The organism is Nitrospirillum amazonense (genome assembly GCF_007828045.1).
In the GTDB taxonomy this organism is placed as follows: Bacteria; Pseudomonadota; Alphaproteobacteria; order Azospirillales; family Azospirillaceae; genus Nitrospirillum; species Nitrospirillum amazonense_C.
Map to the genome: position 1 here is coordinate 1 of NZ_VITN01000024.1, position 57671 is coordinate 57671.

Below are 57671 nucleotides of genomic sequence, written 5' to 3' on the forward strand. Positions count from 1 at the left end.
GCTGGTGATGTTGCCCAGGCCCGACTGGCCGGTGAAGGTGCCGAACAAGGTGCCGTTAGAGCCCTGGATGGTCAGGGCGTTGGCCGAGGCGTTGATGATATTGCCGGCAATGACGCCGCTATTGGCCAGCACCCCGATGCTGCCGGTGTTGGACAAGGCGGTGGCGGCTGTGATGATGCCGCTGTTGCTGATGCTGCCCAGCGTGCCGGCATTTTCCAGCGCGCGGACGACGCCGCTGATGGTGCCGGAATTGTTCAGGATGTTGAGGGCGGACGAATTCAGGACGGCGGACAGGCTGCCGGTGATGGTGCCGCTGTTGTCGAACGCGACGATGGTGCCCGAATTGCGTACCGCGCGGGCGCCGGCGGTCACCAACCCCGCATTGTCGATGCTGCCGATCACGGCGGCGCTGAAATTGTAGAGCCCGACATCGCTATTGCCGGCGCCCCTGATCACGCTGTTATTGAGCAGCGTTCCGACAGTACCCCTGTTCACCATGCCATAGGCGATGCCGCTGTTGGTGTTGCTGGCCAAGGTGCCGCTGTTGGTCAGCGTGCCGATGCTGCCCGTGGTCTGGACGGTGAGGGCGGTGCGGGCGGCGGTGATCGCGCTGGTATTGTTCAGCGCACTCAGGACCGTGCCGATATAGTCGTTCAGGCTGACCGCCAGCAGGGCGTTGCCGATGGTGGTGCCCGTTACGGCCAAGCCGCCGGTGGCCCCGACGATGGCCGCGCCGCTGGTCATGACGGCAACGCCGGTGTAGTTCGAGCCGGCGCCCCCTTGCACCATCGTGGCGGCCAAATCGCCCACCAGGAAATTGCTGGTGCTGGCGACCGAGGAGACCACCGTGCCGCCGGTGAGGCTGGCAGCACCGCTGACCACCAGCGTGTTGTTTCCCAGCGCCAGGGTGCCCGCTGTCTGGCTGTAGTTGCCGGTGATGCTGGTCAGCGTGGCCAGCGTCAGGGAAGCACCGGCGTTCACCGCCGTGTGGGTACCTATCGTACCCAACACCATATTGATGTCGTCATCCAGCAACAGGCTGCCGCTGCTGAAATACAGGTCGCTACGGTTATTGATGATGACGCCGTGGCCGTTGAACCCGGTCAGCGTTCCCGCCGTACCGCTGGCCCCGCCGGCGATGGTGAGCCCGATGGTCGTAGAATCTGAGATGGTGCCGGCGATGACGCCGCTGTTGACGATGGTATAGACGAAGCCGCCGATGGCATAGGTGCCGCCAATGGTGCCGGTATTGGTCACGACGCTGACGGCACCGTTGCTGGCGATGCCGAACGCGGACCCCTGGATCAGGCCGCTATTGCTGATGGTGCCGATGGTCCCGCCGTTGGATCGGATGAAAATGGCATTCTGCGAACCTAGGATGGTACCGGCATTGACAACGGTGCTGATCGAGCCGAACGAGTGGATGCCATTGGTACCGGAAATGGTACCGCCAACGGAGTTGGCCACCGTTCCAACGGTGTTGAGGTTAAGCAGGGCGCCATAGGCGCCGGAAATGGTGCCGCTGTTGCTCAGGACGCCGATGCTGCCGAGGTTATTAATGGCGACCGAGGTACCTTTAATAAGGCCGCTGTTAATGATCGTCCCGAACGTGCCGATCGCTTCGTTGTTCACCCCATAAAGCGAGCCGCTGATCGCGCCATTATTGATGATCGTCTTGACCGTGCCACTGGAATGGACGCCATAGGTGCCGAAGATGGTGCCGCCAATGGAATTGACGAACGTGTTGAAGATGCCGGTGTTGGCCACGCCGGCGGACGTGCCGAAAATCGTGCCGCTGTTGCGGACATCGCCAATCGTCTGTCCCGTGAAATTAAACAAGCCGTAGGCCGTGCCCTTGATCAGACCTTGGTTGATCAGCGTGCCCAGGGTGTTAAAGGAATAAAGGCCGGTATTCCCGGCAAGGGTGCCGGAGATTGAATTCGTCAGGGTCAGGATCGTGCCGCCGTTGGCCACCCCCTGGGATGTCCCACCGAAGATCGTACCGGCGTTGGTCACGACATTGATCGTACCGCCGTTGGACAGGCCGTAATTGGCGCCGGTGATGGTGCCGCTGTTGGCCAGCGTGCCGATCGATTGCGGATTGTTAATGGCGGTACCGGCGCTAATTATCCCCGAATCGGTATTGGTCAATATGCTGATAACGCCGGCATTGGAAACGCCGAACCCGTCCGCGATCGCCGCGCCGCGAATCACGCCGCTGTTGAGGAGCGACCCTATGGTCGCCGGAACAAAGACTTGATGGGGGCCGCTGAGAACGTTTTCGCCGGTGTTCAGCACACCGATGGTGGAACCTGAAATCGTGCCGCCTACGGCGTTCGTGATTTGATCAAGCCCGCCGGTATTTTGAATGGCGGTGAATGAGCCGGTGATCTGGCCACTATTTATAATGGCGCTGATCGTATTGACGTCATCTATGCCGATTGAACCGTAAATCGTGCCGCTGGCGACATTCTCGATGGTTCCGATGGTACCGCCACCGCTAAAAATGCCGGAACCTATGGTTCCGGTTATCCGGCCGCTATTGTAAATATGGTTCAGCCTTGAGCCATTAAATACACCGCTAACCGAACCGACAATGTTTCCGTTATTGACGAGGCTGTCCAATAGGCCACTGGTATAGATGGCCGTGGCGCCCGATATAGTGGCGTTCGCGCTATTAATCAGTGTGCCGATGGTGATGGCATTGCCAATGCCATTTTTATTTCCAGTTCCCTGGATTAGGCCACTATTAATCAGATACCCAATCGTGCCACTATTGGAAATCGGGTATGCCGTCCCATTGCTTATGGTGCCGCCATTGGCAAACGTCCCGACAGAGACGTTGGACAGAATTGTGTAGCCGTTCGACGTGCTGGCAATGGTGACCGAGGGCGTGGACGAAGAGATGGTGGTCAGTGCCGCCTGCCCATTGCGCGGCGCGGCCAAAGCCACACCCAACATCAGCAACGATGAACCGGCCTTCAGCAGAGCACGATTACGCCGGCCAATGACCCCAACCCCACGCGACATTAACGCCCCCAATAATGATTGCAGCGAATTGTTCGGCAGTCGAGATTCAGCCGCACGCCGCCAATGATATATCCTAAGGTATATACCCGGAATTTTTTCAATTATCAATCAAGTATAAATCTGTAGAATACGCTCTATATTCAGGAAGAAATTCAGTTAATGGGGTTCACAAAGGATCACAAGCGGTCACATTTCATCTTAATTTATCACATTTTGGCTGGTTTATTGCTTAAGTGAATCCCCGTTGTGCTGAGTTGCTCCGAGCGCTCATGCGTCGCCGGTGTGAGCCGGCCGATCGTGTCCCCAATCGTGTCCCCAGGTGTAAAGGATCCGCCGGACTTCGCGCGGGAAGGCGAAGAACGGAATGACCTCTTGCCACGCCCGGGGCCAGGCCTTGCCGATGGCGGCGTGTTTCTCGCCCCGAGGCCCGGCCTCGAAGGCGGTCAACGCGGCCTCGGGCGCCTTGCGTCCATAGCCGTTACACCGATTGCCGCCATCATCATCCGCAAGATGATGATTCAGTTCCGCTTTCAAGGCAGGTTCTGTCAAAGCCTTCTTCAACGTCTCAAGCAGGCCGTTCTGTTCGAACGCCGTCTTGGTGTCAGCACCGGCCAGCAACTGGTCCAGGATCGCGTCTGGAATAACTGGCTCTTTGCGCCGGGCCATAGGGGCCTTCTTCTTGCTCACGATGACCCCGCCGAGCACGAGCCGAAGGCCAGCGAAGCTAAATTCCTGGTGGTCCCCCCACTGTGGAGCACCGTCTACCTGGCGGCGCAGCCGCTCAAACCCTGACCGGCGAACCGGGCGCCGCTCAGCCAGTCACTCAGCGTGACTTAAATGAAGGTGCGGCCTGGGGCTCGGCGGGAGGGGAGGGCGGGCATTGATCGGACCTGACAGGAGGGGGCAGGCGTAAGTTGGGCTTCCTCGGTGGTCGCGGGCGTCAAACCGCGTCAGATCCGGCAAAGTTCCCTCCTGCAGTCCGCGCACTCGCCGCACATGCGCAACCTTGCGTATTGCGGGAGGGGCGGAGCATATGGAGCCTGGCCATTCGTCTATAATCCTGATGGATTATTTTACTTCATTTGATGTTGCATGATTCTCACGCTATGATTGAGAAAAAGTCGATCCCGGCGATGGACGGGGCGAATGACGGCCGACGCGAACAATTCAATCCTTTTGACATAGTCTTCATTCAGGGGACTAATCCGCCGTACAATCCAGTTTATATTTCCTTTGACTTGGCGCGCCTGGCGCAGCCATTTCGCTTTCGTTCACCGATTCAGTTTTAAAAATGGAGATGGATCCATGGCCTTCCAGCATTTATTGGGGGGGGTAGCCGTTGCCGCCACCATGTTGGTGATGGGCGCGGCGGCGGCGGCGGATGCGCCGAAGACGTCAAAGACTTTTTCCAGCGTGGTGGAAGGAACGGAGGCGCCGGCCGTTGTTATATTCATTCCTGGCCTATCCGCGCCGGGGGAAGTCTGGGATGGCGCCGTGGCCCATTTAAAGGGCCGGGCGCAAACTCATGTACTGACCTTGGCCGGTGCAGCCAACCAGGCGGCCTGGCAGTCCGACGCCTCACACGATAGCTTCACCAGAACGGTGGAGGATCAACTTGCCGACTACATCCGCGTCAAGGGATTGGTGCGTCCCATGATCGTGGGGCACAGCATCGGCGCCAACATCGCGCTAGAATTCGCGGAACGGTATCCCGACCTGGTTGGTAAGCTGGTACTGGTCGATGCCCTGCCGTTCCAGGCGCGCGTCTGGTTCAACATCGATTCCGTGACCCTGGCGAAGCCGCTGGCGACGGCGACCCGCCTGTCCATTAAATACCAGTCACGGGCGCGGTACGAGAAGTTCATTCGTGGCCCCTCCACGCGCAGTCAGGTGGCCAGCGACGCGGATTTCGAAAAGGTTGTCCGCTGGGGGCTGGCGGCGGACCAGTCGGCTGTGGCCGACACGATGTATGAGGTGCTCACCACCGACCTGCGCCCCCAACTCGGCGCCTTCGCCGCTCCGACGCTGGTGGTGGAGACGTGGGCCGGCACGGAAGGCGCCACGCGCGACCAAATCGAGCAGGAGTTCCACGCCCAGTACGCTGGCCTGCGGCGGGTGAAGTTCGCCATGTCGGAAACCGGCCATCACTTCGTCATGCTGGACGAACCGGATTGGTTCAACCGACAGATCGACCAGAGCCTTTCCGACGACACGGCCGCCCGGTGACGGCGCCAGGTTCAGCCGCCCGGACCGGGCCGCCGGCGGGTGGGGGAGCGGGGCTTTATGATGCTGACTGACCGGTGACCGGGCGCTGGCGTGATGCCGCCATCGGCGATGGCTTGGTGCACAAGTTCCAGGACGTAGGGGTCGTCCAGGTCGCTTGTCGCGCCCAGGCGGATATGGCGCACCGACGTTCCCGACCCCACAAGCCTGCACTGTGGGTCGTGCAGCGCCGCGCCATTATGGAACCCGAGGTTCACATGCCCCGAATAGGCAGCGAGGTGGCAGAAGCCTTCACGCATGCTGGTCGTGAAGGAAAAGGCGATGGCGACCGCGTTGTACGAATCATAGATCAGTTCGTTGGCCTGCGGGGCCGTCCGCAGGATGAAGTCCCGGGCGGGCAGGAACAGCGCGCCCACAGGCGGCGGATACGCCGCCAGGTATTCCAGCAATTCGGCCGGCGGTGGGGCGACATCCTGGTGCTGGCTGTCCATCATGGGCCGTCTTCCAGTGGGGCCCCCAAGGTCTCATTTGAAAAGTCGCGGTTCAAGAGCCTCCTGACGTTCCCGCCGCCCATGTTTGCCCGCCCATTGCCCGTGAACAGTCCGCCACACGCATCACTTTGAGGATTCGCCGCATGCAAGCCGCCCCCGCGCAGTCGCGGAAGCACATGATCGCAGCCGTCCTGTCAATCATCTTCTTCGATTCCCTGGGCGCCGGGTTGATCATTCCGGCGTTGCCCGGCCTGCTTGAAACCTTCTCCGGCACCGGCCCGGCCCAGGTGAGCCTAACGTATGGAGGAATCATATCGCTCTATTCCGTCGGGCTGTTCATCGCCAGCCCCCTGTTGGGCCAGCTTTCCGACAGGTTCGGGCGCAAGCCCATCTTTATCGTCACGCTGACCGGCGCCATGGTCGACTACGCTATCATGGCGTCGTTTTCGTCGGTGGTGGCGCTGGCCGTGGGCCGTCTGCTGGCCGGCATATGTGGCGCCAACTTTCCCACCGCCTCGGCTTACCTCACCGATATCCTGCCACCGGAACGACGCGACCACGGCTTCGGCTGGGTGGGGGCGGCATTTGGCTTGGGCTTCATCGTCGGCCCGGTTGTCGGTGGGCTGATGGCGGGGCTTGGCCTACGCGCACCGTTCTGGGGCGCCGCCGGGCTTGCGGCCGCCAACGCCCTCTTTTCCCTGCTGGTCTTGAGGGAAAGTCGGGTGCGGCCGGGGGGACGCCTCGAGGTGGAACCGGAAGCATACCCGGGAACGCGGCTGCCCCGGGGTGGCCTCAACCCGCTCGCTCCCCTTTTGCGCCTGTTTTCCGATCGCCAGTTCCAGCCCCTGCTGGCCGCCCTGCTGCTGTATCATCTGGCCATGCTGATGATACAGTCCATCTGGGTGTTGTTTACCCAGGTGCGTTTCGGCTGGACGGCGGCACAGGTAGGGCTTTCGCTGACCGTGTTTGGCCTGATGGCCGCGGTGGTGCAGGGCGGACTGGTGGGGCCGGTGTTGGGCCGCCTGGGCGGGCGGGCCGGTTTGCTCATTGGCCTGGCTGTGTCGGTGGCGGGCTGTCTGCTGTATGGTCTGGCGACGGCGGGCTGGCAGCTTTACGCCGTCCTTGTCGTCGCGTCGCTGGGCTGGCTGGTGCCACCGGCGATCCAGTCGCTGGCCTCGCGCGGTGTGGAGGCCGAGGCGCAGGGCATGCTTCAGGGCGGACTGATGGCCAGCTATGGCGGGGCCTCTGCCGTCGCGCCTGTCATCTCCACTGCTGTCTTCACCTGGGCCGACGGCGAACGCCATCCCGGCGCGGTGTTTTTCCTCGCCAGCGCGCTGGTCGCGGTCGCGTTCATGATCGTGGCCCAGCGCCGGCCGGATGGGGCGCTGGAGGGGGCCACGGACGCCGTGACCGCGCGGCCGCGGGGCGGCTGATGCGAACTTTTGGGGGGCAACTGCAGTCGTGACCCGCGTCCGCTCTATTCCCTCGTCCTTATGACCAGCCGCGTGGGGCCGCGCATGTGCGGATAACGCTGCCAGGCGATGACATCGCGCACCAGGCGCCGGCCGGCGATTAGCGGCGCCAGGCGCCCGAGGACGATTTCCAACTCCAGCAGAGCCAGATGCGACCCCAGGCAAAAGTGTGCGCCGCCGCCGAAGGCCAGCATGCTGAACTCCCCCCGCCGGATGTCCAGAGTTTCGGCCTGCGCCAGCATGCGCGGATCCCGTAGCGCCGCGCCCAAGAACAGATGCAGACGCCCACCCGCCGGGATGTGCGCGTCGCCCAGCCGCATGTCCGCCGCCGCGGTGCGGACAATCATCTGGACCGGTGCGTCATAGCGGGACAATTCCCGTGCCGCCTTTCCGGCGAGGTCGGGATGTGCGGCCAGCGCCGCAGCCTGATCAGGGTGGGTGGCGAGGGCGTTCAAGGCGTTGGCGATCAGGCTTTGCGCCGTGTCCTGTCCCACGCTGAGCAGCATGGCGCAGATAGCCATTGTCCATTCCCGGTCCAGGGTTCCCTCGGCCTCCAGATCCAGCAGCAGGGTGGCCAGGTCGTCGCGCGGACACCGCGTTCGCTGGGCCAACAGGTCAGCCACCAGATCGCGCAGTTCAGCGTATTGTCGGCCGATCAGCACATAACGCGCGAGGGGCAGGGGCTGTGTGAAGACGGTGAAGATCCCACTGGACAGGCGGGCCAGCTGCGCCGCGTCCACGTCTTCCCATCCCAGCATGAGGGCCGCGGCCAGGGCGGGGAGGGGACCCGCCAAGGCCGGCAGGACGTTGAGGCCGCCGTCCAGGGCTTCCGGCGTCAGGTGCGTGTCCACGTGGTTCCGCAGGATAGGGCGCAGTCTTTCCGCCGCAATCTTACTGAAATGGCGTGCAATCCGCCGGCGGGCGTCGCCGTGCGCCGGCTCGTCCATGAAGAACAACCAGTGGGCCAGCGCGTCGCACAGGGGGGCGACGTCGTCGTCGGCGGCGCCTTCCGAGGCGAGGCGGCGGACCCGGAGGGGCAGGTCATCGACCAGGCAGGCCGGATCTGCCAGAATTTGCTCTATTTCTCGGTGGCCGGTAACGATCCAATCGCGACCGAGGCACCCCGGCAGGCTGAACACCGGTGCCTGTTCCCGCAGCCGGCGGTAGGTGGGATAGGGATCCTCGATGAAACGGGGATCGAATGGGTTGAAGGTAGGGGCCCCGGCGGGCCGGATGTCAAAGGTGTCCATCGATCTCGGCCAATCCGCAGGCGAGTTGATCGATGGTGGGATTTTCCCAGAAAACGATGGGGTCGAACTCGCGCCCCAGCCAGGCCGACAATTGATAGGCTAGTTCGAAGACATCCTTGGAGTCCAGGCCCAGCACGGGGAAGGGATCGGTGGTCGCCACCTCGTCCTCAAGCAGGCCCTGTCGCTCGGCGATGGTCGCCACCAGCCAGCCGCGGATCCGGATGGCCGTCTCGCTCATCTGAATCTGATCCGCGCCGCTGGGGCCGATGCGCTGCCAGCGGGCGAATTCCGGCAACTCACCCGCCAGCAGGGCCTGGCAACAGGCCTCTCGCCGGATCTTGCCGCTACTGGTGCGGGGAATTCCGCCGGCCCGGACGAAGACGACGGCCCGTGGGGCGACGCCGAACGTCTCGGCGATCTTGCGGTGCACCAGGTCGCCCACCAGCACGCTGTCCAGGTTGTTCATGAAGGCGCGCCGTATTTCAGCGATGATCACGATCTCCTCCCCGCTGGCGCCCGGCGCGGCCACCGCCGCGCAGGCACCGGCGGCGATGGAGCCGTGGGCGTGGCCGGCGACCGCCTCCAGATCCTCCGAATGCAGGTTGTTGCCATCGACGATGATGATAGTCTTGATCCTGCCGGTGACGAACAGATTCCCATCCTGTACGAAGCCTAAGTCGCCGGTGCGCGTGAACGGGCCGTCGCCCTCGGCCGTGAGGCCGCCAAACGTCCCTTGGGTCGAGACGGGGTTCTGCCAGTAGCCATTGGCTACGTTGGGCCCGCGCAGCCAGATCTCACCTTCTTGTCCCGCCGGCTGGGGCAGCCAGGTCTCCGGGTTGACGACGATCAGCTTCTGCGGCTCCACGATGGGGCCGCAGGTCATGACCTCCGTGCCGCGTGGGCCTTGGACCGACCAGGGCGCGCCGGGGGATAGATTGCCGCCGGCTACGAAAAGTGTAGCCTCGGCCAGGCCGTAGCACGGGAAGAATGCCTCCCGGCGGAAGCCATAGGGCTCGAACACCTCGGCGAAGCGCTTAAGGGTCGCTGGCCGGATGGGTTCCGCGCCCACGAAGGCCACCGACCATGAGGAAAGGTCGAGGTCAATCCCTCCGGGTTGGATCCGGGTGGCGCAGAGGTCGTAGACGAAGTTCGGACCGCCGCTGGTCGTTCCTCTATAATCGGAAATCGCTTTCAGCCACCGCTGCGGGCGTTGCACGAAGGCCTCTGGCGACATGAAGACGCAAAGGGAGCCCAGATACAGCGGTTGCAGAAGATTGCCGAACAGGCCCATGTCGTGGAAGTGGGGCAGGCAGCCGACGACCGTGGCGGCACCCTCGGCATGGTTGAAGGCCCGGCAGATCATATCTTCATTGGCTATGATGTTGTCGTGGGTCAGGACCACGCCCTTGGGACGACCGGTGGAGCCCGAGGTATACTGCAGCACCGCCACGGCGTCCCGGCGGATGGCGGGGCCGGCGATGGTGTCCGGGCCCACTGCAAGGTCCGTCTCTATCCAGGGAAGCCGGGACAGGATGGATCCCACCGGCAGGCCTGCCTTCAGGCGGGTATGCTGGCCGCCGTCGGTCAGCACGGCGCGGGCGCCGCTGTTCGCCGCCAACTCCGTCAACCAGCCCAGGCGCTGATCGCCGCGCGGCGGCGCGACGGGCACGGCGATGTTGCCGGACAGCAGGCAGCCCCAGAAGGCGGCGATGAATTCCAGCCCACAATTGTAAATCAGCAGGATGGGCTCGCCCTTGAGCTTGTGCTCCATCAGTTTGACGGCGATGCCGTTGGCGATGCGCAACAGGGTCCGGCTGGTCAGCGGCTCGGATGGATCGTCCCCGTTGCGCAGGAAGATGTAAGCAGCGCTGTCCCCGCCCTCCGCCCGGATGCGCAGCAGGTCGATCAGGGAACCGCCGTCTTCAAGGAACGCCGCCGTGCGGCCGTTATCAAGCAGGGCTGTGTTCATGCCGTCCGTCCGGTGCGGAAAGGGTTGTGGGTGGCCTGGGGATGGATCGTGGGGAACGCGGCCCCATCACAGTTCGAAGCTCTCATTCGCGGCCTCCCCCCGGCACAGAGTCTGGAAAAGGTCGCCCAAGAGGGCGTTGCCGCTGTCGTCGAGCGTTTCCAGGAGGCGCTGGTAGCGCCCGGCGACTTCCTGCGCCTTCGCAGGCTGGAACAGATCCTCGTCGAAGCGCCAGCAGCACTCATAGGTGTCCAGGCGGTCCTCCACCGTTAGCACCACGTCGTGGGTAATGCCTGCGCGCAGGTTCCGGGCGGGCACGTAGGTGTCGACGAACATCTTGCCGACATGGTCGTGGCCGAAGCCGGCATCGAACTTGAGCCAGGTGAAAAGCACCTGGCTCAAAGGCTGGGCGCCCGCGTCGCGCACCAGGCGCAAATCGCGCACCAACTGGGCGAACGGCAATTTCCGGTGGGGCAGGGCGCGGCGGAAAGCGTCCTGGACAAGGACGCAGAGCGCGTGGAACGACAACTCGTCCTCCCATTCGACGCCCAGCGGTAGGATGTTCACCAAGTAGCCCATGGTATTGCGCAGATCGGGCCTGTCACGCAGGTCCATGGTGGTGGTGATGATCTGGCGCCGCCGACCCGTTTCCCAGCCTTCGATCAGCAGGAAGGCGGCCATGGTCAGAATGTAGGGGGTGACGGCGAACCGCCCGGCCAGGGCTCGTACGCGGGCCGTTAGGGCGGGGGAAAGGCGGCGGCGCACCTCGAATCCGACGAAGCGGGGGGCGGCCGGGCGGGGAAGGCGCGCCGCCTTGGCCGCGCCGGCCTGGACCAGCGGACCCAGTTGCCGCGTCCAGTATTGGTTGTCGCGGGCTGCGGCGTGGGTGTTCAGATGTCCCGCTTGCCGCCAGGACTGTCCCAGGGATGGTTGTTTCGCGGGCGGCTCCGGGGCTTGCCCCAGGGCCGCCCGAGAGAATGGCGTCGCCTCCCCCGGGGACAGTCCCAAGTTGGATTGCTCCAGGTCGCGGACGATCAGGTCAATCGAACTGAAATCGCCGATCAGATGATGCAGGATGATGAGCAGGAGGTGGCCGGCGGATGGTTCGCGCTCAAGCACGTTGAAGCGGAACAGGGGCTTGTCCAGTAGATCGAAAGGGCGGCACAATTCGAACCCTATAAGACGATCCCAGTCGTTGCCGTCCTGCCGCGGCATGATCCCGAACGCGCTGTCGTCCCCCGGGCCGTTTTCCTGTGCATATCCGTCCAGGGGGGCGACGTATTGCCGGGGGCCATCGGGCGTTTCGCGGAAACGCAGGCGCAACGCTTCGTGGCTTTCCACGACCCGCTGCAGCACGGCGATGATGCGCGCGGCGTCGACACCGGGTGCCAGTCGGAAGCAGCCGCCGATCGTGTAGGCCGGCGTGTTGGGGAATAGAGCCTCGTGTGTCCAGATCGCCAACTGGTTGGGTGTCAGGGGGAAGGGGGCGCCGCCACCCGCATCATCGCCGAGGGCTGCGGGATGCCGGGCGTGGGAAGCGGGAAGGGGCGCGCCGTCGACAGGCACAACCGGCGTGGGCCGGCCGGTAATAGGTTCTGGCGCGAAGGTCAAGTCGCAATCTCCCGCGGGCGAGGTGTTCCAGGCGACGGGCCAAACCCGCCACCTGCGGCGGGACCCAAGGCCGCCCGTTTCATCAACACGGGTGGAAGATGTCGCTGACTGCCGTCGCCGGGCAGTCAGCGACATCGGGAAGGCGTCTTAGTTGGCGACGCCTTCAACCAGGACGGCGTTCTGCACGACGCAATCCACAGCCGCGGCTTCGTAGGTCACCGTCGGCAGTTGGGAAACGCCGGCTTCCGCCAGGCTGCTCTTGATCGCGCTTTCGACCGAGGCGCGTACCTTGCTGTCACTGGCCTTCAGCTCGGGCGCGAAGGTGGAGTCGGTCGACGCCAGTTGGACGGAACTGAAGGCCATGGCCGTCTGTTCTGGATCCACGTAATAGACCTTCAAGGACTTGACGTTCTTCAAGGTCATGTTGGCTTCGGCCAGAATCTTCTGCAGATTCTTGATAGTGCCCTTCGCTTCCAGCGCCGGGTCTGGGTACCCCTCGATGGTGAAGTCCTTCTGCTGTGCGGTGACGCCACCGAAGATCAGTTCACGATGGGTGTCGGCCTGGGCACGCGCCTTGGCGTCGGCGATTAGGTTGGCGGGGGTGTTCTTCATATCCACGAACTGGACGTCGAGGACCACCTTGAGGTTCGCCTCGTCCAGTGTGTGCTGCCCGACCGCGGTGCGGACGGGATAGTCCGCGGCGACGATGGCACCGTTGCTGGTCGCGGCCTTTGCGTCGAAATACGCCTTCAACACATCGCTGATTTCCTGGGTTTGCTTCAGCGACGTGCCGACGAAGGTGGTGTTCACCTTCAGCAGCGCGCCCCGATCGGCACCGTGTTCGGCCAGGATCTTGTCCAGCGCCACCAGGGCGGACGCCGTCTGTGCCTTGATGTCGCCGGACCGGTCGGTCGGCTTTATCTGGCTGACCGAGGCCGTCTTCACCCAACCCTCGGTGGATACCGCGTAGGAATAAACCCAGCGCGGCAGGCCCTCGGGATTATAGAATTCGATCGGGCGGTTGGACGCGGACTTCGCTTCCTGAGCCTGGACGGCGGAAACGGTCAATGCCAAGGCGCCGCATGCGCCCAGCAAGGACTTTGTCAAGATGCGCATAGAGTTCCTCCTAATCAGGGTTGTTTGAATGAAGTATCGTGAACAGTCCTTCTCCAATCCGCAGCTGGCCAATATGTGGTTTGCGGGTTTACGGATTGTGGAAGGCAAGCCGGTCGTATATGGACTTTTATGCGCGAAGGCACGGTATGGCATTCTTAAGTAATTTTACTTGGTTTTCCAAAATGGCAACCAAGATATATTAATCTGTGACAGCGGTCGCTTCTATCTGGAAGCGAATTTTGTCAGTAATTAAAAAATCGACCCCCATCATTGTAGTAACCGGCATCTGCTCCCTTCCGAAGAAGGCGCTCATTTGCTCGGCGATGGCGAATGGATCGGATGCGTCCTTATGGACGTAAGTGATGCCAATCTTGATGATGTCGTCCTTGCTGATCTGGCCCGCCTGCAGCACGCGGCACAGATTGTCCAACGCCGCCTTCACTTGGCCAACCAAATCATCGGCGACGACACCGTACTGTATATCCACCGGAATTTGCCCGGATATGAAGACGATTTTCCCACTTAACGGCGCGGACGCCGCGATGGAGTAGGATTGTGTTTCAAACAAGGTCTCAGGATTCAAATATTTGATTTTCTGAGACGCGTTTGACGGCTTGATATGGGCACAGTCCGGCATGTTTCCGACGGCTTGCGCCGCCGCTGGGCGAGTGGGGTTGGGGGGCTGTCCTCCTATGGGGGCTGCGGGGGTTTGGGCCAGGGCGAAGGATACCGGAAACACTAGTACGGCCAAAACCAGGCCGCACCCAAATGAAGACGCATTTTTAGGCAACGATCGCACGTGAACGCCGTAACGCGACAAGACGGACGGCTTAGTCAAGATAGCGCCGCGCATTATGGACGGAAAGCAGAATTTCATCACATCCTCATTTTTCGACTGAAGAATTCTTGGCAATGATTCGTTCAAAGGTAATAATCCCCCCTCGAAAGGGGTAATGCGGACCCTAGGGTTTAACTTCGGGGGCCAGCACGCGCTGTCTTTCCAACAGGAAACTCCAATCCGTGCCATACGCCTGCCGGAATCCATGGCATCCCATACATCCGCCCGACAGGGTCCCGTGGCCCGCGAAAAAGGAATTGAGGAAGGCCGGATCGCCCGGGTTGGGCTTCGGATTGATGAACAGCATCGTGCGGTGCAGATAGTCGCTCGCCTTGGCGAAACCAGAGGTGAACTGGCCGCTGAAAGCTTGCTGGACCGGTGCCGGCTCGATGACGACATTGGACGCATAATAAACCGCGGGTTCTTCCGGCCCGTCGTAGAATTCGCCGGGCTTTTTGTCTACGGGGCGCCATTGCACGCTGACCAGGCGGTAATGCGCCAGCGGCAGGTTGGGATAGTGTGCGCTCAACTCCGCCTGCATGCGGCGGTTTACCGCCGCGATGGCCGCCGGCGTGGGGTATAGGCGGCGGTTGATGGCGATGCGGTCGATGCGGGGCAGGCCGAATTCGGCAACCTGGTTGTAAAACAGCTGCAGTCCAGGTTCCGCCGGGTCAGCGCTGGCGAACCGTATCTCCTGGTCCTCGTCCAGGGTGGCCGGCGTCACCTTGATCTCGGGCGAGTAGGCAGTCTTCAGCGCGACCGCGGCCGGCGCGAGGGTGCCATCCGGGTTTTCCAACGGCACGGGTTTGCCGTCCGGACCGGGCGCCGGGGCGATCAGGGTGTCCACTTGCTCGAACGTTGCCCAGATGAAATATGGCGCCGATGGCGTCTTATGCATAACGTGGAAGGCCAAAAGCCCCCAGGTGTCGCCCGGGCCGCCTTTTGAATCCTGGTGGCAGAGGCCGTCCTTGCCCAACTGGTAGAACCGCACGCGGCTGGTGAAATAATGATCGGGATCGTCCAAGGGCCCCAGCCGCCGCCAGGCCGCCTTCAGTTCCAGCGCGCCGCTGGGGAAACTGATCATCGTCTCGTCGCTCGGGTCATCGGCCTTGGCCGCTGGCGGCGCCTCCTGTGCAGTGCGCACGTAATCGCCCGTGCGGCGCTTGATGAGGCGCAGGGGCTTGTCACCGTACCAGCCTCGTGAGGCGACGTAGACGAAGTGTTCGCGGTTGACCTTGGATTCCAGCAATATCTGCCGGCCGGGGAAGGGCTCTGCGGGGGACAGGCCGGATTGGGCGTTGCCGTGGTCCGGTTCATCCAGGTTGTGCCAGGGCGGCGATGTCATCGCCGCGCCGGGATCGCAGGCCGCCGTGGTGCCGGCTTCCTGGCCGGCCGGCGTGCCGACCTTGGCGGGATCGTAGATGTAGCGGGGCGGTTTGTCGAAGCCATAGTCCTGCGTCCCGTCGGCGCCGCCGCTCGGACTGCCGACGCCGGGATAGGCCTCGACGCGTCCGCGAAGGGTTTCCCAGACCCGAGGTTGGCCCTGGGAGTCGAAGGTGGCGTCAATGTCCGGCGTCCCACGCTTGCCCGCCTTGGCCGGCCAGTTCAAGGCGATGAATTCCTGCCAAGCGTATAGGGCGGCCTCATCCAGCGTGGCGTCGGGTGCCCCCCCCTTGGCCGACCGCAGGTCCGGCGGCATAACGCCGGAGAAGGTGGGGCCGGATGGGGAAGGAGACGTGGCGGCCGCTGCCGGCTTGGGCGTTAGGGCAAGGCCCAGCAGTACCAGAAGCAGCCAAGCGCTCCCACCCGGGCGCCGGCCCCGTGCCCGGTCTACTGGACGCCGGCCCCCGGTCCGGGCGCGGGCGGCCCGGTCCAGCCACAGCGTGTGCGTCGGGGGGCCGGGCAGCAGCGGCGTGGTATGACCCGTCCGCCAGGCGTCGTGGCCGGCGCCATAGTAGGGGCTGCGGGGGTTCGCGGACTGCCCGCCCGGCATGGTTAGGAAGCCCCTGTCCTCGTGTCCCGGCGAGACGACAAGTCGAAGGACCGGACCGTGCGACGACAGTTCGGCAAGTGGCATGTTCTCATCTCCCGAAAGTGGTGACGGGGGCATGTCCAGAAAGTGGCCGATGAAGGGGAAGAAGGGGCTCATGGGATGGCGCATGGCCAACAGGTTGGCCTCCCCCCACGGGCGGCTGGACAGTGCCGCGTCTTTGCCGGCCACGGTGGTCACGGCTTCCGCCGCGGCGGCCTCAAGCAGGGCGTCCCAGGTGGCGAACCGGGGGTTCAGCAGGTGGGCTGGGCGTTCCGTCACTAGGCGCCAAAGGCTGTCCTCGCGCTGGTTGCCCGTGGCGTCGAACTTGAAATCCGGGAACCTCGCCGCGACCAGACCGACGAAGGGTGCGAAGGCCAGCCTGTCTGCGGCGAGGCGGAATTCCCGTACGAGGCGATAACCGGCCGCGTCCGCATCCGCCCGGTCCGACGACCCCGTCACCACGGTTGCCGCCTCGTCCGTCCGCATCCCCAAGGCAGGGGGCCGGTGTTTCAGAGTCTCAAGCAGCAGGCCGCGCCAGCGGGACAGAAAAAGCGCGCGGTCGTCCAACTGCAGCGCGGCCATGGTGTTCTCGTCGAAGCGGGGCGCGGCGCGCAGGGCGTCGCGGATCTGCCCGGCGCGCGCGCCCAAGATGTAATAGCCGTGGCCCATGGCGCGCAGGATGTTCCCATCGCCGACGCGCGCGTTGGCACTCCAGATCCGGCCGTCACCAGGATTCTGCACACGCGGATAATCCGACGGCGCCAACCATCCGGACCAGCCGTCGCCCTCGCGGCTGGATAGGGACGGCAGCCCCCCTTCGCGCGCGGCGCGGCGCGGCGCGGGTCCCAGCAGCGTCCAGCCGACATTGCCCGCGATATCGCCGACGACCAGATTTTGCGTCGGCACGCCGGCCAGGGGGGCTGCGGCCATCGCCTCATCCAGCGACCGGGCCCGTTCCAGCCCCAGCAGGCCCAAATTCACCGCCTGCGGAAAATGGGCGATCCATAGCTCCGCGAAAAGGGCGCCGTCCGCCCGGTGGCGCATCACCGGCCCCCAGGTCGTCTGCTCGATGCGCAGCGTCTCGTTCGCCCCGCCGCGGACGTGTAGCACCTCGTCGATGGCGGTCAGGGTGGCGACGCCCGCGGGCACGCGATACTGGTCCGCTGGCAGGCCGCGTTGGTCCAGACGCACAAGATCCGACCACTCGCCGGCGCTGTTGGTCAGTCCCCAGGCCACATGGCCGTTGCTTCCCGCGATGAGCAGGGGGAAGCCTGGAAGGGTCACGCCCACCAGCCGGTCCCCGGTGGCGCCCAGCATGATGGCGGCGCGGTAGAACACGTTGGGCATCGCAAACGCCAGGTGCATGTCGTTGGCGACAAGGGCGCCATCCCCGGCGGCCACGCCACCCCCGACGGCCCAGGCGTTGCTACCCCGAAAGCGCCGGCCCGTTTCCATGTCGAAACTCAGCGGCTTGGCCTGGACTTGGCGTAGGTCCAGCACCTGGGCCGGCGGCAGGGGCGGGTCGTCCGCGACCGGCCCGACAAGTGGTGCGTCCCAGTCGTGTGAACCGGTGGGCGCCAGGAAGTCCGCCACCTGCCGGGGCAACGCGTCGTAGAGAGCCGCCCTGCTGTAGTCCTGGTCGGCTTTACTGTCCTGCAACAGGAGATACATGTAGAAGACGGACAGCAGGGTGTCCTCTTCCCGCCAGGGCTGGGGCGAAAGCGCCAGCAGGCCGTATTCAAATGGCGGTGCGCCCAGGCGGCGCAAGCCCTCGTTCACGCCCAGGGTGTAGGCGTGGACCAGTTCCCGCTGCTCTACCGGCAGTTCGCCAAGCACCCGCGTGGCCAGGGCGCGGAAGCGGTGCCGGCGAAAGTCCCGGTCGATCGGCAGGATGCCGGCGCCGAACAGTTCGGCCAGTTCGCCGGCGGCGGCATGGCGGCCCAAATCCATCTGGAAATAGCGTTCCTGCGCATGCAGGAAGCCGAGCGCGTAGGCGGCATCCACCCGGTTTTCCGCCCATATGCTCGGAACACCGTCGGCGTCGCGCTCGATGCGCACGGTTGCCGACAGGCTTGGACTGGAGACATGGCCATCCAACGCAGGCAGGCTATCCCCCAGCCTTTTGTAGGCCAGGATGGCCAGCACGCCTCCACCGATGGCTGCCACCGCCACGAAGCCGAAGACAGTCACGGCCAGCCATTTGCTCCAGCGCCAACGGGGGGGCCACTTCATTCCAAGTCTTCCCCCTCGCTGGAGGGACCATCGCCGGCCGTGACGCGCAGATCGGGGAAGAAGCAACGTTGGCGCCGACCCTGGCCCAGATAGCGCCGCCAGGCGGTACCACCGGTTCCCCGATCCTGCTCCCCACCTTCCCCCGGGGGGCCACCGGACAGCAACTTCTCGGCCAGCCGGAAATGCGCTGCCGGCCAAGCCTGGTTGAAAAGGCGGTCATAGTCCCGCAGCAGCCCGGTGACCGCCGGGTCCGCCCGTACCCCCTCGCACGTGGCCGCGTATTTCGCGGCCAGGTTGGTGCGGGTCGATGCTTCGGCCAACGCGCGGAGTTCCGTCAGGTGCGCGTTCTCAAAATCCAGCAGGGCGGATCCTTCAGTTCCTGGGTCAGTTCCTGAGTTGTCGGTTCCGGAACTTTCAGCCAGCGGCGCGTGGCGCCAGTACAGGCTGTCGAACAGGACCGGGAACGGTGTGGCAGGTCCGACGTGGGCTTGACGCTCCGGCGCGGCGAGGTCCCACAGGTTAGCGCTCAGCAGCTCGATCTTGCGATACTGGGCCGACTGGAAGCCGCTGGCGGGGGCCAAGGCCTGGCGGAATGCCAGGAACTGCGCCCTATCTATTGTCGCCGCTAGCGTATTCACCAATCCCACCTGCAGTTTCACCAGGGCGACCAGCCGGCCTAAGGCGGTGGGCCAAACCACGGCGCCGGAGGGGGTGGCCGCCAGCCCGGAAAGGTCGCCCAGCAAAAGGGCGAAGCCCAACTCCGCCATCTGGTGGATGATGATGAACAGCCGTTCGTCCGTTTCCGCGGTCAGCGGGCGTTGCAAGGAAAGCAGCTCTTCAAGGCGGAGATAGCGGGCGTAGTCAACGCGGGGCGGCGGGACGAACGCCTTTGCGATGAGGGGAGGCGTCATGCGAGGGGATATCCGATGGTGTCGAGTTCCGCGACGATGGCGGCCAGGTTCACGTCCTCCCTGCGGGATTTGTTCGCCGTCCAGCGGCTGATGGCCAGATCCTGGCGCCTGGCCCTGGCCAGGGCCTCGGCATAGGGGATGTCGCTGAATGCCACCATTTCGTAAAGTGGGGTGAAGCGGTCGGGATGGGCGCGGGCCAGTTCCCCCTCGACTTGGCGTCGGAGGCGGAAGCCGTCCTGGATGACGTGATGGCTCATCTCAGAATAATTGCTGAGGGACAGATCCATGATGGCCTGGACATCGCCGCGCCGCGCCGTGGCGAAGGCCTTGAAGCATTCGGTCCAGTTCCACCCCCCCGGTTCGGCGGCCGGCACCCCGGCCGCTAATTTCAGGCAATCTTCCAGCGCGCAGTTCATCCCCTGCCCATAGAATGGCGCCATGGCGTGGGCGGCGTCGCCCAGGACCAGCAAGCCGGGCGCCGCGGTCCAGCTTTCGCAAGAGGTGGTGACGATGCGGCCGGTAGGGTTGGCGGCGAGCTGCCGATCCAGGTCGCTCAGCAGTGCGCCCTCCACACCGGGGAAAAGGTCGTCGAACAAGGCCTTCTGCGCGTCCAGCGACTGTCGCTCGTCCAGCCGTCCGTCCCGAGGGAAGAACAACGTGGCGGTGAAGCTGCCTTCCCTGTTGGGCAAGGCGATCAGCATGACGTCGCCGCGCGGCCAGATGTGCAACGCGTTCGGCGCCAGCCCCGCGGCGCGATCCGCCGGGATCGCCAACTCCTTATAGCAATGGCGCAGCGTCTCCACCCGGGCGGGGGCGTGCGCCTGCTTGGCGATGGCGTCCCGCACCAGGGAATGCGTGCCGTCGGCGCCGATCAAGGCGCCGAATGCCATATCCATGGTCCGGCCCAACTCGTCGGCGACGCGAATGGTTTTCGCGTCTGTGTCAATCGACACGCACCGATGCCCGAACTTCAATGTTAGATTGGGCGTGCCGGCGGCCACGGCGGTCAGCGCGTCGATCAACGTCGACCGTCGGACGGAATGGATTGCGCGATTGCCCACTTGATCGTAAGGCTGGAATTCCTCCCCGCCATGCCAGTCGTGAATCTGCCGTCCGAACATGGGAACGGCCAGCGGGCGGACAAGGTCGATGGCGTCCAGGACCTCAAGCGTCCGGATACCCCGCGCGCTGAGCGCCAGGTTGATGGAACGTCCCTTCGGACGCTGCGGCAACAACCGAGGATCGGCCTGCGCCTCCAGCACCGTGACCGGAACGCCCCGTCGGGCCAGCAATCCGGCCGCGGCCAGTCCGGCCAGTCCTCCGCCGATGATCACGACCTCGGTCATTGAATCTCCGTTCACGCGCGGCGGCAATAGATGGCCGACTGGAAAGCCCATGGGGCATCGTTAGCTGATGCAAAGACGTGCAGTTTATAATAGATATTGCGCCATATTTTACAATTAATAATAGATCGACTTGGCTTCTCGGTCAAGTTTCTCGTTTCCTAATCTAAGGTGATAATCCTTATTGGGTGCGTATCCATCTTGCTATGATTAAGGATATGCTTATAGAATTTTAAAAAATGCAGTATGCAATTGACAATTAAAGTAAAATCACCATAATTTGTGCGATGCTATCTGAATGATCATTAACGGAGGTCGGAAAATGTCTGTGGGTGACGAGGAAAAATACCAGGTTGTCTTTAACGATGAAGGTCAATACTCTATTTGGCCGATCGGAAGGGCGTTGCCGCTGGGGTGGTCGTCCGATGGCACGCACGGCGATAAGGAAACTTGCCTTAAGCACATCGAGGCCGTCTGGACGGACATGCGACCCCGTAGCCTGCGAGAGGGGACGCGCGTTGGATAACCATCGCCATCGGGTGCCGTGATGCCCGCGCCCATCCAGTCCCGGCCTGTTACCGACGGCGCGCGCACGGTCAGCCCTTGGCTGCGGTTCCCGCGGACGGTCGGCGCTGCGGCCTGCCGTTTGTTCTGCTTCCACCATGCGGGAGGAAGCGCCACGGCCTTTCGTAACTGGCCGGTCCTTCTGGCCCCCACGGTCGAGGTTGTCGCCGTGCAGCTTCCCGGCCGGGAAAACCGCAGCGTGGAGCCCTTCGAGGCGGACATCATGCGCGCCGCCGACAGGATCGCCGCTGAGATCCGGCCCTGGGCGTCGGTGCCCTACTTCCTTTTCGGGCACAGTCTGGGGGCCAGCCTTGCGTTCGAGGTGGCCCGCCGGCTGGAACGGGACCGCGCCGCGTTGCCGCCCGCGGGCCTGGTGGTGTCGGGGCAGCAGCCGTTCCACCTGCGTCCGCCGCCCGAATCGCGCGTCCATCGTTCCACCCTGGATGACGCCGCGTTCGTCGCCATGCTGCGGCGCTATAACGGCACCCCCTCTGAAATCCTGGACAACGTTGAACTGCGCGAGATTTTCCTGCCAATCCTGCGGGCGGATTTCCGGCTTAGCGAATCGCATCCCAACGACGCCGAACCGGTGCGGGCGCCGCTGCTGGTCCTCGGCGGGAGGGACGACCTGCTGGTGCCGGCGGAAGACCTCGGCGGTTGGCGACGATATGGCCTCGACGACCCCGAGGTCCATGTGCTGCCGGGGGATCATTTCTTCACCCGTTCGGCAGAGCCCGAAGTCTGCGCGCTGGTGGCGCGGTTCATCGCGGCGCGGTTGGCGTCGTCCGCCTTGTCAGTGACTGCGGGGTATGGCGATGGAAGGGGCCTGTTGCCATAGAGCTGGAACGTATCCGCGTGGCCCGGCCGCACGTTGTTGTAGCCCAGACGGAAGGGCAGCGGCGCCAGCCGCCAGGCCCCGAACGCTGACAGCAGTTCCGCTTCCCGCTCCTTTGGGAAGGTCATATACAGAGCCGTCGGCGTATCCGCGTCCGGCTGCCCCGCCACCATTTCCAGAGCCCGGCGCAGGCGCGTGGCGTCGCTGAAGATCGGGTCGAAGATGACGGCGTCAAACCGCTCCGTTGTCGGTTGCGGGCGCAGAAGGTCGAAAGGGCGATAGCCCGGCATGCTGGAGAAACGCCGGTCGTAGTCCAGCAGCCGCACCTCGCGGCCCCGCTGGTGCCATTCGTACGCCAGGCGCGGGGTGCAAAGGCAGCAGGGGTTGGTGAAGTGGTCCAGGCAGTCGGCCAGCAGGCGCACGGTTTCCGCGGAATAAAAGAATTGCCCTAGCGTGAAGTCGGGCGTGACGAACCGGTCCGCTTCCGCGACATCCAGGGTGAACCATGTGGGCAAGCAGGCTTTCATGGTGGTCACAGCTCCATCAGTTCGCGTTCGGCGGCGGGATCCGCCAAGGGTGCCTCTACCGGGGCCGGGCCGGCGGCGGGTGGTGGCAGCGCCGCGTCGACCAGGAGGGCCAGTCCCTTGACTGTCGGGTTCTGAAAGAAGGATGCCAGGGCGACCTTGATTCCGAACCTCTCACGAATGCGGGCCATGAGCTGGGTGGCGGCCAGCGAATCTCCGCCCAGGGTGAAGAAGTCCAGGTCGCACTCGGCGGGCGATAGGCCCAGCAGCGCGGCCCAGATTCCCCGGACGCGGGCGACCGTGGGACTGCCATCCCCATCCAGATCCGCCGCAGGAGCGTCGGGGGCGGGCTGGCGCAACCCGCGCGCGACGAGATTGGCCGGCAGCGTGACCTCCGGTGCCCGCATCAGCGCGGCCAAGTCCAGCAGGTGCCGCGCGCCGGCCGGGGTGAACACGGCTTTCTTGAAGGCCCCGCCCAGATAGGGATCGGTGACGACCATGCGCCAGCCGGCCGTCTCAGGCGACGCCCGTAGCCGAACGGCCATGACGTCGTGCAGTGCGCCGACGGTGGGCGAACGTTTCATGGCGGCGCCATCCCAAAGGACAAGCGCGATGTCCAGGGGTGTCCCGAAGGCGGTGAGGGCCGCCATCAGGCGGTCGCACCGATCGACCGCGCCCAGCGCGCCCGGCGCACTCCAACCGTCGTCCAAGACCGGGTTGGCGCCCTGGGACCAGGGGTCGGCCAGATTGACGATGGCACCATGGACCGGCCCCGCCACGGCGCGGATGCGCTCCGCCAAGGACGCGGCGTCCTCCTCCTCCTCCGGCACCAGCACGATGTCCGCGCCGCGTCCGCGTAGCGGGGTGGCTGCGCCGGTGTCCGCCGCAGACCCATAGACCAATACCAGGCGCGAGAGGCCGGCCTCCAGCAACGTTTCCGCAAGGGCCAAGCCCAGGGGGCCGCAGCCGTTAAGCAGGACGTAGGTCCGGCCGGGCGGCAAGCGGCGCAACCCCGATCCCGACATTGATCGCGGCAGTTCCAGAGGGTGTTCGGTGCGCAGCCAGCGGCGGCTCGAACGCCAGGCTACTTCGCGCGGCTGCCCGGCGACAGGGGGAAGACCCAGCAATTCGTCCGCGATGCGGTCAGGATCGGCTTCGGCGGGGGGAAGGTCTATGTTCACAAGGCGGTCGCGACCCAGCGCCACGCGGGCGTACCCGTGGGCGGCCACGGCGTGCACGTCGATCACTTCGTTGCCCAGGATGGTATGGACGGGGAACGTCACCAGGCAGCACCGTGTGCGGCCGGGCAGGCTTGACAAGGCCAGCAGGGTCTCGGCCAGCGGCCAGGTGGCGTCGCCATCCCCGGACGGCAGGAAATAGATAATGCCATCGCCACCCCCGGCGGGCCACATGGCCAGGCGCCCCGCCAGATCGTCCCCGGCGACCGCTGTCGGCCGGTACGCGACCAGGCCGCGCTGGCGCATGGCTCCGATCAGCGGCTCGGCCAGGGTGGCATGGTCCCCGGCGATCAGCCAACGCCGCGGCACCTCTTCCGGTGAGGTGAGTGGCAAGGGCGCGGATGTCCAGCCAGGAGTGCTGGGCCCGGCCGCGCCGCCGCCGTCGCCGTGCGCCGGGACCGGTCCCGTCCCGGCGCCGTACCAATGGCGCCGTCGGCGGAAGGGATAGCCGGGCAGGGCTGTGCGACGGTATGCCGGGTCGGCGAACCGCCAGCGGACGGGCACACCGCGCGCCCAGAGGTCCCCAAGCGCTGCCGCCCAGCGGCGGTCCTCTGTCTCGTCCTCCCCTGGGCCAGGCATGAGGCTGATGGTGGTATGGTTGCCGAATGACGGATGGCGCCGCGCCAGGGTGATCAGGGGGACGCCGGCGCCGATTTCAACCAGCACGGCCTTCGGATCAGCCAGAGCCCCCGCCAGGTTGTCCGCCAGTCGCACAGTCCTGCTCAGTTGGTCGGCCCAATAGCGGGGATCCGCGATGTGGGCGGCGTCCAGCCATTGGCCGGTGACATTGCAGGCGACCGGCACCGCAGGCGCGCGCCATGATATCTCGGCGGCTTCGGCGACCAACTCATCCAGCCAAGGAAGCAGGTGGCGGGAATGTGCGGCATGATCCACCTGCACCCGGCGGCATCGCACGCCCTCGGCCGTCCATCGCGCCTCCAATGCGGTCAGCGTCGCCACCGCTCCCGACACCACGCACTGTGCCGGGCCGTTGACGATGGCGATGTCGCAGCTATCGTCGATCCGCGCGCGTACCGTCGCCTCATCCAAGGCGACGGACATCATGCCGCCTTCCGCCCGCGCCACGATACGGCTGCGCGCCACCACTAGGCGCGCCGCTTCCGCCAGGGTCATGGCACCGGCGATGCACGCCGCCGTTACCTCTCCGATGCTGAGCCCGACCAGGGCGGCTGGGCGGACACCCTGGTCCGCCAGCGCCTCGGCCAGGGCGAAACTGACGATGAAGACCAGGCATTGGGTGCGCACATGGTCCCGCAGCCGTCGTGCCGGCTGGTCGTCATCCTCCCGCTCGGCGAACGCGCCCGCCAGATCGGTGATATCCAAGGCCGCGAACGCCGCGAGGGCCTGGTCCACGGCGGCGCGGAACGCCGGATTGGCGGCATACAGCCGCCGGCCCATCCGCTCGTGTTGCCCACCATGACCGGAAACCAGGAAGATCACGGGCGGCTGTTCCGCCGCCGCATCGCCCGCGACGCCCCCTTTGGTCAACCGGGCCAATTCCGTAATGGCGTCCTCCATGGTGGCGGCGACACAGGTAGCCCGCACCGCATGGTGGCGGCGACCGGTCGCCAGGGTGAACGCAACCTCGGCCAGGGGGGGTGGTTCGGGGCCCAGCAGGCGCTCGCGCAGGCGGGCGGCTTGGTTGGCCAACCCTTCCGCGTCCGCGGCGGACAGCAGCAGGGTCTCCACGCGATTGGGTGCCGCCGCAGCCGGCTGGGGCGGGGCGGCTTCCAGCACCACGTGGGCGTTGGTTCCGCCGATGCCGAACGAGCTGACAGCGGCGCGGCGCGGTCCCGCCACCGGCCATTCGGTGGCGGTGGTGGGGAAGGAAAGGCCGGCGACATCGGACCCAGCGCCGCTGGTTCTGATGTCGCCAGCCCCGCCGCCGGTTGGGCGTGCCTTGAAATTGATGAGTGGTGGGATCAGCCCCGCCCGCAGGGTCAGCACCGTCTTGATGAAGCCGGCCACGCCCGCGGCGGCGTCCAGGTGGCCGATGCCGGCCTTGACGGCGCCCAGCGATGGCCGCCCCTGGCCATAGACTTGGGTCAGCGCCGCCAGTTCGATGGTGTCGCCCAGCGGCGTGCCCGTGCCGTGGGTTTCGATGAAGCCGATGCTTTCCGGTGGCACCTTGGCTGCCCGCAAGGCGGCATCCAGGACGCGGCGCTGGCCCGTCTCGCTGGGCGCGGTGAAGCTGACCTTGCCCACGCCGTCGTTATTGATGGCCGACCCCTTGATGACGGCCAGGATCCGGTCGCGATCGGCCAGCGCGTCGTCCAGGCGCTTCAACAGCACGAGGCCCCCGCCCGAACCCTTCAGCGTGCCCTTGGCGTCGATGTCGAACGGGCGGCAGCGGCCGTCCGGCGAGGCGATGTTGCCGTCTTGGTAAAAATAGCCGCTCGTCATGGGCGCATCGACGCTGGCGCCACCGGCCAGCATCATGTCGGCCTCCCCCGCCAGCAGGGCCTGGCACGCCTCATGGATCGCCACCAGCGAAGAGGAACAAGCGGTATCGATGGTCATGGCCGGGCCGCGCAGGTCCAGCCGGTAGGCCACGTGCGTTGCAGCGAAACTCTTGTCCGTGGCGATCGACAGTTGCTGGGGGCTGACTTCAGCCATCAGGTTCGCCTGGTGCAACAGTACGTTCAGGAAATAGCTGCTGCGACTGGTGGAGGCGAACACGCCAATCCTACGTCCTGCGGCGGCGGCCGCCTCGGCACTTTGACCGCCGTCGTCCAGGACATGCTGAGCCAGTTCCAGCAACAGCCTGACCTGGGGATCCAGGACGGCCGCGTCCCGGGGGGAAAAGCGGAAATAGTCGGCGTCGAACAGGTCGCTGTCGTCCAGCGCTCCTCGCGCCCGGATGTAGGTGGGGTCGCGCAGGTGGCCGTCCGGTACACCGGCGGCTAGCAATTCATCATCGCTGAAAAAGCGGATGGTGGGCTGGCCGTCGGCGATGACGCGCCAGAACGCTTCCAGCGTGGGGGCGCCGGGGAACCGGCCGGCCATGCCGATGACGGCGATCCCGCCATCGCCCCCGTCCCGCTGCAGCGGGTCCGGGGCGGGCGCGGTGGCCGTCGGTTCCGCCCCGTTCGTGTCCAGGAAGCGAGCGAAGCTCGCGATGGTGGGGTGGGCGAAGAAGGCAGTCAGCGGGATGTCCCGGCCGACCAAGTCGCAAATGCGCCGCTTGAGCCGCGCCGCCATGAGCGAGTGGCCGCCAGCCTCGAAGAAATTCTGGTCATGGTCAATCCGGTCCCGGTCCAGCAAGTCCAGCCACGTCCGCTCCACCAAGGCGACGGTGCCGGAGGCTGCCGTCGGTGCCGCCGTGATGCCCGGTGGAATCCCGGACGCCGTGTCCCGCCGGCCGGTCGGCTGGGGTAACGCGTCGATGTCAGCCTTGCCGTTCGGGCTCATGGGGATGGCGTTGATGAAGATGAAACTGTCAGGGAGCATGTGGGCCGGCAGCGCGCCCGCCAGCCCGGTCCGAATGCGGGACTTCGCTTCGCCACCCCGAATGCCATCCGCCGGGACGATGTAGGCCACCAGCGACGGCGTGCCGTCGGGCTCCTTTATGGCCGTCACGATGGCATCGCGGACACCGGCTTGCTTCTTCAGCGCGGCCTCGATCTCTCCCAATTCGATCCGAAAGCTGCGGAATTTGACCTGGCGGTCCAGGCGGCCCAGATATTCTATCTGCCCGTCCGGGCGCCACCGCGCCAGGTCGCCGGTGCGGTAGAGCCGGTTGTGCGTATCACCGGGGCGGAATGGGGCGGCGAAGGGATGGGGAATGAATTTCTCTGCCGTCAGCCCAGGGCGATCTAGGTAGCAGCGCGCCAGCGGCGTGCCGCCGATGCACAACTCGCCCGCCACCCCGACCGGCACCTGCTCCAGCCCTTCGCTCAGGATGCGGATTTCCGCATTGGGCATCGGGCGGCCCAGGGTGATGAGCTCCTGCCCGTCATCCAGGCTATAGGTGCCGCCCGTCACGGCGATTGCAGCTTCGGTGGGACCGTAAAGGTGCAGCAGCACCGCGTTAAATCGGCGGCAGAAGCGCTCTTTCAACGCTATGGACAGCGCCTCGCCCCCGCACATGACGATGCGCAGCGTCTCGCCCGAGGCCTGGTCGTGCTGCAGGAAGTAGTCCAGCATAGTGGGCACCAGATGCACGACGCTCACACGCTTGCGCTGGATCACCTCGTGCAGATAGGCGGGGTCCCGCTGTCCACCCGGCCGGGCGATAACCAGGCGGGCGCCAGCCATCAGCGGCCACATGATCTCCTTCAAGGAAACGTCGAAGCTGAAGGAGGCTTTCAGCAGGACCACGTCGTCGCGTGACAGGGGCCACTGGTCCTGCATCCACAGCAGATTGTTGGAAATGGCGCGGTGCCCCGTCACCACCCCCTTGGGCCGCCCGGTGGAGCCCGAGGTGTAGATGACATAGCAGGCGGATTCCGGGCTGGCGGGGCAGGCGGGACGCGTGGCTGCCCCGTCCTCCGGCGCGCCATTTTCCAGCGCGATGGCGTGGTCCACCGGCAGTTCCCCCGACAGGAAGCGGCGCTGGGCCAGCAGGACCCGGATGTTGGCATCCGCCAGCATGTAACGCTGTCGTTCCTCTGGGTATTCCGGATCGACCGGCAGGTAGGCGCCGCCCGCCTTCATCACCGCCAGGACGGCGATCACCATTTCCAGCGAGCGTTCGGCCATGATGCCGACGATGGTTTCCGGCCCCACCCCCAGGCGCGCCAGGCGGTGGGCCAGCCGGTTTGCGGCCTGATCCAACTGAAGGTAGGTCATGCATTGGTCTTCGAAATCCAGGGCCACGGCGTCCGGCGCGCGGTCGACCTGGTCCTCGAAGAAGTCATGCAGCCTGCGATGCGAGGGGTAGGGCAGGACGGGCCCCCGCGCTAACCGGTCCAACGAGGTCCTGTCGTCCAGGGTCAGCGCGGACACCTGTCCCACCGGCGCGTCGGGTGTCGTCAGCATCTGGTCCAGAATGTGCGCGAACTGGCGCAGCATCGCCTCGGCCACCGGCCCGGCGATCAGGGCGCGGTTGTATTTGAGCGCCGCCACCAGACCGCCTTGCCGGTGTTGCAGGACCAGGGTCAGATCGTACTTAGCCGATGCGTCTTCCACCACCAGCGTTTCGATCTCCAGGCCCGGCAAGGCCATGATGCCGACGGGGATGTCCTCCAGCACGAACATCGTTTGGAACAGAGGGGAATGGCTGGGCGCCCGGCGGGGGGCCACGGCCTGGACGATATGCTCGAAGGGAAGATCGGCATGGTCCAGCGCCGCGACCACCTGGTCGCGGACCGTGGCTACCAATTGGCCCAGCGTCGCTGACGGCGCGACGCCCACGCGCAGGGGGATCATGTTGATGAAGGGGCCGATCAAGGCCTGCGCCGCCAACTGATGGCGGTTGGCCACCGGCACACCGACGACCACCTCGGGCTGTTGCGCGTATTTCAGCAAAAGCAGGGAAAACGCGGCCAGGGCGACGTGGAAGGCCGTGGCGCCGTCATGGCGCTGTGCGGCCAACTGGCGCGCCGTTGCCGCCGCCAGCGTCCGTTTGATGGTTATTCCATCGAAGGTCTGAATGGCGGGCCGGGGCACCGTCAACGGCAGTTGTATCAAGTCGGGCGCGCCTGCCAGCGCCTGGCGCCAGAACGCCGCCTTGCGTTCCCGGCGTTCGGCCGTCAGGTTGCGCCGCTGCCAGGCGGCGAAGTCGGCGTATTGCAGCGCCGGCGGTGCCAGTGCCGGAACCGCCAGCCCTGCGTGCGCGCCGTACAGGGCCTTTAGCTCGTCCACGAAAATGCCGATCGACAGGCCGTCCGATACGATGTGGTGCATGATGACCACAAGCAGGTGCTCAGCCGGGGCCAGTTGCAGGATCGTCAGGCGCAGGTGCGGCCCGTTGACGACGTCGAATGGCTGCTCGGCTGCCGCCCGGACCAACTGTTCCACCGGCTGCATGTCCGGCGCCAGGGCGGTCAGATCGACCATGCGGATCACCAGGCCATTCGGCACCGTGCGCTGGGTCGGGGGCTCGGTCGCCAGGTCGAATGCCGTGCGCAAGACCTCGTGCCTGTCCATTAGCTCGGTGATCGCCGCAGTCAGCGCCGGCATCAGCAAGGCCCCCCTCAACCGGAACGCGGATGTCAAGTTGTAGGTCGCGCTCGGCCCCTCGAGCTGGCTGAGGAAAAGGAAACGCTCCTGGGTGAACGACGCTGGGGCCAGGGTGCCTGGCGCCCGTGGGGTGGGTTCGCCGTCCTGTTCCGGGTTAGCCAGTGTGTCCAGAAGACGGATGATGTCGCCGCGATGGTTTCCTATCGCCTGCCGAAGGTCGGGAGTCAGGGCGTCGGCGTGCGGCGCCTCGTACCTCAGGCGGCCGTTTTCCAGCCACAGCCGGATGCCTTTGGCGTGTAGCCGCCCCAGAATTGTGGCAGCGTTCATAGTTCCCCCGTGACCGGTTGGCGTGTGAACGAATCCGCCGCGGGCCGGGCGGCGGCGGCCCGGGCCAAATCGACCAGTGTCGCCAGGTCCTCGATCACCGGGGCTTCGAAGATGGCCCGGATGGGCAGTTCGATATCGAACTGGCGGCGCATGGCGATCACTAGCCGCGACGCGAGAAGGGAGTCCCCGCCCAACGCGAAGAACTCCTCGCGCCGGCCCACCTGGGGAACGTCCAGGATTTCCCGCCATAGTGCGGCCAACTGCTTTTCCGTGTCGGTACTCGGCAGATCCATGGCCGGCACCGCCTGGCGCCGGTCCGTCCGGTCCGGAACCAGCGCCTGCCGGTCCACCTTGCCGTTGGCGGTGATGGGCAGGCGGTCCAGCAGGTAGAAGGCTTTGGGCACGGCGTGGCCGGCGATCCTGCCCTTCAGGTATTTCTCCAGCGCTTCGGCATCCAGGGCCGGCATCTGCTCGGGGCCGGTGGCGACGATGACGTCGAAGCCCAGCCGGTCGGAGGGCGTGCCGGCATGGTTCAGCACGCTGGCGTTCCGGAAGCCGGCCGCCGCCAGCTCGCGCAGCCATTCGGCCCGCGACAGCAGGGGGTGGCCGGATCGCAGCGCGGTGTCGGTGTAGGTGTCGAAGCCTTCCTGCAGGCCCATGCCCATGTCGAAGAACGGGAAGAAACTGGTTTCCTCGATCAGCAGCAACAGCCCGCCCGGTTCCAGCAAGTTGCGAAGGTAACGCAACGTCTGACGCACGTCCTGGCAGGCGTGCAGCACGCTGGCGGCGATGATGGCGTCGAAGCGCCGCCCGCCGTAGCCCTGGACGGCCGGTTCGCGGTTGATGTCCAGCAAACCAAAATCCACGAAAGGATAGCGGTGGGAGTCTTCCTGGGCGCGCGTTAGGAAGAAGGTGGATATGTCGGTGAAGAGATAGCTGCCGTCGGCGGGGAAGTGGGGCAGTAGGTGGCGGGTCAGCGACCCGTAGCCGCCGCCGACCTCCAGCACCCGCGCACCCCGGCCGGCCGGCCTGCCTGCCAGCCAAGCGCGGAAGGCGGCGCTGGCCACGTGGTGCCCGTGCTGGAAGAATTCCTGATAGTCCTGGGCCACCGTGTCGCTGGCATACCGCTCGGCCGCGAATTCCCGGCCCGTCAGGATGGCGGCCAGCCATGTCTCGCCGTTCTCGACCACGTCGCCCGTCGTTGGGATGGGGACAAGGCAGTGGATCACCTCCCCCTCACGGCGAAGGTGGCCCATGACTTCCAACTGGGCGATGGCGCGCGCTGTCCAGCGCGCATAACGCGGCAGGATGCCGCCCGGACCCAGAAGGGCGTCGGTGGAAAGCCGCTCACCCGCCCGGGTGAATAGGCCGAGTTGTCCGAAGGCCCGCAGGACGGAGGCGCGGTACTGCCCGGTCATCTTGTCGAGGCGGGCCTCCAGTCCGGCCGCGTCGATGGCGAAGTCGAAGGTGGGGTCGGCGGCCGCCGCGCGCCCCGCCGCCTGATAGCCACCGCAGTCTTCGTCAGCGGCGGTGGCGGCGCGGTTCCACACAACGATAGCGCCCTCTTCCGGGGCGGCGGCGTCATTCTCCGGCACGAGATAGGCCACCAGCCGCTTGATGTCCCGGCCGGGCGGATCGGCAATGACCACCGCCCGCAGGACCTGGGGGTGGCTCTCCAGGGCATGCTCCACCTCGCCCAGTTCCAGCCGGTGGCCGTTCAGCTTCACCTGTGTATCGATGCGGCCCAGGAACTCTATCTCGCCATCATCGCGAAAACGGCCGAGGTCGCCGGTGCGATAAAGCCGCTCCCCCGTTTCCGGATGCGTTATGAAGCCTTCGGCCGTTCGCTGGGCATCTTGCCAATACCCCATCGCGACCCCGACGCCGCCGATGTATATCTCACCCGGCACCCAGTCCGGCCGGGGGCGGAGCAGGCTGTCGAGGACCTGCATGGTCTGCCCCGCCAGGGCGCGGCCATAGGGGATGCTGCGCCAAGTCGGCTGGATCGCCCGGATGTCGTGGTGGATGGACCAGATGGAAGCTTCGGTCGCCCCGCCCAAGGCCACGACGCGAGGGGATTCCGCCAGGCGGGCGATGCGGCCGGGCAGGTCCAGCGGGATCCAGTCGCCGCTCATCAACACCAGCCGCAAGGGCAGCGGCACGCCGACCGTGGTGGCCTCGATATGCTCCACCAGCAGGCCGGCCAAGGTGGGAACGGAATTCCACATCGTGACCCCACCCTCGTTGACGCGGTCGATCCAGTGGGCCGGATCGGCCACCCCGAAGGGATGGGGCAGGACGATGCGGCCGCCGACCGCCAGCAGGCCGAACACGTCGAACACCGACAGGTCGAAACTCAAGGAGGACAGCGCCAGCACGCCGTCGGACTGGTTTATGCCGAAGCGGCGGTTCATGTCCTCCACGGTATTCACCGCCCCACGGTGGCTGATCATCACGCCCTTGGGCGTGCCGGTCGATCCGGACGTGAAGATGATATAGGCGAGATCGTCGGCCGCCGCCGGGCTGGGAGGAAGGGGCGGGTAGGGGGGGAGCGTGTCGTCCGGGATCGGCTCCGCGGCCAAGACCGTCACGCCGTCGTCGGCCGGCACGTCGCCGGCTAGGTGCGGCTGGGTCACGGCCACCGTGACGGCGCAGGTGCGTAACAGGTCGCGTTGCCGCTGGACGGGCAGATTGGCGTCGATGGGCACATAGGCCGCGCCGGCCAGCAGGATGGCCAGCGCCGCGATGACCTGCTCCGGCCCCTTTTCCATGACGATGGCGACGGGCACGTCCGGGCGTGCCCCGCCGACCCGCAGCCGCGCCGCCAAATGCCGCGCCGCGCGATCCAGTTGCCGATAGGTCATCACCAGCCCGGGGGCGTCCACCGCTACGTTGTCCGGCCACCGGAGGACCGCCTCCACGAAGCCGTCGTGCAGCAAGGTCATGGGCGGCGGCGCGTCCGGGTCGGGGGCGATTGCGGGCGACGGGGCGCGGCACCGGGCCACCGCTGCTGGCAGGGGAAGTTGAAGGGGGGCCGCCCACGCCACCTCATCCTCCAGCAAGGCCAGCATTCGCGGCCAGTCCGCCGCCAGGCCGTCCAGGATGCCAGCGGGGAAGACATCCTCAACCGCGTCTATGGTCAGACGCAGCGCGCCGTCCCGTTCGAAGGCGACGCAGTCCAGGCAGACCTGGGACGTCTGCGCGACACCGTAGACCTCCTGGTCGATGCTGAGCACACCGGAGGCCGCCTGTGCGCCGTCGATGTCCAGCATACTGGTGAAGATAACGGGTAGCAGGCCTGCCGACATGCCGCCACCCTGGGCCTTAACCAGGGCGCGACGCACTTCCAGACCGTCGAACAGGTCGTGGCTGAGGTCGGCCGAGAGCCGCCGCTGTACACCGCGCGCGGCGTCCTGGAACGCCGATCCGCCGCGCAGGTCCATCTCCAGCAGCAGCAGGCTGGTGAAATTGCCCACCAGGCGGTCCACCTCCGGATGCAGGGGACGGCGGTGGGCTCGCGTGACCCCCAGCAGGAAATGCCTGTCCTGGCTGATGGTCGCAAGAAGTTCACCATAGACCGCTAACAACACGGCGGTCGCCGTCAGCCCCCGGGCGCGGGCGCGGGCCTTTACCTGTGCCCAGCGCGTCGTCGGCACCGTCAGGACGCGGCGTACGAAGTGGGGCGTTTCCACGGTGTCCAGCGCCCGCGTATACGGCAGCAGCGGCGCCCCCGGTAGACTGGGCACCCGTTCCAGCCAATAGGTGCGGGCCCGTTCGTAATCCGCGCCGGCCGTGATGCCGCCCAGGGCCAGCACATAGTCGCGGAAGCTGATGACTGTACTGGGAGCGGCGGGCGGAGTTTCCCCCCGGCCCAGCGCCGCGTACAGCGCGTTCAGGTCCGCCTCCAGCAGCCGCAGGCTCCAGCCGTCAATGGCCATCGCGTCCATGCTGAGATGAATGCGGTGCTTGCCATCGCCCAGGCGGGACAGCCCGACCTCGAAGGGGAAGCCGTCGTCCAGGTTGGCGATGCGATGGGACATCGCTTGCCGTAGTTCCAGCAGGCGGGCGTCGCCGTCGGTCGCGCCGGCGACGTCCAGTACTTGTGGGTGGTAGGCCGGCGGCGCCGCCATGATCACCTGCCGCTCGTCCGGGGTGACCCGGACGCGGAGCATGTCGTGGCGAGCGATCAGGAGGTTCAGCGCCTGGACGAAGCGCTCTTCGTCCAGACCCTCCACTTCCAATTCCATATAGCCGTGGGTGGCGACGTTGCCCAAGGTGACGCCGCCGGATCGCCCCAGCCAGTATGCGTGCTGCAGGGGTGCCAACGGGAACGGCTCGTGCCGCGCGCCGGCGTCGTGCCGCAACACCGTTGCCGCCGTCATCGGTGCGGCGTCTGCTGAACCGCCGGCTTGATCGAGCGCGGCCGCCAACCCCGCGGCAGTAGGATGGTCGAACAGAAGCTTCAGTTCCGGCGTTCGGCCCAGGTGCCGGCCGATATCGATGGTGACGCGCGCGGCCATTAACGAATTGCCGCCCAGGCGGAAGAAGTCATCATCGACCGACCGGCAGGCGTCGCCCAGGTGCGATTGGAATATACCCAGGATTTGTGCCGGCACGCCCGCTGGTCCGGTGTCGGCCACGGCGTCGGCGGGCGCCGCCGCCGGCGCGGGGCGGTTGCCGCCTGGCGCGGCCAGGGCCCTCAGCGCGGCCATATCCAGTTTTCCGTTCGTCGAAACGGGCAGATGGTCCACCAGTACCAGGCGGCTGGGCACCATGTGGGCTGGCAGCCTGTCCCGCAGGTGCGCGCGAAGCCGTTCCTCCAAGTGCGTTGCGTTCCAGCAGACGGCGTCCGGGGCGGCGAGATCGACATGGGGGGCGCTGTCCCCCCGGCTGGCGAATACCTGGCGGAAGCCCAGGCCAGCGGTGGCGCCCACGCGCGCGACCGTGACGGTGTAGCCCTGCGCCACCAGCAGGCGTTCCACGGTGCCGTCGTCGTCGGTCTCAACCGTCACCTGGTGGATCAGAGGCCAGTGTTCCGTCGCTATGCCGGCCAGCACCTCCGCCTCGGCGCCTTCGACATCGATTTTCAGCAGGTCGATCCGGCCCAGGCCCAGCATGCGGATCTGGTCAGAGATCGTGCTGAGCTGGACGTCGACCTCCTGGCGCTCCAATGCCATGGCCGTCAGCGCGCCGGTTTCTGGATCGTCGATCGCGGCGCCGTGATGGGCGGCGACCATGGCCGCATCCCGTGCGGGGTTGGCGCGGCCCCCCGACATGATGCTGTTGTTGGGATAGTAGGTGAAGCGTGTTGCCTTGGGCGCGTCCGACAGGCCCAGGTTGAAGGCGGTGGCGCCCGCCAGGTAGATGCGCAGGTTCGCCCGCAATTTGGCGAAGACCTCCGGTATCGGCTCGAAAGCGATCAGCCGCACGCCGGGCGCGCGCCGGGCGACCCATAGCGCGAAGAAGCCGACGTTAGCCCCGACATCCATCACGACCGCGTCGGGCGGCAACGTCAGGCCGGGCGCGTCATAGGCCCCGTCATCGAATATTTCCTTCCAAAGGAAACGGCTTTCGCCCGCGTTCATACCATGCACCGGTGTGCCGTCCGGGCTGATGAATAGGCCTGGCGGCGGCGCTTGGTCGTGCGCGGCCATCCAGTTCAGGACGGGCCATGCCACCGTCTCTTCCGGGACGACGAAACCAACAATGTGTCGCTTGTCCGCTTCGCCCACGATGACACTGGCGGCTTGGCGGGCAAGGCCGCTGCCCGTCAGCGTCGCCGTGACCTCCTCCAATTCCACGCGATGGCCGCGCAGCTTCACCTGGGTGTCTGCGCGGCCCAGGAATTCAATGGCGCCGTCAGGCAGCCATCGGCCCAGGTCGCCGGTGCGATAAAGCCTGGCGCCGGGCACGGCCGAGAACATGTCCGGCACGAAGCTGGCGGCGGTCAGTCCCGGCCGGTTGACGTAGCCCCGGCCCACCGCCTGTCCGCCGATGTGGATTTCGCCCGCCACCCCCGGGGGCACCGGCTGTTGCCGGCCGTCCAGGATATAAAGGCGGGTGTTGGCGATGGGCCGGCCGATCGGCGTCACCGGACAGGGCGACGGGCGATCGCAACGCCATACGCTCACGTCTATGGCCGCCTCCGTGGGGCCATACAGGTTGACCAGAGCCGTGGTTGGGAACAGGCGGAGGAAACGATCGGCCGTCGCGGCGTTCAGGCCTTCCCCGCTGCAGACGACCATGCGTAGGGACGGCGGGGGCGCTGTGCCCTCCATGAAAACGTCCAGCATCGTGGGCACGAAATGCGCGATTGTGACTCTGCTGGCCGCCATGATGGCGGCGATATAGGCGGGGTCACGGTGGCCACCGGGCTTGGCCAACACCATGGTGGCGCCAGCCATCAGCGTGCCGATCAGTTCCCACAGGCAGACATCAAAACCGAACGGGGTTTTCTGCAGCACGCGATCACCCGGGGTGATCCCCAACTCGTTGATCATCCAGGTCAGGCGGTTGTGCAACGCCTTATGGCTGTTCATCGCGCCTTTGGGCGTGCCGGTGGAGCCGGAGGTGAACAGGATGTAGGCGAGGTTGTCGCCCGACAGGGCCGCTGGGGGGGGAGCCCCGGTGGCACCGCCGCCCGCATCCTCCACATTCACAAGCGGGGCGCCGCTATCCAACTCCGCGTGCCACAGCTCGGGCCGGGTGACGATTGCGGTGACGCCCGCGGTGTCCATCATGTAACGGATGCGCCGGCGCGGGGTTTCCGGGTCGAGTGGGACCAGCACGCCGCCGGCGCCCAGCACGGCCAGCAGGGCCACCACCAAGTCCACGCCCCGTTCCAGCAGCACGCCCACCGGCCGTTCAGGGGCAACGCCCAGGGCGGCGAGCCGCTGGCGCAGCGCGTCAACGCGGCGGCCCATTTCAGAATAGGTCAGCGTGACGCCCTCGGCCGGGGAAACCAAGGCGACGGCGTCGGATGCGGCGCACCGGGCGGCGATGGCCTCATGCGCCAGCGACGGGTCGGGCCAGACCCGGTCGGTCCCATTCCAGATGTCAACGACGAGCTGCCGGCCTGAGCAGTCCAGCATGTCCAGCGCGGCGATGGGCGAGGCCGGCCGGCTGGCGGCCGCGGCCAGCAGCGCCGCATAGCCGGCCAGCAGGGGGCGCAGGCGGTCGGCGTCAAGAATGTCGGCACGGTATTCCAGGTGCCCTTCCACGCGGTCGTCCCGCTCGTCCAGCCAAAGGGCCAGGTCGAACGCGGCGTCGCCGTGGGTTGGCATTGCCAAATCGGCCTGCAGGCCGTCTAGTGCGATGGCGCCATCCACGCGGTTGTTCAGCGCGAAGGCCACCCCGAATGGATGGCCGCTGCCGCTTTCCCGGGTGGTAGCCGCTGCCGCGATCATGCGTTCGAACGCGACGTCCAGGTTGTCGGCTGCAGCGCGGGCCGCGGTGGCGGCCTCCTGAACCAGGCTGTCGAATGGCTTCTCGGCATCAACCGCCCCACGGATGATGGCGATGTTGACGAACAGGCCCACCATCTTCTGGAACTGCGGCGGGCGGTTGGCCATGGGCACACACACGCAGATGTCGTCCTGGCCCGAGAAGCGCGAAAGAAGGGCTTGGAAACCGGCCAACAAGACGGCGAAAAGCGTGGTTTGCCGCCTACGTGCCAGGGCGCGCAAGGCAGCGGTAAGCTCCGTCGGGATCGCCAGGGGCAAGGCGGCGACGTGCCTCGGGACCGCCGCCGGGTCGCGCCGCGCCGCCAGGCCCGACAGGTCCGGCGCCACGGCGCCCCGCAGGCGCGTGTCCCAATAGGTGGCCTGGCTTTCCGCGGCGTCCGCGCGTGCCCTTTGCCAGGCGACGTAGGTGTCGTAAGGGGGCGTCGCCGGGGCTGGAAGGCCCGCCCCGACGCGGGCCGCGTTGTAACCCGCCACCAGTTGGTCCAACAGGATGGCCAGGGATCCGCCGTCCACCGCAATGTGGTGGAAGGTGGCCACGAAGACATGGTCGTCCGGCGCCCGCCGCAACAGAAGCGCGCGGGACAGGGGGCCGGCGGCGCAGTCGAACGGACGCGCCGCTTCCGCTGCGACGCGGCGGGCTATATCCATGTCGGTTGCGCCGGTTAGATCCTCGACGGGAAGGTGGGACGGCAACGCCGCGGCTCCCGGTTCCATAACCGGGCCGCCGTCCCGCGCGAAGATGCGGGCGCGCAGGATGGGATGAAGGACCAGTAGATGGGTGAACGCCACGTGCAGGGCGACCGGATCCAATGCGCCCCGCAGGCGCAAGGTCACTGGTAGGTGATGGGCGCCGCTGCCCGCGCCCAGCAACAGATCCTGTAACCATATGCTGCGCTGCTGCCAGGACAGTGGGGCGCCCGCGCCCGGCTCGGCCATTTCGTGCCAGACCAGAGGTGGTTGATCATTCGTCGCGGTCTCCACCGTTTGGGCGAAGGCGGTGAAATGGGGGCGTTCGAACAGGGCTTTCGGATGTAGGGCCAGGCCAAGGGCGTCGTTGAGCCGGGTGCAGAAGCGGCTGGCCAGCAGGGAGTCGCCGCCCGCTTCGAAAAAATCCTCGCCGTCCTCGGGCGGCCGCCCCAACAGCGTCGTCCATTCCCGCCGGACGGCCTCCGTCCGTGACGGCGCCACGTCTGATCGCGGCTGCGCGATCGCGACGGCTGGGGTTTGGGCGATGGCCGGTTGAGCTATGGCCGGTTGGTCGATGGAGAGGGCCGACGGCGCGGTGCTAGCCATGGGTGAATTGGCCGCCGGCAGGTCGGCGGCCGGCGGATCAACCCAATAGCGCTGCCCGTCGAAGGGATAGCCGGGCAGGTCCACGATCTGGGCGCCGGTGTCCCAGAGGGTCGGCGGGGCGCTGCGGCCGGCCAGGGGAACTCCCACCCGCCACAGACGCCCCACCGCGTCCAGCAGCGCCGTGGCGTCATCCGGCGCGCGCCGGGCATCGCGCGACACGGCCACCACAGTACGCTCGGGCCCGCCAGCGGGCTGGCGGCGAAGCAGCGCGCGCAGCCCGCGCCCCGGGCCAACGTCCACGAATACCCGCTCGGGCGCCGCCAGCAAGACGGCGAGACCGTCGCCGAAACGCACGGGCCGCCGCGCCTGGTCCAGCCAGTAGTCGATGGACGCGACGCTTCCGTCTGCCCATCCGCCGGTGAGGTTGGAGACCAGCGGCAGGCGCGGGGGGGCAAGTCGCACCGATGAAAGCGCGTCGCGAAGGCCGTCCAGCGATTCTTCGATCTGGGTGGAATGGAAGGCCCGGCTCACAGGCAGGGGCTCCACGGCGACGCGGGCGGCGCGCAGGCGCGCGGCCTGCATGGCGATTGCGTCCGGCGTGCCGGCGATGGTGACGTCGCCGGGGCCGTTCACCGCCGCCAGCTCGCAGCCATCCACCAGCAGGTTGGCCAGTTGTGCGGGGGAAACGGCTGCGGCCAGCATGGCGCCTGGCGGACACTGGGCCATCAGCCGCCCGCGCCGTATGACCAGGCGCAAGGCGTCGTCCGGCGACATGACGCCGGCGGTGACGGCCGCCGCGTATTCGCCCAGGCTGTGGCCGATGACGGCGTCCGGCCGGATGCCGAAGGCTGCCAGGGTTTCGACCATGGCCCGCTGAAGCGCCAGTAGCACGGGCTGCCCGATGGCGGTGTCCTCCAGCCGTTCCGCCCCCGTCCCGTCACGCAGCAGGCGCGGCAGGTCGAACCCGGTTTCCGCCGCCAGGATGGCACCGGCATGCTCTACCGCCGCGCGGAATTCCTTGAACCGATGGATCAGGCCGGCGCCGACCGCGCCCTTCAGGCTACCCTGTCCGGGGAACATGAAGACCAGCTCGGGGGCGGCGGACGCTGTGTCGTGGCCGTGGCCGCCTTCCAGCAACTGTTCCGTCAGGTCGGCGATTTCCGTGGCGACGTAGGACGTCCGAAGGGGATGACCGGGCCGGTGGCGGGCCAGGGTACAGGCGATGTCCGCCAGGCTTGGCGAGGCTTCGGATGTCAAGTGCCGGACCAGGTCATGGCGCAGGCGGGACAGCGCACCTTCCGTCTTAGCGGACAGTAGGATCAACTGCGGCGCCGTGTCCGGCGTCGTATGCGACCCGGTGACTTCTCCGGCGGCCCACTGACGGCGGGGCGGGGCCTCCTCCAGGACGGCGTGGACGTTGGTGCCGCCGATGCCGAAGGAACTGACGCCCGCCCGCCGCGGATGTGCGTCGTTCGACGTCCACGGAACCAGATCGTTCGCCACCCGTAGGCTGGAGGAGGCCAGGCGGGAGGCCGGATTGGGCGTCCGGTAGTGCAGCGTCGGCGGAATAGCGGCGTTTTCCAGCGCCATCACCGCCTTGATCAGGCCGGCGATGCCTGCCGCGGCGTCCAGGTGGCCGATGTTGGACTTGACCGATCCCAACCATACCGTCCGGCCCTGGTCGTTGCCGAACACCGCGTCCAGGGCGGCGATCTCTACCGGGTCGCCCAGGGCGGTTCCCGTGCCATGCGCCTCGACATAGCCGATGGTGTCTATGTCCACCTCGGCCCGGCGGATGGCGTCACGGATGGCGCGCGCCTGTCCGGTGGCGGACGGCGCCGTGAAACCCAGCTTGTCGGCCCCGTCGTTGGTGACGGCCGTCCCCCGGATCACCGCGCGGATGGGATCGCCATCGCGCAGCGCGTCCTCCAGGCGGCGCAGCACCACAATGCCGCAGCCCATGCCGCGCACAGTGCCCGCGGCCTGGGCGTCGAAGGGACGGCAGTGGCCATCCGGCGATCCGATGTTGCCCGCCTCGTGCAGGTGGCCGCCGATCAGGGGAACCTCCACGCTGGCGGCGCCGGCCAGGGCCGTGTCGCAGTCGTGATTGCGCAGGCTGGCGCAAGCCTGGTGGATGGCGACCAGAGACGAGGAACAGGCGGAGTCCACGGTCAGACACGGCCCGCGCAGGTTCAGCTTGTAGGCCAGCAGGGTCGCGGCGAAGCTTTTGCTGGTGGCGATAGCGATTTTCTGGGGTCCCAGCGCCTCCAGTTGTTCCGGCCGGGTCGCCAGGTTGCGCTCAAGATAGCCGCTGCTGCTTGTCGCCACGAAGGCACCGACGCAGTGGTCGGCCGCCGCTTGACCACCGTGCTCCAGCGCGTGATAGGCGCATTCCAGCAGCAGGCGGTTCTGTGGGTCCAGGCTGGTCGCTTCCGCCGCGGAGAAACCGAAGAACACGGCATCGAAGGTCTCGATGCCGTCGATCACGCCACGGGCGGCCACGTATCGCGGTGAGTTGTAAAGCCCAGGATCGACGCCGGCCCGCGCCAGATCTTGCTGGTCGAAATGGGTAATGGCCTCAACCCCGTTCTCCAGGTTGTGCCAGAACGTGGGGGCGTCGGGCGCACCGGGGAAGCGCGCGGCATAGCCGACCACGGCGATGGCGGCCCCCTGCCGCGCCTCCGCCGGATGGTTTCCGCCGGCCACGGTGTCGTTTTTGTCCGGCGCCGCTCCCCCCGCCATATGGTGTGCCAGGCTACGGATGGTCGGATGCGCGAACAGGTCCGTCAGTGTCAGTGGCCGGTCGGCGGGGGCCAATTCGTTTACCGTCGCCAGCAGCCGCGGCAATTGCATCGAAGTCCCGCCAAGGTCGAAGAAGTTCGTGGTCACGGATGGCGAGGGCAGGTCTAGGATATCTGCCCAGGCCCGGCTGAGCCCAACCTCCAGCGCGGTCGCGGGCGGTGTGGCGTCGGCCGGGCGGTATTCGCCCGTTTCGGGCGGCGGCAGCGCCGCCACATCGACCTTGCCGCTATGGGTTAAGGGCAGGGACGGCAGGACGACTACGCTGCGCGGTACCATGTAGGCGGGCAGCCGCCGTCGTAGATCTTCTAGAAGGGCTGGGATCGACAGCCCGCCGCCGGCATGCTCGACAAAGGCCACCAGGCGCCGCTCACCCCCGGCGTCGGTATAGGCTCGGACATGGCTACGGGTGACGCCCGTCCCATCCTCGATCGCGCGTTCGATCTCGCCGGGTTCTATCCTGAGGCCGCGCAGCTTGATCTGGTCGTCCGCCCGACCCAGGAAATCCAGACTGCCGTCCGGCAGCAGGCGTCCCAGATCGCCCGTTCGGTACATCCGGGCCCCTGGGACGGGGCTGTGCGGATCGGGCACGAAGCGTTCGGCTGTCATGCGCGGGTCGTCCAAATACCCGCGCGCCAGGCCGTCGCCAGCGATGTGGATTTCGCCGGGTACGCCCCAGGGCTGAAGCTGCCCGCGCCGGTCCAGAATGTGGACGCGATAGCCGGCGAAGGGTGTGCCGATGGGTGGTCTCACGCCGGCATCGGCGGGATCCAGGCGCGCCAGTGTCGCGCCCACGGTAACCTCGGTCGGACCATAGCCGTTGTACAACTGGGCATGGGGACACCACGCGTCGATGAATCCGGTCCGGCACGGCTCGGCCGTCGAGATGATGGCTCGTAGGTCGGGATAGGCCCGGGGCGTCAGCGCGGCCAGAAGAGAGGCGGAGGCCGTGATCAGGGTCACCCGCTCCGTTTCGATCAACGCCTGCAGCGTGCTTCCGGGCAGGCGGGCGTCCGGCGGCGCGATGGACAGGGTGCCGCCGACCGGCAAGGACATCAGTAGGTCGGAAAGTGACGCGTCGAAGGCCAGGGACGCCAACTGCAGGACTATCGCTCCCTCCGGCAAGTCAAGGCGGGCGCGCTGCGCGCGGCCGAAGTTCGCGGCGGCGCGGTGGCTGACCATTACTCCCTTGGGCGCCCCGGTGGAGCCTGAGGTGTGGATGATCCAGGCCAGTTGGTCGGGATCGACCGCCGGCAGCTGGGTGATAGACGCGGCGGCTTCGGCGGCCAGATCCTCCGGCGTGACGATCGCGCAGTCGCGGGGGCAAAGGGGCGCCAGGCGCGCCCTGAGCGCGCCATTGGCGACGAGAAGGGATGGTCGGGCACCGTGCAGGACGCGGGCGATCCGCGCGTCGGGCTGGTTCGGATCCAGGGGAAGGTAGACGCCGCCGCTGCGCCAGATGGCCAGGACCGTCGTGATCGCCGTGGGCGAGGGCGCCAGCATCACCGCGATGCGCGTTTCAGGTCCATGGCCGTGCCGCAGCAGGGCGCGAGCCATGGCATCGGCCCGGCGCATGAAGTCGCCGTAGGAAACCGCGTCGCCGCCCATGCGTAGGGCGACGCGATCCGGTGTCTGCGCCGCTTGGCCGGCGATCAGCGCCCCCAGATCGCCGGCGCTGTCCGGCGGCATCGCGGCGGCGCCCGCCTTGGCCGCCAGCGCCGCCCTTTCTTCGGCAGGCAGCAGGTCCAGGGCGTCGATCGGGACTCCCGGATCGGCCGCGGCCGACGCAAGCAGCGTCGCGAAGCGGCCGGCCAGACGTCCGGCCGTCCCCTCGGCCAGTAGATCCGCCTGGTAATCCCAGCAGCCTGCCAGGGTTTCCCCCTCGTCGGTGATTACCAAGGACAGCGGCCAGTCGAGGTCGCAACGGTTCAGCGGAAAGGCGCGCGCGGTCGCACCGCCGAATGGAAAGGTTTCGGTCATGTCGCCGGCGACCAGGAGGGCGGCACGGCGCGTCGCCGGCTGCTGGAAGGCAAACAGCGTGTCGGCGGGCGCGGCCATCGTGTTCGCCGGGCCGACGGGGGCGGCCAATGCCCGCAACACCTGCTCCCGCACCTCGTCCAGGACGGTCAGGAAGGTGGACCCGGCCGGAAATGACAGCGTCAGGAGAGCGGTTTCGATGGCGCAGGCGATCGTGCCCGACGGCGTGGCGCGTGACATCGGGAAGCGGACGGTCAGTTGTGCCTGGCCGGTGTGCCGATGCAGGAGAATCGCATAGGCGGCGGCCACGGCCATGGCCGGGGTAGCCCCTCGGCCGATGGCCAACGCGCGGACGGCAGCCGTCGTGCCCCCCCCCAGGACGAACCGGTGCCGGTGGCCCGTGCGGGCGCGGTCCCGGGGGCCCTGCTGCGACCCGTCGCGGGCCCCGGGGCCGTCCCAAGGGAAGGCCAGGGTGGGCCAGGATGTAATAGGTGCCGCGGCGCGCGCCCCGTCGGTCGCATCATCCTTCCCCGCTGCGGCGTCCAGCGCCGGCGCATCGCCCAGCACCTCGTCCAATCTCGCAAGAAGCAAATCCAGGCTGGCCAAGTCGGCCGCGATGTGATGGGCGGCGATCAACAGCACCGGTGCCGTGACCGGCGCCTCGAACAGCACGAAGCGAGCGAGGGGGCCGGTATCGAGCCGAAACGGAGTAAGGGCGTGCCGCTCCACGACACGCCTCATCGACCGCTCATCGTCTGACGGAAGGGTGATGCGCCGCAAATTAAGGCCGGACAAAGACGCGCCTTCGGCGCCCGCCCCGTCGGCGGGAAGCCATTGGGGTTCCCCAGCGTCATCCGCCACCACACGGGCCACGAGGCGGGCCACCAGGCTGGGATGTCGGCGTCCCAGGACCTGCACGGCGCCGGCCAGCCGCCGGGGGTCGATCCCGGCCAGCGTCAGGGCGATGGCGATATTGTGGACGCTGGAGCCGGGGTTCAGCTGCTGGTGGGTCCAGAAAACTCGTTCCATGCCGGCCAAGCGGCCCAGCGCATGGGGCATGTCATTGGGCGGAGCGCCCATTTCCATGGGAGCAGCCCGCTGGCAGGATGCCACTAGGTCAGCCAGGGTGGGGGCGCCCAGCAGGATTTCGGGCCGGCAATTGATCGCGAAGGTCTCGCTGAGGCGGCGGGCAAGGGCCACCGCCGACAACGAATCCAGGCCCAGCGCGGCGGGCGCGCCATCGAGGGGTATTGTGCCGGCCGGCCGCTTCATCTGGGCCGCGACCACCGCCAGTATGGCGTCTTGGTCGATATGGCGCCGCCCCGGCGCTTCCGTCCGTTCGGTTTCGGCAGTCGTCTCCGGCGCGTCCTGTTCGGCGATGCGATCCAGCGCCAGATGCGGGATGGCCCCTTCCAAGAAACACTGGCGGATCTGCGCGCGTTGCAACTTACCGCTGGTGGTTTTTGCCAAGGAGGCCGGAGGGACCAGGGCTAGCGTTTCCACCAGCGCGTCCTGCGCGTTCCAGATGGCCTGCCGTATGGCGTCGAACAACAGCCGGCTTCGCGTCCCGCTCCAGACTGCGCTCCGCAGCCCGCGATCCACCTCCACCAGCAGGACCAACTGGCCCCCGACCTCGAAGGCCGCCGCGGCCAGACCCAGATCCGGTGATGCCCGCAGGGCCGTTGCCTCGATGTCGTGCGGGTACAGATTGCGTCCCCGCACGATGATCAGGTCCTTGAGCCGACCGGTCACGGCAAGATCGCCGTCGCCCGTCATGAAACCCAGGTCCCCGGTTCTGAAATACGGCCGGTCGTCGCCGGCAATCATCGCGCCGAACACCGGCGGCGATCCGGTGCCCCGATTCCAGTACCCCGCACCTACGGAGGGGGAGGATACCCAGATCTCGCCGATGTGTCCCGGCGGCAGCGGCACCGCCGTATCAGCATCGACGATCGCGATGGCGGTCTGTTCCGCGGGGCCCCCGACGCAGACCACTGGCGCCGCGTCCGGTCCGTCGGCCTTCGCCGCCACGCCACGGGCCAGGGCCTCACGGGCGGCGTGAAACACTCGGGGGCGCTGGCCGCCGCCGCCGGCGACCAGCAGCGTCGCTTCCGCCATGCCGTAGCAGGGAAGGAAGGATGCGCGCCTGAACCCGTGGGTGGCGAAACGGTTCGCGAAGGTGTCAAGCGTCGCCGCGGACACCGGCTCCGCGCCGTTGAAGGCGTTGGTCCATCGGCTGAGGTCCAGGCCCCGCAGATCGCTATCGTCGATGCGCCGCGCGCAATAATCATAGGCGAAATTCGGTCCCCCGCTTGTGGTGGCGCCGTATTGGGAAATGGCTTTGAGCCAAAGGGCGGGGCGGCGGAGGAAGGTGGTAGGGGAGAAATGAACCGCCAAGACACCTAGGTAGATGGGCTGCAAAATTGTGCCGATCAGCCCCATGTCGTGATAATGCGGCAGCCAACTGACGAAGACCGTCTCGCTGGAATGACCGAACGCTTGGGCGATCATTCGCTGGTTGGCCATGAGGTTGTCGTGGGTCAGCATCACCCCTTTGGGCGCGCCGGTGGACCCTGACGTGTATTGCAGGAGGGCCAGCGCGCTTCCGTCAAGCGACCTTTCCACCGTGGGGCCGTCAGTCGCCGCCTCGTCCGGCTGAAGATCGCAATCCAGTATATCGACGGCCGCGCCGCCGACGGCGAGCGCCCTGGTCAGCATGGGCCGGGAGCCGCCATCGGTCAGCACCACGGCCGCCTGGGCGTCCGCTATGATGCGGTCCAGGCGCTCCGCCGATTGACCCGCGCGCGGCAAATTCGTGGGAACTGCGACCACGCCGGCCTTGAAGCAGGCCAATAAGGTTTCGATGAAGGCCAGGCCGGGAGGGAAGCTCAGCAGTGCCCGATCACCCGCGGCCAAGCGCCGGGCCAGGCGATGCGCTAGCGCAGTCGACCGACTATCGAGTTCACGGAAATTTAGCTGCGTCGGCGTCGATTTCTCATCGGGCAAGAATACGAAGGCCGGAGCCGCTGGCTGACGTTGCGCGTGGCGCGCAAGACATGCAAGCAGGCCAGGCCGGTCCAGACATCCGTCCATGGGGCACGAGCCTTCCCTCACGACTTGCGTGAAAACGGTGGGCTTAAGAACGGTAGGATCGCGTGATGTAACGATCGCCGTCCGCGATGAAGCCAGGTAAATAAAATCAAAGACTCGCCGGCATTTTTACTATGGTTCAACCCATATGAAGGCATGCATCCGGCGACGCTGCGTCCGGAAGGCAAACCGGGCGTCTGACGAGATTATTTTTTTAAATTCATTGATGAGAGGCAACCCCCAGGCAAGCAACCTGGACGAGGCTTCAATGTGCTGAGGCCTCAATGTGCCGCGGAATCAAAATTGATCGCGCAGGCGACGTTTCCTTCCGTGTCTTCGAACTTGATAATCCAACCAACAGTGGGAATAGCGGTCTTTTCCATCAGAATTTTACCGCCCGCAGCCACAACAGCGGCCGCCGTCGCATCCACATCATCTACAGAAATGGAGCATTCGTAGCCGATCATATCTTTCTCGGCGGGATTATACTTGCGAGACTCGAGTGCACCAAGCACAGGCTGATGAGAGCCGTCGCGATGTTTTATCTGGAAGAAATCAGAAGGGCCATATTGCTGAAAGTCCCAGGCAAATACCTTGCCGTAGAATGTCCGGGCCCGCGCGATATTATCGGCGTGGATAGCGAAGTGCACAAGCGTATTCGCCATAAAGTCCCCCGTTATGAGTGATTGGTATGGACTGCGTCCAGATGATACGGGCGCAGCTTAAGGAATCTAACGCAGATTACATTTTTTTAATGTTAGCAGCCGATTTCGACATTTGCAAGTATGGCGTGTTGGTTGTCACTTATGGGTAGGTGTCTAATCCGGAATCGTGTCTTTTTACGTTTATGGATCATGGATAGGGTTTGGAATTGGGGCAGGTTTCGTCGGAATAGGCCGGCACTATTATTGATTTATGTCGCGTACATCTAAGCCTTCAATCCAACCATGATTGGTCAGCCGGAAGGTATCCTTTTGGCTTACCTGCTTATTCTATCATGGCTATTTGGAGGAAAATTCAAGTCCCTTGAAATACAACCTGTAATCGTGCAGCGTAGGATTTAATCATCCGTCCGCCGCCCTTTTAAGAATGGTTGACCCATGATCCATTCAATCCAATCAGAGTTGGCTGGTAAGGGCGATGAATACGAAGCAGTTGACTATCTTCATTCGGATCTTGTGAGATACGCATCCGCCTATCATTTTAGAAGTGCGGATGTTTCCGAGCTTGTCCTTGAAGATGACTATTTCAGGCGGCCGCTTCGTCCAGAAGATCTGAGTTTTCTAAAATTCTCCGGATATTTAAAAATAAAAGACGCGAGCAATCTTGCCGCATTGGCAGGTAATCGCCTGCTGTTGTCTTTCTACGAAAGTGGCGCCTGTTTATATCCCCCATTTTCCGGGAAGGCTTTGCTATCGCCGTCCGCATCTCAGGGTGTGTGGTCGGAATTCTACAATCCAGAGCTGCGAGCCATTGGCGCGCGGGTCGCGCCGCGACTGGAGACGTTTCTTTTCAGCGCCGTGGGCGAAGAAGCCGTCCGCGCGACGCCCGCCGACCTTCCCAATTCGGTGTCCGACTTCGTGGGCGCTCATTTCCGGGCCAGTTCGCGCTTCTGGACGCGATTGATCGACACGTTGACGGCCGCCGATTACCTGGCCGACGGCATGCGCCTGCTCCTGATCCAGCGCGTCCCCCTGGGGCGCAGCCGGAACCTGGCGATGTCGCGCGTCGCGGCCCTGCACCCGTTCATTCCCGTGCCGGCGCCTTCGGTGGCAGAGGAGGCTTGGTGCGCCGCGCTGGGTGTGCGCGTGGGCATGCACAGCTATTGGCAATTCTATCTGCCCGCCGTTCTGGCCGCGACGACCCATATTCACATGCTGGCCCGGCAGCCAGGCACGCTGTTGCGCCTGGTGGGGGCGGCGCTGGTGGAGGGGGCGGAGCAGGCGGGCTTCATGATGGCCATGGCCGAAGGCGCCCGGCGGTTGGGCTTGCCGGAACGGGCGCCATCGGCCGACACGGCGGATGGCGCCACGCGATCGGTGTCGTCCGCGGTGGATGCGGCCGTGGATGAGGTGACCGGCACCTTCGGCCGCACGAGCCTTGCGGAGGTGGCGCGGGGTGCGGCTGCGGCGACCCTGCTGACGGCCCAGGCCCACCGTGACGTGCGTGCGCAGCTCCTTTGGCTTTCTGACATGCCGCGCTATGTGGCGGCGGCGCGGGCCATCAACCGCAGGATCGATCAGGATTGTCCGGATATCGATCGGGAAACCTTCGTGGAACCCAGGGAGATGTGCTCCACGACCCATGTCCATGACGATCACCGGCTGGTGGTGATCGAAGAGGGGCAAATGGTGTTCTGGGGCAACCTCGGCATGTCGTTGCGCCTTGACGTCGGCGACATGGTGCTGGTGCCGCAGGGGCGGCTGCATGGGTCCACGGTGGAATCGCCGGTATGCACCTACCACCAGCCGATCATCCCGCCGGACTGGCTCGACATGCTGCCGGGCCATGTCATCTCCCCCTATGCATCGTCGCCATCCCTTGCAGTGGCATGGGATTGAAAGGCCGCGCCATGGAGCATCAGCGGAACCAAGACATATGGCGCGACCGCGTCATCGTGGGGACGATCATCGGCGCCACGCCGCCGGCCTGGATGGCCTCGGCTTACGAAGCCTATCGTGCCGTGGTTCTGAACCCGGCTTACCCCTGTTTTTACGGGACCCAGTCCGAGCGGCTGGGCGACATCTATTATTCCTACGTCGACGACGGGTGCCTGCATCATCTGCCTGAAACGCTGCGCACCTTCTTGGCCATCGGCACCATTTCGGACCGCAAGCGGCGTAACATGGCGCTGTTCCTGGATCCGCGTCGCGCCCCCCGGGACCATGAGGAGGCGCGGGCCCAGTTCTGGGACGTCCTGGCATATCTGCGCGACCATGACCGGCAGGGTGCGGCCACGTCGCTCGACGCCGACCACCCGCTGTGGGAGTTCTCGTTCGGCGGGTCCATGATGTTCGTCGTGGGCGCCAGCCCGACCTACCTTTCACGGCACAGCCGGAACCTGGGTGACGGCATGGTCTTGCTGTTTCAGCCGCGCGAGGTTTTCATCGACCCGCTGAACGGCCGACCCATCGAGATGGAGGCCAGGGCACGTATCCGCGAACGCCTGCAGGCATGGGACGGCATGGCGGCGCATCCGGACCTGGGCGTCTACGGCGACCCGTCCAATCGGGAATGGCGGCAATATTTCCTGCCGGATGATAACCAGCCCGTGCGCGGCCAGTGCCCGTTCGCGCACGGGCCGGCAGCGCGCCCAGCGGACGCCATTTCCGAGCGGTCGGAGAAAGCGGGCGTCCTCGTTGCCGGCCCAGAGGCAGGGTTGGTCCTCGCCGCCAAGCCGGTTTCCGCATGAGCGCGGAGCCGTTGCTCGCCGCCGGCCCTCCGGCGCCACCCGGCCCGTCTCCAGCGTGGGATGCGGAGGGGCGGAGGGCTGCCGAGCTTCTGGTGCGTCTGGAGCGCATGGGGGCGCGGTTGGAGGCGCGTGAGGGCCGGTTGCGGGTAGATGCCCCGGCGGGTGTGCTCGATGATGCGACGAAGGAGGCGATGCGGGCCGCCAAGACCGGCCTCATCGCCCTTCTACAGGCGCGCCAGTCCGACGGTATCGCCCCCATCCCGCGGGGCCGGGAGGCTGTCTTCCCCCTGTCTCTGCCCCAGCACGCCTTCTATATGCTGGAGCGCCTGCAGCCGGGCAGCCGCGCCTATAACGTCTTCAGCTTGCGCCGGCTGCGCGGTGCGGTCGATCCCGGACGCCTGTCGCAGGCGCTTGACGTCGTCGTTCGCCGGCATGAGCCGCTGCGGACCCGGTTCATCCTAGTGAACGGCAAGCCCCAGCAGAGGGTCGAGGCGCCATTCGGTGCGCCCCTCGCGGTCATCGACCTTTCTGTCCTTCCCGATGAATCCCGGAAGCACGCCCTGGCGCGCGTCACCGACCGCAGCCGCGCGCCCCGCTTCGATTTGGCGGCGGGCCGCCTGTTCAGGGTCGAGTTGATCACGCTGGACGCAGGTGAGGCGGTGCTGTCGCTGGCGATGCACCACATCATCGCCGACGCGGCGTCGCTGGATATCTTTTATAGCGAACTGGCCGCCGCCTATTACGCGCCCGCCCACCATGCGGACAACGGGGGCGCGGGGCCGAATCCCCCGGCTGTGCAGTATGCCGACTACGCGGCCTGGCAGAGCGACCGCCTGGCGCGGGGGCTGCTCGATCCACAGATCGATTACTGGCGCCGGCGGCTGGCAGCCCTTCCGAATTTGCTGGCGGCGATGGGCGCGAACTCCTCCGGCCCGGGCCTCGAAACCGTGCGTGGCGTGCTGGGTGGGGGTGATCGCAGGCGGCTGGCCGATTTGGCAAGGCAGGCGGGCACCACGTCTTTCGTCGCCCTCCTCGGCCTTTTTATGGTCCTGCTGGGACGCTATAGCCGCGGCCGGGACATCCCGGTGATCGTGCCGACCGCTGGTCGGGACCGGGACGAGGTGGCCCGTCTCATTGGCGTCTTCATCACCGGCCTCGTCGTACGAGGGCGGGTGGAACCGGGCGCAAGCGTGGCGGCGCTGCTGTCAGACCTGTCCCGTCGGGTGGCCGAGGCGCTGGAGCATTCGGAGCTGTCGATTGAAAGCTTAGAGGGACTGCTGCGCCAGCGCCGCGAACCTTTGCCGGGCCTGGACGGCCTGTCCAAGATCGCCTTCAACCATATCTCCACCGGCCGGGCCATGGTGGCCGGCGAGGCGATGGTGGAGGTCATCGAGTCAGACCGCCAGGAATCCGTCTTCGATCTGATGATGATCACGATCGACACACCGGACGGCCTGGACTTCAAGTTGGAAATCCGCCCGGGATTGCTGGGCCCGGGTGGCGGGCGGCGCCTATTGGACGAGTTCCTGCACCTGGTGGGTTCCGCGCTCGACGGTGGCGTCGGTGCCGTGCTGGATGACCTGGCGCATGAGGTCGGCGGCCTGGACGCGCGGCGGCGCGCCTTGCTGCAGCGGTGCGGAGCGGACAGCCTGCCGCTGCACCTCCTCAGCCGCCCCCTGCCGTGCGCCGTCAGCGCGGAGGGGGCGGTCGCGGTGATGCGCGCCGCGCTTGCGCGGCGGCCGGACCTGGCGGCGGCTTTGCGCCCCGTTCCGGCGCCGTCGGCCTGCCCGGCGGTTCTTGTCGAAGACGGAAGTGCCGATGGGGAAGCCTGGGCCGCCAGCGTGGTGGCGTGCCTTTCCGCCGATGCCTGGCGCCAAACGCGCGAACGCTGGGCGGACGCCCCGCCCTCGCCCGCACAAGGGGTGCTACGGATCTGCGTGGTGGAGGGGTCGGAACTGGTTGTGGCCGCGTCCGAAGCGCTGGCGGACGCGGGCGAACTGGCAGCATTGGCCGATGGCCTGGCGGCGGCCATGGGCGGTGGGCACCTGGCGTTGCCCGGCCCTACCCGATGGCGCGCGGCGGCGGTGGCGCTGGCGCCCGATCCGCCCGCAGCCGTGGCCTCGCCCGCGCTCTGGTGCGCCCAAGGCGGCTGGGTGTCCGCTGGCCACACGTTGGCTGGGGAACTGTGGGACCGGCTGCACGCGGCCGCCGACCAGCACGGCATAACGCCGGCCCGCCTGGTGAGGGGAGCATGCCTGTTGCTGTCGGCGACGTTGGGTGATGTGGAGGAGCCGCTGGCGCTTGACTTCCTGGAGGCCGACGGCGACGGGCGGGTGCATGCCGGACGCCTGGTGACGACGGACGCATGGCTGGATCCCGGGGCGGCACCCCTGGCCGTGATGGTGGCGACGCCTGAGTATGAGTTGCCCGGCTTTACGGTCGTGCCGACGGACATCTGGTTCACCGCGCGCCGGGCGGCCGACGATTCCATGGCACCGCCATTGGACCGGCTGGTCCGCCCGGGCGCCCGCCTGCGCCTGGATTTCATCGCGGGTCCGCGCCATGGCTTGCTGCGGCTGACGGCCTGTGCCGACGCGGTCGGCGGGGACGGCGGCCTGTGGCTGCGCCGGCTGGCGCTCCTGCTGCGGCAATTGGCCGATGGGCCGCCCGGCTTTTCCCGCCTCGGCTATTTGCTGCCGGATGACGATGGCCGGATGGCGGCGATGGCCGGGGAAACGTGCCCCTTGCCTGTACCGCCGCTGGCCGCCGCGATGGTGCGGGCGGTGGCGGCGGCGCGCCCGGACCGGCCCGCCGTGTCGTCCCTGGCCGGCGAGACCCTGACCTATGCGGATTTGATGGCGGCCGTTGACAAGGTGGCGGCGGCCCTTCCGGCACCCGGCGCCGCTATCGGCGTCTCCGTCGCGCGGACCGAATTTCTGCCCGCCATCCTACTGGGAATATTCAGCGCGGGCTGTGTCTATGTACCCCTGGACCCCCGCCTGCCGCCGCGGCGCTTGGCGGACATGGTGTCCCGAGTGGACGCGGCCCTGGTGGTGGTGGATGAAACCACGCAGCATCTTTTCGCCCCCCTGGGCGTGCCGCTGACGACGCCGGATAAGATGCGGGCTGCCCGGGTGTCGGTGCCGGCGGTCGGGGACGGGGTGAATCCCGAGGCGACTGCCTACGTTATGTTCACATCGGGCTCCAGTGGGCGGCCCAAGGGTGTCCGCCTTAGCCACCGTGCGCTGGCGGCCTTTCTAGACGCTATGCTGCGGGCGCCGGGGGTGTACGAGGACGATGTCCTGTTGGCAACCACCACCGTGTCCTTCGACATCTCGCTGCTGGAACTGCTGTTGCCGTTGTGCGCTGGCGCCCGCGTCGTCGTCGCGGACGAGGACACGCCGCGGGATGGCCGCCGCCTGGCCGATGCACTGCGACGGACGGGGACGACGCTTTTTCAGGCCACGCCGTCCGCTTGGCGCATGCTCCTGGACGCCGGTTGGCCCGGCGATCCTGATCTGCGCGCATTGAGTGGCGGCGAGGCCATGCCCGATGCACTGGCCCGCGCGCTTCGGTCCCGCACGCGGGAAGCGTGGAATATGTACGGCCCGACGGAAACGACCATCTGGTCGGCATGCGGCCGGGTGGAGGCGCCGGACGTCGCGGCTGCGGCGGGTTTCCAGGACCGGCCGCAAAGCTTGGGTACGGCTATCGCTAACACGCGGCTGTGCATCGTCGACCGTCGCGGCTGCACCGTGCCGCCGGGTGGCATGGGGGAGCTTCTGATCGGCGGCGCAGGGCTGGCCATCGGCTATCTCGACGATGGCCAACGCACGGCCCAGGCGTTCCGCGAAGTGACCGTGATGGGTGCGCGCGCCTACCACACCGGGGACCGGGTGGCGCTGGGGCTGGATGGCCGCCTTTATTACCGGGGCCGCCGGGATCGCCAGGTGAAGATCCGGGGCCACCGCATCGAATTGCCGGAGATCGAGGCGGCACTGCTGTCATGGCCGGGCGTCGGGGATGCCGTGGCGGCGGTGGAGGGTGAGGGCGCGGACGCCCGTCTTGCCGCCTTCGTCACCGGCGATGTGGACACGGTGGCGCTTCGGCGCGGCCTGAAGGACGCGTTGCCGCCGTACATGCTGCCCCACCGGGTGGACCTGCTGCCGGCCCTTCCCCGGCTTCTGAACGGCAAGATCGATTTTGCCGGCCTGATGGCCCGGCAGGGGGCGGGTGAGCAGGAGATGGCCTTGCCCGCGCCAATGGCGGCGCGGTCGGCTGGTTCCGGTGCCGCCGGCCCGGCCGCGATCGAGCGGGACCTCATCGACATCTGGCGGGCGCTCCTGGGACACGCGGATTTCGGCGTGGGCGACAACTTCTTCGACGTCGGCGGCCATTCGCTGCTGCTGCTGCAGAGCCGTGATAAGGTCAACGCCCGCTTCGATGTGCGCATCGAGGTCATCGACCTGTTCGACAGTCCCACGATCAGGGCCCAGTCGGAACTGATCGCCGCCCGACGGAGAACGGCCACCCCGCAAACCGTCGCCGCCGAGGCCCCGCCGCAGGGGGAGACGCCCCGCCGTCGCGATGTCGCTGTCGTGGGCATGGCGGGTCGTTTTCCAGGCGCCGGGGACCTGGACGCGTTCTGGCGCAATTTGGTGGCCGGCACCGAATCCATCACGTTTCTGACCGAAGACGAACTGTTGCGGGATGGCGCCGATCCTGACCTGGTCGCATCGGATGACTATGTGAAGGTCGCCGCGCTGCTGGACGATGTCGAACTGTTCGACGCCGCCTTTTTCGGGCTCAGCCCTGGCGAGGCGGAGCGCATGGATCCCCAACACCGGCTTCTGCTGGAATGCGCGCAGGCGGCGCTGGATGACGCCGGCTACGCGCCGCGCGTTACGGGTGAGAAGGTGGGCCTGTTCGCAGGCACCGGCTTCAGTTCGTACTTCTTCACCAACATCCAGCATGACGACGCCACCATGTCGTCGGTGTCCCCGCTGGAATTGCTGTACGCCAACGATAAGGATTACGCCGTCGCCCAGGTCGCCTACCGCCTTGATCTGCGAGGGCCCTGTGTCACCGTGGGTAGCGCCTGCTCGACCGGGCTGGTGGCCATCCACCAGGCGTGCGAGGCGCTGGTCGTGGGTGCGTGCGACTTGGCCTTGGCGGGTGCCGCCAAGGTCATGACGCCGCAACGCCGGGGTTATATGCACCTGCCGGGCGGCATCATGTCGCCCGACGGCCATTGCCGGGTTTTCGATGAAAGCGGCGGGGGAACCGTCTTCGGCAGTGGGGTGGGCGTGGTCGTCCTGAAGCCGCTGGAACGCGCCTTGGCGGATGGCGACGCCATCCACGCCGTCATCAAGGGCGGTGCCGTGAACAACGACGGCGGCGACAAGCTGGGCCTGACGGCGCCCAGCCAGTTGGGCCAGGCGCGGGTGCTGAGGCAGGCGTTGGCCGCGTCCGGAGTGGCGCCGGAAAGCGTAGGCTACATCGAAACCCACGGCACGGGTACGGCCCTGGGCGATATGGTCGAGGTTGCCGCCATCCGCGACGCGTACGGCGACGGGGGTGCTAATGGCGGCGATGCCGAGGCCTGCATCCTCGGCGCGGTGAAGGCCAATATCGGCCACCTTGATTCCGCCGCCGGTTTGGCCGGGTTCATAAAGGCCGTTCTTTGCGTGGCCAATGGCGTGATACCGCCGGTGCCGAATGTGCGCGGCCTCAATCCCAAGCTCAGGTTCGGCGCCGGCCGTTTTTCCGTCAACCAGACGCTGGTCCCGTGGGCCCCGGCCGACCGGCCCCGGCGCGCGGGCGTGAGCTCCTTCGGCATCGGTGGTACCAACGCCCACCTGCTTATCGAGCAGGCGCCATATCGGGATGGGCGCCTGGATGTGATCGGGGATGCCGCCGCCCCCCCCGACGGCCGGATGCTTTTCGTCCTGTCCGCGCACAGCCCGACCGCCCTGCAGCAGGCCCGGAGGCATCTGTGTGGTCACCTGGACCGTGCCGGTGGGGCGCTGGACCTGCGGGACGTTGCTTTCACATTGGCCGTGGGACGGTCGCCGCAGTCGTGGCGTTGGGCGGCTGTTGCCGGAAACGTCGGGGAATTGCGCGCCCGTCTGGATGCTGACGACCCGATGCCTCCCGTCGCGGTGGGCCAACGGCGCACGCCCGTGGTGTTCCTCCTGCCCGGGCAGGGCAGCCAGCGGTTGGGCATGGCTGCGGCGCTTTACCGGCGGGAAGCCGCGTTCCGGGCGGCGCTGGACGAATGCCTGGCTCATGTCGAGGCCGCCGGCGGCGGCGACTTGCGCGCTCTCCTGCTGGCGATGGAGGCTGACCCGGGGGCCCTGACCGAGACGGCCCGGGCGCAACCGGCGCTCTTCGCCATGGAATACGCGCTGGCGGCGCTTTGGCAAGCTTGGGGGGTGGTGCCGGATGCCATGCTGGGCCACAGCCTGGGTGAATGGGTGGCCGCCGCTCTTTCCGGGGTCATGCCGCTGGCGGACGCGGCGCGCCTGATTGTCATCCGGGGACATGCCATGCAGGCCTGCCCGGCTGGACGCATGGTCGCCCTCGCCGCGCCGGCGGAGGCAGTGGCCCATTGCCTGGAGCCGGAAATCTCGGTGGCGGCCTGCAATGCGCCGGACGTGACGGTCATCGCCGGCCCGGCCGCTGCCATGGCCGCGACGGTCGCGCGTCTGGAGGCGCGGGGCCTGCAGGCGCGTCCACTCCACACCTCGCACGCCTTCCATTCGGCGGCGATGGACGCGGCCGTACCCGCGGTGCGCGCCGCCTTGGCCGAAGTGGCGTTTCAGGCGCCCGCCATACGTTGGATATCCAATCTGACGGGGCGTTGGATCATGGATCAACAGGCGACCGATCCGGACTATTGGTGCCAGCAGTTGCGTATGCCGGTGCGGTTTTGGGATGGGCTTTGCTGCCTGCGCGAAACCTTCAATGACGCTTTCATGGTGGAGGTGGGGCCGGGGACGACACTGGCCGACCTCGTCGTCCAAAACACGCGCGCGCGCGCCCTGTCCAGCCTGGCGGGCCGTAACGGCGACGATTACGGCGCCATGTTGTCCGCGGCTGGCGCGCTTTGGCAGGCGGGTGGGGCGCTGGACATGCAGGCCGTGACGCGTGCCGCCGGTGGCCGGCGTGTCCATCTGCCCCCCAAAGCCCTAGAACGGCACCGCCATTGGATAACGCCCGTGGAAGGGCAGGGCCCGCGTCCGCGGCGCCGGGGCGACCCGGCCGATTGGGGCAAGATCGACACCTGGCGCCGCCGCGCCGCCCTGCCGTCACCCGCGCCCGAGGAGATCGCCGCGACGCCATGGCTGGTCCTCGGCCGGGGCACGTCGGCATTGGAGGAGGCCGTGGTGGCGGTGCTTCACCAAGCGGGGGGCCAGGTTTTGAGAATGCCGTGGGGCGATGCCACCGGTTCCGCCCCGCCTTCCGCAACCATCGCACCGATGGGCCCG

The 57671-nt window shown here is 66.6% G+C and carries 21 protein-coding genes and 2 pseudogenes (1 of these 23 running past the window's edge); 7 read left to right on the plus strand and 16 right to left on the minus strand.

All coding sequences use genetic code 11. From position 1 onward, the window contains the following. The 3 genes and pseudogenes from FBZ89_RS25610 to FBZ89_RS31680 all read right to left on the minus strand — a co-directional run. Window positions 1-3030, minus strand: a 3030-nt coding sequence (locus FBZ89_RS25610) for a beta strand repeat-containing protein (RefSeq protein WP_145753381.1), incomplete at its 3' end; no start/stop codon positions are given. Between the two features lie 462 nt (window positions 3031-3492). Next, window positions 3493-3696: pseudogene (locus FBZ89_RS25615) on the minus strand (IS256 family transposase); the annotation flags it as partial. A 605-nt stretch (window positions 3697-4301) separates the two neighbouring features. Further along, window positions 4302-4484: a hypothetical protein gene (locus FBZ89_RS31680; protein ID WP_246172577.1), complete on the minus strand. Its 183-nt coding sequence runs from the start codon at window positions 4482-4484 to the stop codon at window positions 4302-4304. 40 nt (window positions 4485-4524) lie between these two features. Here FBZ89_RS31680 and FBZ89_RS25625 point away from each other — a divergent pair, with 40 nt between their 5' ends. Next, window positions 4525-5256, plus strand: a complete 732-nt coding sequence (locus FBZ89_RS25625; RefSeq protein WP_246172578.1) for an alpha/beta fold hydrolase — start codon at window positions 4525-4527, stop codon at window positions 5254-5256. Window positions 5257-5267: 11 nt separating this feature from the next. On the opposite strand, the gene FBZ89_RS25630 is transcribed toward FBZ89_RS25625, so the two are convergent. Continuing rightward, window positions 5268-5747 carry a DUF1801 domain-containing protein gene (locus tag FBZ89_RS25630; RefSeq protein ID WP_145753387.1) on the minus strand — a complete coding sequence of 160 codons (480 nt, stop codon included), beginning with the start codon at window positions 5745-5747 and terminating at the stop codon, window positions 5268-5270. Between the two features lie 173 nt (window positions 5748-5920). Between FBZ89_RS25630 and FBZ89_RS25635 the strand changes: the two genes are divergently transcribed. Next, entirely contained in the window at window positions 5921-7177 is a 1257-nt protein-coding gene (locus tag FBZ89_RS25635) for an MFS transporter (protein ID WP_186457580.1), read from the plus strand. Window positions 7178-7221: 44 nt separating this feature from the next. Here the strand turns inward: FBZ89_RS25635 and FBZ89_RS25640 are convergent, their stop codons facing one another. The 8 genes from FBZ89_RS25640 to FBZ89_RS25675 all read right to left on the minus strand — a co-directional run bounded on the left by FBZ89_RS25640 (window position 7222) and on the right by FBZ89_RS25675 (window position 20518). Then, the gene (locus FBZ89_RS25640; protein ID WP_145753391.1) at window positions 7222-8466 is read right to left on the minus strand and encodes a cytochrome P450; all 1245 of its coding nucleotides are present in this window, start codon (window positions 8464-8466) and stop codon (window positions 7222-7224) included. Then, window positions 8453-10435 (minus strand): AMP-binding protein, encoded by a 1983-nt coding sequence (locus tag FBZ89_RS25645; RefSeq protein ID WP_145753393.1) that lies wholly within the window; start codon window positions 10433-10435, stop codon window positions 8453-8455. Before FBZ89_RS25645 ends, FBZ89_RS25640 begins: the two co-directional genes overlap by 14 nt. 66 nt (window positions 10436-10501) lie before the next feature. After that, the gene (locus tag FBZ89_RS25650) at window positions 10502-12178 is read right to left on the minus strand and encodes a condensation domain-containing protein (protein ID WP_145753395.1); all 1677 of its coding nucleotides are present in this window, start codon (window positions 12176-12178) and stop codon (window positions 10502-10504) included. 12 nt (window positions 12179-12190) lie between these two features. Beyond that, complete coding sequence (locus FBZ89_RS25655; protein WP_186457581.1) at window positions 12191-13138, minus strand: RidA family protein; 948 nt, start codon at window positions 13136-13138, stop codon at window positions 12191-12193. Window positions 13139-13358: 220 nt separating this feature from the next. Then, complete coding sequence (locus tag FBZ89_RS25660; RefSeq protein ID WP_186457582.1) at window positions 13359-14084, minus strand: RidA family protein; 726 nt, start codon at window positions 14082-14084, stop codon at window positions 13359-13361. A gap of 37 nt (window positions 14085-14121) precedes the next feature. After that, window positions 14122-18261: a penicillin acylase family protein gene (locus tag FBZ89_RS25665; RefSeq protein ID WP_145753400.1), complete on the minus strand. Its 4140-nt coding sequence runs from the start codon at window positions 18259-18261 to the stop codon at window positions 14122-14124. Then, window positions 18258-19172 (minus strand): tryptophan 2,3-dioxygenase family protein, encoded by a 915-nt coding sequence (locus FBZ89_RS25670; RefSeq protein ID WP_145753402.1) that lies wholly within the window; start codon window positions 19170-19172, stop codon window positions 18258-18260. Before FBZ89_RS25670 ends, FBZ89_RS25665 begins: the two co-directional genes overlap by 4 nt. Further along, the gene (locus FBZ89_RS25675; protein WP_186457583.1) at window positions 19169-20518 is read right to left on the minus strand and encodes an FAD-dependent oxidoreductase; all 1350 of its coding nucleotides are present in this window, start codon (window positions 20516-20518) and stop codon (window positions 19169-19171) included. The genes FBZ89_RS25670 and FBZ89_RS25675 overlap by 4 nt, the downstream gene beginning before the upstream one ends. A 319-nt stretch (window positions 20519-20837) precedes the next feature. Between FBZ89_RS25675 and FBZ89_RS25680 the strand changes: the two genes are divergently transcribed. Both FBZ89_RS25680 and FBZ89_RS25685 read left to right on the plus strand, forming a co-directional pair. Continuing rightward, entirely contained in the window at window positions 20838-21041 is a 204-nt protein-coding gene (locus FBZ89_RS25680) for an MbtH family protein (RefSeq protein WP_145753406.1), read from the plus strand. 21 nt (window positions 21042-21062) lie between these two features. Then, window positions 21063-21917 (plus strand): thioesterase II family protein, encoded by an 855-nt coding sequence (locus FBZ89_RS25685; protein WP_145753408.1) that lies wholly within the window; start codon window positions 21063-21065, stop codon window positions 21915-21917. Window positions 21918-22120: 203 nt separating this feature from the next. Here the strand turns inward: FBZ89_RS25685 and FBZ89_RS31685 are convergent. The 4 genes and pseudogenes from FBZ89_RS31685 to FBZ89_RS25705 form a co-directional block, all read right to left on the minus strand. Beyond that, a pseudogene (locus tag FBZ89_RS31685) lies at window positions 22121-22441 on the minus strand (hypothetical protein); the annotation flags it as partial. 5 nt (window positions 22442-22446) lie between these two features. Then, window positions 22447-30147, minus strand: coding sequence for a non-ribosomal peptide synthetase/type I polyketide synthase (locus FBZ89_RS31690; RefSeq protein WP_145753412.1), 7701 nt, complete (start codon window positions 30145-30147; stop codon window positions 22447-22449). Further along, window positions 30144-46772, minus strand: coding sequence for a non-ribosomal peptide synthetase/type I polyketide synthase (locus FBZ89_RS25700; protein WP_145753413.1), 16629 nt, complete (start codon window positions 46770-46772; stop codon window positions 30144-30146). Before FBZ89_RS25700 ends, FBZ89_RS31690 begins: the two co-directional genes overlap by 4 nt. Before the next feature lie 278 nt (window positions 46773-47050). Continuing rightward, a complete protein-coding gene (locus FBZ89_RS25705; protein WP_145753415.1) occupies window positions 47051-47434 on the minus strand; it encodes a VOC family protein in 384 nt (127 codons plus the stop codon). Window positions 47435-47869: 435 nt separating this feature from the next. On the opposite strand from FBZ89_RS25705, the gene FBZ89_RS25710 reads away from it, so the two are divergent. The 3 genes in view from FBZ89_RS25710 to FBZ89_RS25720 are tightly spaced (at most 11 nt apart) and all read left to right on the plus strand, a layout consistent with a single transcriptional unit that may run on beyond the window. Next, a complete protein-coding gene (locus FBZ89_RS25710; protein WP_145753417.1) occupies window positions 47870-49330 on the plus strand; it encodes a cupin domain-containing protein in 1461 nt (486 codons plus the stop codon). 11 nt (window positions 49331-49341) lie between these two features. Further along, the gene (locus FBZ89_RS25715) at window positions 49342-50181 is read left to right on the plus strand and encodes a YqcI/YcgG family protein (protein WP_186457584.1); all 840 of its coding nucleotides are present in this window, start codon (window positions 49342-49344) and stop codon (window positions 50179-50181) included. Continuing rightward, a protein-coding gene (locus tag FBZ89_RS25720; RefSeq protein ID WP_145753420.1) for a non-ribosomal peptide synthetase/type I polyketide synthase crosses the window boundary here: on the plus strand, window positions 50178-57671 show its 5' portion. 2409 nt of this gene lie beyond the right edge of the window; 7494 of the gene's 9903 nt are visible here — the first part of the coding sequence; it begins with the start codon at window positions 50178-50180; its stop codon lies off the right edge, out of view. Before FBZ89_RS25715 ends, FBZ89_RS25720 begins: the two co-directional genes overlap by 4 nt.

Bases quoted from the DNA above. Each gene is read 5' to 3' on its own strand.
- FBZ89_RS25685 (WP_145753408.1), top strand. From the start codon at position 21,063: ATGCCCGCGCCCATCCAGTCCCGGCCTGTTACCGACGGCGCGCGCACG.
- FBZ89_RS25680 (WP_145753406.1), top strand. From the start codon at position 20,838: ATGTCTGTGGGTGACGAGGAAAAATACCAGGTTGTCTTTAACGATGAA.
- FBZ89_RS25710 (WP_145753417.1), top strand. From the start codon at position 47,870: ATGATCCATTCAATCCAATCAGAGTTGGCTGGTAAGGGCGATGAATAC.
- FBZ89_RS31680 (WP_246172577.1), bottom strand. From the start codon at position 4,484: ATGAATATAACAACGGCCGGCGCCTCCGTTCCTTCCACCACGCTGGAA.
- FBZ89_RS25670 (WP_145753402.1), bottom strand. From the start codon at position 19,172: ATGACGCCTCCCCTCATCGCAAAGGCGTTCGTCCCGCCGCCCCGCGTT.
- FBZ89_RS25645 (WP_145753393.1), bottom strand. From the start codon at position 10,435: ATGAACACAGCCCTGCTTGATAACGGCCGCACGGCGGCGTTCCTTGAA.
- FBZ89_RS25650 (WP_145753395.1), bottom strand. From the start codon at position 12,178: ATGTCGCTGACTGCCCGGCGACGGCAGTCAGCGACATCTTCCACCCGT.
- FBZ89_RS25635 (WP_186457580.1), top strand. From the start codon at position 5,921: ATGATCGCAGCCGTCCTGTCAATCATCTTCTTCGATTCCCTGGGCGCC.
- FBZ89_RS25630 (WP_145753387.1), bottom strand. From the start codon at position 5,747: ATGATGGACAGCCAGCACCAGGATGTCGCCCCACCGCCGGCCGAATTG.
- FBZ89_RS25640 (WP_145753391.1), bottom strand. From the start codon at position 8,466: ATGGACACCTTTGACATCCGGCCCGCCGGGGCCCCTACCTTCAACCCA.
- FBZ89_RS31690 (WP_145753412.1), bottom strand. From the start codon at position 30,147: ATGAACGCTGCCACAATTCTGGGGCGGCTACACGCCAAAGGCATCCGG.
- FBZ89_RS25665 (WP_145753400.1), bottom strand. From the start codon at position 18,261: ATGAAGTGGCCCCCCCGTTGGCGCTGGAGCAAATGGCTGGCCGTGACT.
- FBZ89_RS25675 (WP_186457583.1), bottom strand. From the start codon at position 20,518: ATGACCGAGGTCGTGATCATCGGCGGAGGACTGGCCGGACTGGCCGCG.
- FBZ89_RS25700 (WP_145753413.1), bottom strand. From the start codon at position 46,772: ATGGACGGATGTCTGGACCGGCCTGGCCTGCTTGCATGTCTTGCGCGC.
- FBZ89_RS25705 (WP_145753415.1), bottom strand. From the start codon at position 47,434: ATGGCGAATACGCTTGTGCACTTCGCTATCCACGCCGATAATATCGCG.
- FBZ89_RS25715 (WP_186457584.1), top strand. From the start codon at position 49,342: ATGGAGCATCAGCGGAACCAAGACATATGGCGCGACCGCGTCATCGTG.